The organism is Brevundimonas sp. D3-1P (genome assembly GCF_055809335.1).
This window is the reverse complement of record NZ_CM147908.1, coordinates 1,822,178-1,875,006: the sequence shown is the minus strand read 5'-3', so window position 1 is coordinate 1,875,006 and position 52,829 is coordinate 1,822,178. Positions and strand designations below refer to the sequence as shown.

Sequence of the window (52,829 nt, the reverse complement as noted above, 5' to 3'; positions counted from 1 at the left end):
ACGCTGCACGCCGCGACCACGGGGCCGGAGGGGCTGGAGCTGGCGCGGGCGCTGGGGCCGGACGTCATCCTGCTCGACCTGGGCCTGCCCGGCATGGACGGCTATGAGGTCAAGGCGGCGCTGGACGCCGATCCCGTCACGCGCGACACGCCGGTCCTGGCCCTGACGGCGGCGACCACGCCGGCGGATCGCCGGCGCGGACGGGCGGCGGGGTTCGGCGCCTATCTGACCAAGCCGCTGGATCTGAACGCCTTGGCCGACGCCCTGACCCGGGCGTTGTCCGCCCATTCGTCGCGTGCTGGGAACGGCCCCGGCCTTGACGCGCACCCGCGACGAAGGGCCTAAGGGAGCGGTCCCGCCGTCAGGTCCGCCCAAGGTCAGCGTTCTATGCGTCAGTTCGTCCGGTTGGTTTCGTCCCCTCTGCGCGCCCCCGCCCTGCTGCGCCTGGCGGCTCTGGGCGCGCTGGGCGGGGTCGCGGCCTGCGCCGCCACGCCTCCGCCGCCTCCGCCGCCGCCCGCATCGACCGGGGCGGCCCTGATGGATTGGCGGGGCGTCATCACCTCGGCCGACCGGGACCGCCACCGCCGCGTCGCTGCGGCCTGGACCCTGGCCCTGCAGCAGGCGCGCCGCCAGCCCGGATCGGGCGACTTGAATGCCCTGGGCGAACTGATCCAGCCCCAGGCGGCCCGGCCGGGCGTCGCCCCCCCGCCCGGCGACTATCGCTGCCGCACCGTCAAGCTGGGTTCGCAGGGCGGCGAGGACGGCCTGGGCTATGTCGTCTACGGCTGGTTCGCCTGCCGTATCGAACAGACGCCGCAGGGGCTGAAATTCTCCAAGCTGACCGGCTCGCAACGGCCGTCGGGCCTGCTGTTTCCCGAGGACGATCGGCATATGGTGATGCTGGGCTCCATGGCCCTGGCGCAGGAGCCGGCCGCCAGCACCTATGGCCGCAATCCCGAGCGCGACCTGGTCGCGGTGCTGGAGCGGATCGGCGAGGCGCGCTGGCGGCTGGTCCTGCCCTGGCCGCAGAACGAATCGAACCTGGACCTGATCGAACTGGTCCCCGGCCGCAGGCCCGGCTGAACCGGCGCCGAGGTCTGAACCCGGGCAGGGGGCGCGGCGTTCATCCTTTGGAACCGAAGGAGACGCCCATGCGCCGCATCCCATCCATCTTGACGCTGACCGCCGCTGTCGCCCTGTCCGCCGCCGTGGCGGCGTGCGGGGAAAACAGTCCGTCGACCCCGGCCGAAAGGTCGCCCGCCGTCTCGGCGCCGGCCGAAGGCGTGCCCGGCCAGGCGGCGCCCGAGGCGGCGGCGACGCCCGAGCAGCAGAGCGCCCCGCCGAGGGCTTCGAACCAGGACGGACGGGGCGGGTCTCCCGGCTGATCCAGGCCCGCCAGACCCGCCCTATACCCGCGTCAGCCGCAGGTCCTGATAATCGTAGGAAAAGTCGATGTCGGGGCTGACCCCCTTCATCGTCGCGGTGGCCGGCTTGGCCGTCTGGATGGCGAAGGTGACGAAGGCGTCCTCCTCGCGCTTGTCCGGGAAGCGGGTGCGGAAGGTTTCGCCGTCATACGGCTCCAGCCAGCCCTGCAGGGCCGGCGTATGGGTGAAGCGCAGCCACAGGCCGCTTTTGCGCCTGCGGCCCCGCCCTTCGATCCGGGGTTCGACGACGATGTCGCCGTACCAGGGGTCGCGCCAGGTCCCGGCGTAGGCGTCCAGCGGCATGGCGGGCGGGGCGCCGGCCGCCTGTTTGGCGTCGATCTCTATGGCGGCCGCCTGGGACTTGGCCTCGCCCTCGGCCTCAAGCCGCTTGGAATCGGCGATCCAGTCGACGTCGACCTTGCCCATGCAGATGTCGGAGATTCCCGAGCGGAGGGCGCGTAGCAGGAAACTCTCTTCCGCGTTGGAGAAGATGCAGAATCCGGTCTTGCGGCCGGGGATCAGCACCGTCGCCGATATGCCGCCGGGCGAGCCGCCGCCATGGCTGGCGATCCGCTCGCCGCGATAGTCCTGGACCTGAAGCCCCATCGCATAGGTCGAGGCGATGGCCCGGTTGGGCAGTTCCGCCGTCGGCCCTGGCGACGATCCGACGATGATGTTGGGGCGATACATCTCGCGCGCCGCCTCTTCGGAGAACAGGCGCGAGCCGTCCGGCAGCTTGCCGTCGCCCAGGCGCACGGCGATCCATTTGGCCCAGTCGGTCGGGGTGGTGCAGACGCCGCCCGCCGCCGCCGCCGAATCCCAGTTCCAGACCTCGGCGATGGACTGGGCGATCTGGACCATCGGCCCGTGGGTGCGCAGCGGCGGTCCGACGCGGGCGTGGGGCAGGGCGGACCGGCCAGCGTCGGCCAGGCGCGCCAGCGGCACGGTCTCGGTCATGCCGACCCGGTCCAGGATCCGGGTCTGGACGAAGGCTTCCCACGGCATGCCCGACACCGCCTCCAGCACAGCCCCCGCGACCACGAACATCAGGTTGCAGTAATGATATCGCGCCCGGAACCCGTCCTCGATGGGCACGAAGGCGGCCTGGGCCAGCACCTCGGCCCGGGTCCGGTCGCTGTTGGGCCAGAACAGCAGGTCGCCGGCGCCCAGGCCGAACCCGGCCCGGTGGCTGAGGGTGTCGCGCACCGTGATGTGGTCGGCGACATAGGGGTCGGACAGCGCGAAGCCGGGCAGATAGGTCTTGACGGGTTCGTCCCACTTGACCTTGCCCTCGTCGACCAGGATGGCCAGGGCGGCGGCGGTGACGTTCTTGGTGTTGGAGGCGATGGCGAACAGGGTGTGTTCGTCGGCCCGCGCCGGCCGGCCCTGAACCTTGACGCCGTATCCGCGCGCCAGGACGGTCGCCCCATCCTTGACCACCGCGACGCCTAGGGCCGGCTGGTCGGGCCAGGCCGCCATGCATTTCGCCACATAGGCGTCCACCGCCTGCGCCAGCGAGGCGTCGTCGTTCGCGGCCGTCTGGGCGAACGCCGGCCGCGCCGCCAGCGCCGCCGCGCCTCCCGAAGCGAACAGGGAACGGCGCGAAAGGCGAACGGTCATGGGGCAGGCTCCGGCGAACGGGAAAGCGCGACGCTAGCGCCCGGAAGAGACGCGGCCAAGGGGCGCGTGATGCGGACCCACGACAAGCAACCTTTTCGCCGGCGTCAGAGTTGGGCATGGGCAGCCGGAGACCGCGACCATGTCCTCTTCCGTCCTCATCATCGGCGAAGATCCCAGCCTGATCGACTTCGACGCGCCTGACGCCCCGCCTGACATGTCGGCCGCAAAGGTCATGGAGGGGTTGGAGGGATCGCGCGATCGATTGCGAGCGCGGGGTTTCGAGGCCGAAATCCTGTTGACCGGCGAGGAGGACGCTCTGGAGACCCAGGTCGTCGCCGCCCTGGCCAGGCGCGATTGGACCGTCATCGTCATCGGCGCAGGGCTGCGGGTCCTGCCGCCCATGGCCCAGCGGTTCGAGCAACTGATGAACCTGCTGCACGAGCAGGCGCCGGCCGCGCGTTTCGCCTTCAACTCCCAGCCAGACGATTCCGACATCGCGGCTTTGCGGCGGCTCTGATTTCCGCCGGACGCTCTTGTGCGGCAAATAGGCGACACCATCTCGTTTGCGAAAGCTCAAGGCGCCGCTTCCTGAAAGGACGCATTGAGAGACCATCCGCCTTACGAGGGGAATCGAACAAGTGAATCTCGAACTCTATTCCGACCGCGCCAAACAGGCCGTCCAGTCGGCCCAGTCGCTGGCGCTCGCCCGTCGTCACCAGCAGTTCGCGCCCGAGCATCTGTTGAAGGTGCTGCTGGAGGAACGCGACGGCCTGGCCCGCAATCTGATCACCGCCGCCGGCGGCGACGCCCGCCGCGCCGAGGCCGACGTCGAAACCGCCCTGAGGAAGCGCGCCCAGGTCACGGGCGGCTCGGGCCAGCTCTATCTGGACGGCGACACCGCCCGCGTCTTCGCCGCCGCCGAGGAAGCGTCCAAGAACGCCGGGGACGCCTTCGTCACCACCGAACGCCTGCTGGCCGCCCTGGCCAAGGAGGGCGGGGTCGCCGCCGAGGTGCTGAAGGCCTCGGGCGTCACGGCCGACAAGCTGGACGCCGCCATCGCCGAAGTCAGGAAGGGCAAGACCGCTGACAGCGCGGGCGCCGAAGACGGCTATGACGCGCTGAAACGCTACGCCCGCGACCTGACCCTGGCCGCCCGCGACGGCAAGATCGACCCGGTCATCGGCCGCGACGAGGAGATCCGCCGCACCATCCAGGTCCTGGCCCGCCGCACCAAGAACAACCCCGTCCTGATCGGCGAACCCGGCGTCGGCAAGACCGCCATCGTCGAGGGCCTGGCCCTGCGCATCGTCAACGGCGACGTGCCCGAATCCCTGCGCGACAAGACCGTCATGGCGCTGGACATGGGCAGTTTGATCGCCGGCGCCAAATACCGCGGCGAGTTCGAGGAGCGGCTGAAGGCCGTCCTGTCCGAGGTCTCCGCCGCCGAGGGCGGGATCATCCTGTTCATCGACGAGATGCACACCCTGGTCGGCGCCGGAAAGGGCGACGGGGCGATGGACGCCTCCAACCTGCTGAAGCCGGCGCTGGCGCGCGGCGAACTGCACTGCGTCGGCGCCACCACCCTGGACGAATACAGAAAGCACGTCGAAAAGGATGCGGCCCTGGCCCGTCGTTTCCAGCCGGTCTTCGTCTCCGAACCGACGGTGGAGGACACCGTCTCCATCCTGCGCGGCCTGAAGGAGAAGTACGAGGTCCACCACGGCGTGCGCATTTCCGACAGCGCCATCGTGGCGGCCGCCACCCTGTCGAACCGCTACATCACCGACCGCTTCCTGCCGGACAAGGCCATCGACCTGATCGACGAGGCCGCCAGCCGCGTGCGCATGGCCGTGGACTCCAAGCCCGAGGCCCTGGACGAGATCGACCGCCGCCTGGTCCAGCTGAAGATCGAACGCGAGGCCCTCAAGAAGGAGACCGACACGGCCTCTCAGCACCGTCTGGAGAAGCTGGAGGACGAGATCGCCGACCTGGAAGGCCAGTCCGACGACCTGACCGCCCAGTGGAAGTCGGAAAAGGCGAAGGTCGGCCAGGGGGCGCAGCTGCGCGAGACCCTGGACCGTCTGCGCCTGGAACTGGCCAACGCCCAGCGGGCGGGCGACCTGGGCCGCGCGTCCGAAATCGCCTATGGCCAGATCCCGCAGATCGAGAAGCAACTGGAAGAGGCCGAGGCGAACCAGACCTCGGCCAAAGGCCCGCTGACGCCGGAAGTCGTCGACGCCGAACAGATCGCCGCCGTCGTCAGCCGCTGGACCGGCGTGCCCGTCGACAAGATGCTCGAGGGCGAGCGCGAGAAGCTGCTGAAGATGGAGGACGCCCTGGCCGCCCGCGTCGTCGGCCAGGACGAGGCCCTGGCCGCCGTCTCCGACGCCGTGCGTAGAGCGCGCGCCGGGCTGAACGACCCGAACCGACCGCTGGGCAGCTTCCTGTTCCTGGGGCCGACCGGCGTGGGCAAGACCGAACTGACCAAGGCCCTGGCCGAGTTCCTGTTCGACGACGAGGCCGCCATCACCCGGCTGGACATGTCGGAATATATGGAGAAGCACTCGGTCAGCCGCCTGATCGGCGCGCCTCCCGGCTATGTCGGCTATGACGAGGGCGGCGCTCTGACCGAGGCCGTGCGCCGCCGTCCCTATCAGGTCGTCCTGTTCGACGAGGTCGAAAAGGCCCACCCCGACGTCTTCAACATCCTGCTCCAGGTGCTGGACGACGGCCGCCTGACCGACGGGCAGGGTCGCACCATCGACTTCCGCAACACCCTGATCATCATGACCTCCAACCTGGGCAGCCAGTATCTGGCCGATCAGGGCGAGGGGGACGACGTGGAGGCCGTGCGGCCCTTCGTCATGGAGGCCGTCCGCGCCCACTTCCGGCCCGAGTTCCTGAACCGGATCGACGAGATCATCCTGTTCCGCCGCCTGGGCCGCGACCAGATGGGCGGCATCGTCCGCATCCAGCTGTCACGGTTCGAGAAGCTGCTGGCCGACCGCCGCCTAACCCTGGACCTGGACGACGCAGCCCTGGCCTGGCTCGCCGACCGCGGCTACGACCCCGCCTATGGCGCGCGGCCGCTGAAGCGGGTGATCCAGAAGGACCTGGTCGACCCCATCGCGCGCAAACTCCTGGCCGGCGAAATCGAGGACGGCGGGGTGATCGCCGTGACGGCTGGGGAAGGCGGGCTGGAGATCGGGAAGGTGCGGGTGCATTAGAGAATAATGATCCCAAAAGTTCGCCAGTTTCGACAGTGGGCTTTGCCGACACGCTGGAGCGTCTTGGCCAGCGTGGCAACTGTAGTCGGTGTCATGCTCGCGGCGCTAGCCTTATGGGTGGCGGTCACAGGTCCCAGCCACGAAAGAGCTCTTGAGAAGTCTGAGGAAAGACGAATCCTCATTTTTCGAGCAGCGCAGGAACTGCGAAGCAACTCAGATTTACTGACGCAACTCGTGGCCATGAAAGGCAACGAGACAGTCCGCTTGGATCGTTCGCGTTATTCTGTCGAGGCACTCAAAATATTGATGTCAGAACACTTCGATGAAGTAACGAAGAATGCTTATGGCGAAGAGAAATATATCTACCAACATATTCTCAGGTTAGATCGCTGGCTGGATGCTATCTCAATCCTGAACTCAGCAGAATCGGTGTCAAGATGGGATCGTGATAGCGAATTTACGGCTTATGATGCTCTTTTTCTCAATGACTTCATTTGGTGGTATCTCTATCCAATCATTGATGACCAGCTCACGGTTGAACAAAAGCGGGGACTTGGTTAGGAGCCATACCCACGAAGCAGTTTTCGGATACCTGCCGATCAGGCTCGTTTGAAACAGTTTGTCTTTGATGGACAGCCCATCTCTGATTTCGCCGACTATCTCGGATACATTGATTGAAGCGGTATCCCGACGCACACTTCGTCATCCTCCGGCAAGCCGCGTCTTCGCGGCGCAGATCGGGGGACCTAGCGGCGCCGTCAGGCGAAATCTTTCCACCGCACGATGCAGGAAGCCCTCGTCCGTGACAGGGTCGCGCTTTCGCGCGCCGCTGGGTCCCCCGGTTCCGCTTCGCGGCCCGGAGGATGACGAAAGGGAGGGTGTCGTCTAGGTTGTGCGCATGCCGACGCATCGGACGTTCATCGCGACCTACATCATGGCCAGTGGTCGAAACGGCACGCTCTACACCGGCATGACGGCGAATCTGGAGGCGCGGGTGTGGAAGCATCGCAGCGGCGTGTTCGACGGCTTCTCACACGCGCACGATCGCACGCGGCTGGTCTGGTTCGAGCGGCACGCCTGGGTGGTGGAGGCCATCGCGCGCGAGAAGCGGATCAAGAAGTGGCTGCGGGATTGGAAGCTTAAGCTGATCGAGGACGGGAACCCGGACTGGAGGGATCTGGCCGAGGGCTGGTATCCGGTGAACGATCCGAACTGGCGACCGCAGTGGAAGATTGACTTTCGTCATCCTCCGGCGAGCGGAGCGAGACCGGGGGACCCAGCGGCGCGCGAAAGCGCGAACCTGTCGCGGACGCGATGTCCAAACATCACGAGCCGGATGGATCGCCTTCGGCGCCGCTGGGTCCCCCGGTCTGCGCCGCGAAGATGCGGCTCGCCGGAGGATGACGAAAGGACGGATAGCCGTCCTATTCGCGGGAGATCAGTCCAACGATTTCAACCCCCTGCCGCCCGCCAGCGTCATTTTTCCTCCCATGCCCCGAAACCGTGCGATCCTGTCCTCGCGCGTCCGCATCGAACGCGCCGCAGGAACGGGCAGGGGGGATTTCAGACGATTCACACTATTCAGACTCTGTTTTTCACGCCGCAGAGTCTGAAAACCTTCACGCCTGCGGGATCGGGTTGGTCCGGGGGTCGGGGCCGTTGGTGACGACGCGGTCGCGGTCGGCCAGGTCCTTGACGATCTTGACGTCGGTGAAGCCGGCGGCCTCGAACAGGGCCTTGACCTGCGGGCCCTGGTCGAAACCGATCTCGACGGCGAAGACGCCCAGCGGTTTTAGGATGCGTTTCACCTCGGGCGCCAGGTCGCGATAGGCCTGCAAGCCGTCCGGCCCGCCGTCCAGAGCCAGGTGCGGGTCGTGGTCGCGGACCTCGGGGTCCAGGGTCGCGATATGGTCGGTCGGGATATAGGGCGGGTTGGACAGCACCAGATCGAAGCTGGCGTCGCCGAAGCCCGCCGCCCATTCGGTGCGCAGGAAGGCGGCGCGGTCGTTCAGGTCCAGGTTGGCGGCGTTCTCCCGGGCCACGGCCAGGGCCTCGGTCGAGATGTCGGTGCCGACGCCCTTGGCGGCCGGCCGCTCGGACAGCAGCGCCAGAAGGATGGCGCCCGAGCCGGTCCCCAGGTCGATGGCCTCGAACGTCTCGTTGCGGGCGAAGGCCAGCAGGGCCACGTCCATCAGGGTCTCGGTGTCGGGGCGGGGGCTGAGGACGTCGGGGGTGACGTTCAGCATGATCTTCCAGAAGCCCTTCCTGCCGACGATGCGCGACACCGGCTCGCGCTTCAGCCGGCGTTCGACCATGGCCTCGTAGGCGCCCAGCTGGTCGGCGGTGACGATGCGATAGGGGTCGGTCAGGATGTCCATGCGGCTGGCGCCGGCGGCGGCCTCCAGCAGCAGGCGGGCGTCGATGGCGGGGCTGTCGATGCGGCCGGTCTTCAGCCGCGCCTGCGCCGCCTTCCAGGCGGCCAGCAGGGTCGGGGCGTCGTCAGCCTGATCGGGGGCGGGCTTTGGAGAGATCGGGTCGGTCATCGGCGTTGATTGGCCCCGGCGGACGACGATTTCAAGCCTTCGCGGAACGGGTCGCCAGCTATACCGTTCGCCACATCATGTCCAAGCGCGCCGCCTTCCTGTCCCGTCTGACCGCAAACGTCTCGGCCCGTTCGCCGGTGGGGCGCGGCCGGGCGAGAGGCGGCCTGTGGCGCTATCTGGCGGCCGTCTTCGGCGGTCTGGCGGCGGGCGCAGGCGCGGCGCATCTGCTCTACAGCCAGGGGCACAAGGTGGGGGTGGAGCTGCGCGCGCCCCGGCCCGAGATCCTGCCGCCCCCGCCGCCCACGCCGGCCGACTACGACGCCAAGGAGCCGGGGCGCGGCCGGCTGGCCGACCAGCCGCACCGCATTCCGCGCAAGGGCTGGACCGACATCGTCTGGCGCGCCGGGGCCTCCTATTTCGGCGACCGGGTGGGCTTCGTGGCGGGGGGCGTGACCTTCTTCACCCTGTTGTCGCTGTTTCCGCTGATGGGCTCGTTCGTCACGGTCTACGGCCTGTTCGCCGATCCGTCCGACGCCTGGGGGCGGTTGCAATTCCTCTCGGCCATGATGCCCGCCACCATCGCCGAGTTCCTGGGCGCCCAGATGCAGCGCCTGGCCGAGAATTCCAGCACCCAGCTGACCCTGACCCTGATCTGGACCCTGGCCCTGTCGCTGTGGGCCGCCAACGGGGCGATCAAGATGCTGTTCTACGGGCTGAACGTCGCCTACCACGAGACCGAGAAGCGCAACTTCATCCGCTACAACCTGGTCTGCCTGGCCTTCACCGTCGGGGGGCTGCTGGCCGTGCTCGTGACCTCGGGCCTGGTGGTCGGGGTGCCGGTGGTGGTGCGCCTGTTCGGCCTGGAGGAGGAGTGGGGCCTGTTCGCCCCCCTGCGCTGGCCGCTGCTGTTCGCCGGCTATGTGCTGGCCCTGATGGTCATCTATCGCTATGGGCCGTGCCGCCAGAACGCGCGCTGGCGCTGGCTGACGCCGGGGGCGATCTTCTCGGCGACGCTGAGCGTCAGCCTGTCGCTGGTCTTCAGCTGGTATCTGTCCAACTTCGTTCGGACCGACAGCTATGGGCCGCTGGCGGCCATGATGGGTTTCCTGCTGTGGACCTGGCTGTCGGTGCAGGTGATCCTGCTGGGCGCCGCGCTGAACGCCGAGATCGAGCACCAGACCGCCATAGACACCACCACCGGCAAGCCCCTGCCGCTGGGCGAGCGCGGGGCCATGGTCGCCGACAGCGTCGGGCCCCGGCGCGGCAATCCGGCGGCCCTGGCCTTCACCCAGCGCCAGGCCGAGGCGGTGGCGGACAAGCTGCTGAAACGCCGCCTGAAGCGGGATCGCTGAGCCAGCGGCTCAGAGGATGAACCGGCTCAGGTCCACGTCCTTGGTCAGGGCCTCCATGCGGCCGCGCACGGCCTCGGCGTCGAAGGCGACGGTCTGGCCCGACAGGTCGGAGGCCTTGAAGCTGGTCTCCTCCAGCACCCGCTCCAGCACGGTCTGAAGCCGGCGCGCGCCGATGTTCTCGACCGCGCTGTTGGCCGCCACGGCCGCATCGGCCATGGCCTCGACCGCGTCGTCGGTGAAGACCAGGGTCACGTCCTCGGTGGCCAGCAGCGCCTGGTTCTGACGGATCAGATTGGCCTCCGGCTCGGTCAGGATGCGCTTGAAGTCGTCGCGCGTCAGGGCCTTCAGCTCGACCCGGATCGGCAGCCGGCCCTGAAGCTCGGGCAAGAGGTCCGACGGCTTGGCCACGTGGAAGGCGCCCGAGGCGATGAACAGGATGTGGTCGGTCTTGACCGGCCCGTATTTGGTCGAAACCGTGGTGCCTTCGATCAGGGGCAAGAGGTCGCGCTGGACCCCCTCGCGCGACACGTCGGCGCCGGATGCGCCCTGGCGCGCCGCCACCTTGTCGATCTCGTCCAGGAAGACGATGCCCTCGTTCTCGGCCAGCAGCAGGGCCTCCTGGGTCAGGCTGTCCTGATCCAGCAGCTTGTCGCCCTCCTCGGCGATCAGGGGCGTGGTCGCGTCGCGGACGCTCAGCTTGACCGACCTGGTGCGCCCGCCGCCCATCTTGCCCAGCATCTCCGACAGGTTCAGCAGGCCGACGGCGCCGCCGCCCGGCAGGTCCAGCCCCTGGATCGGCGAGGCGTTGTCGGCCAGGGATATCTCGATCTCCTTGTCGTCCAGTTCGCCGGCCCGCAGCTTCTTCCTGAAGCTGTCGCGCGTCGTCGGCCCCGCGCCCGGCCCGACCAGGGCGTCCAGGATGCGGTCCTCGGCGGCGGCTTCGGCCCGCGCCCGCACGTCGCCGCGCCGGCGCTCGCGCACCATGACCAGGGCGCTCTCGACCAGGTCGCGCACGATCTGGTCCACGTCGCGGCCGACGTAGCCGACCTCGGTGAACTTGGTCGCCTCGACCTTCAGGAAGGGCGATCCGGCCAGCTTGGCCAGGCGCCGCGCGATCTCGGTCTTGCCGACGCCGGTCGGGCCGATCATCAGGATGTTCTTGGGCGTCACCTCGTCGCGCAGTTCGGCTGGGACGCGCTTCCTGCGCCAGCGGTTCCTCAGGGCGACGGCGACGGCGCGCTTGGCGTCGTCCTGGCCGACGATATAGCGATCCAGTTCCGAGACGATCTCGCGGGGGGTCAGTTCAGTCATGCGGTGCAGATAGGAGGTCGCAAACCGTTGCGGGAGGGGCCACGGCGTCGCGGCGCCGCATCCCCCGCATTTACCTGCAAGAAAGGCGTCCCCCGAACCGGGGGACGCCTCGGTGCGTCGTGCGTCCGCGCCGGGATCAGGCGGCGTCGGCGGCCTTCTTCTTGGCCAGCTTGTCCTGATGGGCCTTCATCCCGGCCTCGATCAGGGCGGCTGCCTCGCCCGCGTCGCCCCAGCCCTTGACCGTGACCGACTTGCCCTTCTCCAGGTCCTTGTAGCGGGTGAAGAAGTGTTCGATCTGCTCGATCAGGATGGCCGGCAGCTGACGATAGCTGGCGATCTCGGTGTAATAGGGGTTCAGCTTGTCGACCGGCACGGCCAGGATCTTCTCGTCGCCGCCGGCCTCGTCCACCATCATCAGCACGCCGATGGGGCGCGAGCGGATGACGCAGCCCGGCACGACCGGCGTGGGGTTCAGCACGATCACGTCGCAGGGATCGCCGTCGTCCGACAGGGTGTGCGGGATGAAGCCGTAGTTGCCCGGATAGTACATGGCGGTGTGCAGGAAACGGTCGACGAACAGGGCGCCGGATTCCTTGTCCATCTCGTATTTCACCGGAAGCCCGCCCTGCGGGATCTCGATGACGACGTTGATGTCCCAGGGGGCGTTCGGACCGACGGGGATGGCGTCCAGGTTCATGGCGGGTCTTTGCTGCGACTGCGAAATTCCGAAAGGCGAAGGGTGATAGGCCGTGGGCGCGCCCGCGGCAAGCGCGACCTGTGGCGAACGGACTTGCACAGGGTCGGCGGATCGCGGACATCATGCGCCTATGAGCTGGATCGACTGGGCGGCGCTTGCGCTGTTTTTCATCTGCTGGCTGGGCTACGGCCCCATCCTGTCCTTCATCGGCAAGAAGGGCGGCTCGCTGAACGACGACATGACCCATGTGCGCGCCGTGTGGATGCGGTCCATGGCCCATCGCGAGATTCGGCTGGTGGACAGCCAGCTTATGGGCCATTCGATCAACTCGGCGTCCTTCTTCGCCTCGACCAACCTGCTGCTGATCGCGGCGGTGGGCGGCATCCTGTTCGGGGGCGAGAGCGCGTTGCAGGGGTTCGCCGCTGTCGGGGCGGAGACCGTGCCGATGAAGATCCTGGAGGCCAAGCTGGCGCTGGTGATCGTCTGTCTGACGCGCGGCTTCCTGGATTTTATCTGGGCGCTGCGCCAGATGAACTACACCCTGGCCCTGATCGGCTCGGCCCCGGAAGTGCATTCCAGCACCGATCGCAGAGCGTTCAGCGCGGCGGCCGGCCAGCTGCTGAACCCGGCGCTCAGCGCCTTCAGCCAGGGGGTGAGGGGCTATTACTTCGCCCTGGCGGCGGCGGCCTGGCTGTTCGGGCCGCTGTGGCTGGCGCTGGGGGTGGCCTCCGCGTTCGGCCTGCTGATCTATCGCCAGGAGGCCTCGCCGGCTGCGCGCGCCATACGCAATGCGCGGCGGCTGCTGGAACATTGAGGTGCGGCTTCGCAGGTGCGAAAACGCCCAGGATCGCGACTCGGTCCAAGGCGGCTCACCGTTGCAATTGCGTAACACGGCGTGACCGGAGCAAATTCACCGAGGGTCTTGACCCATTGTGCATCGCAACCTAGATTGATCTTCGACGCCTCCGGGCGTCTTGCCCTTCCTGGGCGTTTCCTCCCTATAGACTTCAAACGCCGCACCCTCGGGTGCGGCTTTTTTTGATCTGATCGCCGATCAGTCAGACCTTGCACCTGCGTCCGGCGCCCAGGGCTCCGAACACAGGGCGGCGATCACCCGGGCCAGCGCCTTTTCCGTGCGGCGAAAGCCGAGGCCGGGCGCCAGGGTGGTCTCGTCCAGATACAGGCCCCGGCTGATCTCGATCTGGATCGCCTCATAGCCCTCCTCCGGCCGGCCCCAGCGCTGGGTGGACCAGCCCCCGGCGTAGGGACGGTTCAGCGACACCCGCCAGCCCACGCCTTCGAACAGGGCGCGCAGCCGCCGGGTCAGACGCGCTCCGCAGGCCGAGCCGTAGCGGTCGCCCAGCACCACCTCGGCCCCCGTCGCCCGCGTGGGCATGGAATGCCAGTCGATCAGCACCGCTCGCCCCTGCCGGTCCCGCGTCGCCTGCATCAGTTCCCCCAGCGCCTGATGATAAGGCTGGTGGACCGCGGCGATCCGGGCCCTGGCCTCGTCCAGCGTCAGCCGACGGGCGTAAAGGGGCGTCCCGTCCCCGGCCAGACGCGGCAGGACGCCATAGCCAGCGGCCGTCTTGGCCCCCGTCGGTCCCTCCAGCCCCGCGATCAGGGCGGGGTCCAGTTCGTCGGGGTCGCGGTTCAGATCGACATAGGCCCGGCCGATCCGTCCCTCGATCAGGGGCGCCCCCCGTCGCGGCCCCTCGGCGACCAGCCGCCCGACCAGGGCGTCCTCGGCGCTTCTCAGGCGGGCGGCGCTCAGGCCGGGCGCCGCGCCCATGTCCTCGGGGTAGCGGTCGCCCGAATGGGGCGAAGCGAAGACCAGGGCCGTCGCGCCTGCCGCCGGCGACGCCGCGGTGATCGTAAAGGTGTCGCCGCCGTCGGTCATGCCCCGGCATAGCGGGTTTCGCTGTGGAAGGAAGTCGGCTGATCGTTGAATTTCATGGGCGGTTTACCGTTGCAGCCTTAAGGCTGACCCTCTGTTTCAAGGGTGTTTTCCATGGCGCGTATCCTCCTGGCCGAAGACGACGGCTCCTTGCGCGGGTTCCTGACGCGGGCGCTGGAGCGCGCGGGCCATCAGGTGATCGACTGCGAGAACGGCGACGACGCCATCGACGCGCTGGAGCACGGCCCCTACGACCTGTTGCTGACCGACATCGTCATGCCGGGCGCCGACGGGATCGAGGTGGCCCGCGTCGCCGCCGCCCGCCAGCCCGGTCTGCGCATCATGTTCATCACCGGCTTCGCCGCCGTGGCCCTGACCGCCGCCCAGGCCTCGCCCGACGCCAAGGTCCTGTCCAAGCCGGTGCACCTGCGCGACCTGGTCAATGAGGTCGAGCGGATGGTCGCCGCCTGAGCCGTTGATCCGCCAGGGATTTCTCAGAAATCTCGCCCCTGCGGCCAAAGGCGCTTGATGCAGGCGGATCGTGCCGCTATACGACCGCCCTTCCCGCTCTCGAACCATCGAGAGCCGCCACGGCGGACGCGTAGCTCAGCGGGAGAGCACTACGTTGACATCGTAGGGGTCACAGGTTCAATCCCTGTCGCGTCCACCATTTTTTCTCTGAAATCGTTAGGATTTTTCAGCCCGCTGTCCCGGCCTGTCGGGCTGTATGCGCGCGTCTGTTGCCGAGTCGTTGCCAGTTTGATCTAAGCTCAGGACCATGGAGAGCCTGTCCGGGGTCCAGACCGAACGCCGCACGGTCATGATCGACGCGACCCATCTCAAGGCGCGCCACACGGCTTCCCGTCTTCCTCTCCGCCATAGCCCTCGCGCTACCGAGCCTTCTGGCTATGAGCCCTGAGCCTGGACCGGCCCCATTGCCTTCCCGCCGCATACCCACGCAACCCCAAGCAAAAGCGCCTTCCGGCTTATCCCTGCCGGGCGTCAAAGCTAGTGGTGCTCTGGAAAGGTGGTGCCGCTTGCGTGACTCGAACACGCGACCCCCTCATTACGAATGAGGTGCTCTACCGGCTGAGCTAAAGCGGCTCTGGTCGCGAGGGGCTTGGGGCGCCTGCGCGAGAGGGGGTCTTTATACGGGCGAGCCGCGCTTGCCAAGCGCCGGTTTCAAGATCGCGAGCAGGGCGTCCTCGTCGGGCGTGGGGGCGGCCAGGGGGGCCAAGCCCATGACGGCGAGGGGGGCGGCGAGCGGGGCCGCGGCGGCGGGTGAGATGCAGACGACGGCGACGCCGTCCAGTCGCGCCGCATGGCGGTCGGCCAACAATTCGCCCGCGCGTGGGGAATGAACCAGGACGGCCTCGAAGGCGTCGGGCGCCGCCTGGGCCGTCGGTCGGGTGCGGTAGACGGGCAGGCCGTGGACGACGATGTGGGGGCCGCCGGCCGCCGTGAGCGCGACGGCGAGGTCTCCGGCGGGAATCTCGGCCTGTGGGACCAGAAGGGCGCCGCCGGACATCCGGGTCGCGATCAGGCGGGCGAGGGCGGCCAGGTCGCCTTGAGCGGAGCGGACCGCGACGAAGCCCGCGTTCCGCGCCGCCTGGGCGGTGGCGTCGCCGACAGCGAAGACGGGGCGGTCGCGCATCGACGTCAGGGCGGAAAAGGCGGCGACGCCGTTGGGGCTGGTGAAGGCCAGGGCGTCGAATCGCGCCAGGTCGGGCAGGGCGGGCCTCAGCGGCTGGACCGCCAGCAGAGGGGCGACGAGGGGCGTCAGCCCCATGTCGCGGATGCGCGCGGCGGTGCGCGCGGCGCCCGGCTCGGCGCGGGTGATCCAGACGCGGGCCGGGCGGGGCGGGATCATCCGTCCAGCGTTGCGGGATCGACGTCCTGATCGCCGGCGACGGCGCGGACCTCGGCGCCCAGCCGCTGGCCTAGAGACCGGGCGTCGGCCAGGGCAGGTTGCGGCAGTTCGCCGACGCGCCGCCAGCGGGCGGAGCCGTCCGGACTGAGCATTTCGGTGGTCAGGCGCAGCATGTCGTTTTCAATGCGGGCATAGGCGCCGACGGCGGTGCGGCACGACCCCTCCAGCGCGGTCATGGCCCCGCGCTCGGCGGCGACGCACAGGGCGGTCTCGGCGTGGTTCAGGGCGTCGACCCAGGGCGCGTTCCGGGCGGCGTCGGCGTCCGCCGTGCGGGTCTGGATCGCCAGGGCGCCTTGACCCGGCGCGGGCAGGAAGGCGTCCAGCGACAGTTTCTCGCAGATGGGGTCGGTCACGCCCAGCCGGGTCATGCCCGACACGGCCAGAAGGATGGCGTCGAACTCACCCTCGGCGGCGCGACGCAGCCGGGTGTCGATGTTGCCCCGCAGCATCTCGACCTTCAGGTCCGGACGCAGGGCCAGGGCCTGGGCCTGGCGACGCAGGCTGGCGGTGCCCAGTCGCGCGCCGATCGGCAGTTCGGCGAAGCTGGCGTAGTTCCGGCTGACGAAGGCGTCGCGGGCGTCCTCGCGTTCGGGGATGGCGGCGATGCACAGGCCGTCTGGCTGAACGGCGGGGACATCCTTCATCGAATGGATGGCCAGGTCGATGCGCCCGTCCAGCAGGGCCTCCTCGATCTCCTTGGTGAACAGGGCCTTGCCGCCGATCTCCAGCAGACGGCGGTCCTGGACGCGGTCGCCGGTGGTGACGATCTCGACCAGGGGCACGGCGGTTTCGATCTCGGCCTCGGGCACGCCCAAGGCGCGGCCGACGGCGCGCTGCATCATGCCGGACTGGGCGAGCGCCAGCTTGGAGCGCCGGGTGCCGATGCGGAGAGGAAAGGTCATGAGCGTTGCGTACCGGACGCCGGGTCGCTACCTCGACCCGGATGGAGATGTCCGCCGACTATAGCAGCGCCGACAAGTCGGCAACCCGGGCGGCGTCGGCACCGGATGTCCGAGCGCTGACGGTTCTGGGGCTGGAAACCAGTTGCGACGAGACGGCCGCCTCGGTGGTGCGTCTGCATCCTTCCGATCTGGGCGGCCGGGCCGAGGTCCTGTCCTCGGTGGTCCACAGCCAGATCGACGATCATGCGGCCTATGGCGGGGTGGTGCCGGAAATCGCGGCGCGCAGCCATGTCGAGATGATCGCCGAAGTGACGCGCCGCGCGATGGCCCAGGCGGACATGGCCTATGAGGCGCTGGACGGGATCGCGGCGACCGCCGGTCCGGGCCTGGTCGGCGGGGTCATGGTGGGCCTCAGCTTCGGCAAGGCGGCGGCCCTGGCGCGCGGCCTGCCGCTGGTCGCGGTCAATCATCTGGAGGGGCACGCGGTCTCGGCCCGGCTGGGGGCGGAGGTCGCCTATCCCTTCCTGTTGCTGCTGGCCTCGGGCGGGCATTGCCAGCTGCTGGAGGTGCGCGGCGTCGGCGACATGAGCCGGATCGGCGCCACCATCGACGACGCGGCCGGGGAGGCCTTCGACAAGATCGCCAAGGCCTTGGGCCTGGGCTACCCCGGCGGTCCGGCGCTGGAGAAGCTCGCGGTCAGCGGCGATCCCACGCGCTACGAACTTCCCCGCGCGCTGCTGGGCCGCAAGGACTGCGACTTCTCCTTCTCGGGCCTGAAGACCGCCGCCTTCCGCATCGCCCAGACCTGCCAGACCGAACAGGACAAGGCCGATCTCGCCGCCGCCGTCCAGGCCGCCATCGCCCGGCAGCTGGCCGAGCGGTCCGAGCGGGCGATGAAGGACTACGCCGAGACGAGCGATCACAGGCTTTTCGTGGTGGCGGGCGGGGTCGCGGCCAACAAGACGATCCGCGCCACGCTTCAGGCGGCTGCGGCGAAACACGGCTTCGACTTCCTGGCCCCGCCGATGGCCTATTGCACCGACAATGCGGCCATGATCGCCCTGGCGGGCGCCGAGCGGCTGGCGCTCGGCCTGACCAGCGACATCGACGTGGTCGCCCGGCCGCGCTGGCCGCTGGACGAAGCGCGCGCCCTGGCCGATCCTTCGCACAAGCCGGGCCGCAAGGGCGCGAAAGCATGACCAAAGAAACCGCCACGGGAGGGCGCATGGAATTCCGCACGGCAGGGGTGATCGGCGCCGGCGCGTGGGGCACGGCCCTGGCCCAGGTCTGCGTCCGGGCGGGTCTGGACACGACGCTTCAGGCGCGCGAGCCGCAGTTGGTCGACACCCTGCGGGCCACGCGGGCCAACGACCTCTATCTGCCCGGCGTGCCCCTGGCCGACGAACTGAGGTTCACTTCCGATCTGGCGAACCTGGGCGGCTGCGACCTGATCCTGGCCGTGCCGCCGGCCCAGCATATGCGCGCCACCCTGACGGCCTTCGCGCCCCATCACCGGGCGGGCGCGCCGGTGGTGCTGTGCTCCAAGGGGGTCGAGCGCGGCACGATGAAGCTGATGACCGAGGTGTTGGCCGAGACCCTGCCGGACGCGCCGGCCGCCGTCCTGTCCGGCCCCAGTTTCGCCGGCGAGGTGGCGCGCGGGCTGCCCACCGCCGTCACTCTGGCCTGCGCCGACGAGGCCTTGGGGCAGGCCTTGCTGAACACCCTGTCGGCCCCGGGCTTCCGGCCCTATATGGCGACCGATCTGATCGGGGCCGAGGCGGGCGGGGCGCTGAAGAACGTGCTGGCCATCGCCTGCGGCATCTCCGAAGGACGTCAGCTGGGCCGCAGCGCTCACGCCGCCCTGATCACGCGCGGCTTCGCCGAAATGACCCGCCTCGCCGTCGCCATGGGCGGCCAGGCCGAGACGGTGGCGGGCCTGTGCGGCCTGGGCGACCTGGTTCTGACCTGCTCCAGCCCCCAGTCGCGCAACATGAGCCTGGGTCTGGCCCTGGGCCAGGGACAGACGGTCGAACAGGCCCTGGCCGGAAAGCGGTCGGTGGCCGAAGGTTACGAGAGCGCGCCGGCGGTGCGCGAACTGGCTGGGCGGCTGGGCGTGGAGATCCCGATCTCCGAAGGGGTCGCCGCCCTGCTGGCCGGCGAGATCACGGTCGACGGCCTGATCGACGGCCTTCTGTCGCGCCCGCTGAAGGCCGAGCGTGTCTGAGGACGTCGCGACAGAACGCAAACGGGTGTGGAAGACGCCGCCTGGCGTGGCCCTGTGCGCCGAGGCCGACATCGCCGACCCCGGCTCGCGCGGCTTCGTGCTGCAGATCGGCGAGGCCTTCTTCCACGGTTTCGTGGTGCGAAAGGACGGGCGGGTCGCCGGCTGGGTCGACCGCTGCCCCCATGCGGGCTTTCCCATCGCCATGGAGATCGACCGCTATCTGACGCCCGACGGCGCGCTGATCCTGTGCGGCTGGCATGGGGCGGTGTTCGAGCCGCTGACCGGCGAGTGCAGGGGCGGCCCCTGCGCGGGCGGGCGGCTGACGCCCTGGCCGGTCGCGGCCTCGGGCGGGATGGTCCGCACCGCCTGACCGGCGGATCAGCGCGCCAACCGACCCTTGGCCTTTTCGGCCGCGAAGACCACGTTCGGGTCCGGCTTCTCGATCGGCATGTCGGTGTGTTTCAGCACCGACAGCACGAACCGGCCGATGTTCAGCCGCGCGGTCTTCTTGTCGTCGGTGGCCACCACGGTCCAGGGCGCATAGTCCCGGTTCGTCTCGTCCAGCATCCGGTCGCGCGCGTCGGAATAGGCGTCGAACCGCGCCTCGGCCTCGGCGTCCAGCGACGACAGCTTGAACTTCTTCAGCGGATCGGTGCGCCGTTCCTTCAGACGCTTGGCCTGCTCCTGGCGCGAAATGTCCAGCCATATCTTGATCAGGATTACGCCGTCGTCGGTCAGCATCCGCTCGAAGCGCGGGGCGTCGGTCATGAACTGGGCGTATTGCTCGGGCGTGCAATAGCCCATCACCGGCTCCACCCCCGCGCGATTGTACCAGGAGCGGTTGAAGATCACCGTCTCGCCCGCCGCCGGAAGGTGCGGGACATATCGCTGGAAATACCACTGGCTGGTTTCGCGGTCGCTGGGCTTGGGCAGGGCGACGACGCGGGTCTGGCGCGGCGACATATATTCGGTCAGCCGCTTGATGGCCCCGTCCTTGCCGGCCGTGTCGCGGCCTTCCAGCACGATGACCACGCGCGAGCCGTGTTCGATGCTCCAGGCCTGGGTCTGGACGATGGCCAGCTGAATCTGCGCCAGTTCGGCGTCATAGGCGTCGGATTTCTTTCCCATGACGGGAGAGTGGGCCGGATGCGCCATGGGGGCAAGCGGCGGACGATACGATCTCCACGCCGGGGCGCGGTTTCGCGCTAAGGTCGGAGGACTTCGGAGGAGAACCGCATGGCGCCGAATCGTCGAGACATGATGGCCGCAGGGGCCGCGACCGTCCTGTTGGGCGCGCGCCCGGCCTTGGCGCGGGACGCGACGCGATATGACGCCGTCCTGGACGCCGCCTTCGCCGACCAGGCGCCCGTCGCCTTGGCCGGGGCGGTGACGACGCGCAAGGGGCTGATCTGGTCCGGGGTGCGCGGCGTGCGACGCTTGGGGGGAGACGATCCGGCGACATTGGATGATCGCTGGCATCTGGGGTCCAACACCAAGGCCATGACGGCTGCCCTGTTCGGTCGGCTGGTCGAACAGAGGCGAGCGCGTTGGGACGCCCCTCTGGACGAACTGTTTCCCGGCGTCACGATCCATTCCGGCTGGGACGGAACGACGGTCCGGGACTTCATGGGCCATAGGGCCGGTGTGAAGGACGCGGCGGCCCTGGGCATGCCCTTCTTCATGACTGCGCGCGCCGATCCGCGATCCCTGCCGGAACAGAGGGCGGCCCTGGTCGAACGGGTGCTGGGCGCGCCGCCGGCGGGCGCGAAAGGCGTCTATGACTACAGCAACGCCAGCTACATGATCGTCGGCGCCGCGATCGAAAGGTTCGTCGGCGTCGCTTGGGAAGAGGCGATGCAGGCCGAGGTTTACGCCCCGCTGGGTCTGGCCAGCGGCGGGTTCGGCGCGCCGCGCGAGAATGCGGCGGGCGGGCCCAACGCCTGGGGGCATCGGGGCGCCGGCGCCGGACGGGTCGCGATGGACCCTGCCGATCCTGGCGCGGACAATCCGCTGGCGCTGGGGCCGGCGGGCACGGCGCACATGACGCTGGACGACTACGCCAAATGGCTGGGGGTGTTTCTGAACGACGGCGCCGGCTGGATCGGGCCGTCGACCCTCGCCGCCCTGAGGACGCCCCTGGCGGGCGAGGGCGCGCCTTACGGCTTGGGCTGGATCGTGTCGCCGCAGCGGGCCTGGTCGAAGGGGCCGGTCCTGACCCACGACGGGTCGAACACCCTGTGGTATGTGACGGCGGCGGCGGCGCCGGAGCTGGGCGCGGCCTTCGTCGCCCTGACGAACCAGGGCGACGGCGCGGCGGCGACCGGGCTGATGTCGGGACTGGTCCGCGCATTCGCGGCGTGAACGCATTCCGCCGAGCAGCGTTTGCCAGCGGGGCCGTTTCCGGCCGTGACGGGGCGCAATGAAACGCGATCTGGCCGAGATGTGGAACCTGGTCTGGGAGATCGGCCTGCTGCTCTGCGCCGGTTTCGCCCTGCTGAACGTCTTCGCCCCGCCCCAGGATCTGCCTTGGAAACCGCTGGACCTGAACCGCCCGGTGGGCGGGGCGACGGCGGCCAAGGTCGCGGCCTTCGAGGTGGACGCCGCCGCCCCCGCCGAGACCTTGGAACAGGCGACAGAGGCCTGCATGAAGGCGCTGCGCGACGCGGGCGTCCGGGTGGAACGGGCCGCCGACCGCGACGACGGCGGCTTTTGCGTGGTGCGCGGCGCGGTGCGGATCGCAGGCGGAGCGGTCACGCCCCTGGCCCCCGCCAATGTGGTCATGCAGTGCCCGCTGGCGGTCCGCTACGTCATCTGGGATCGTCAGGTGCTGCGGCCCGCAGCGCGCGATGAAATGGGGTCGGAACCGGCGCGGGTCCAGAACTATGGGACCTACTCCTGCCGCCGCATCTACGGCTCCCAGGACGAAGGCGAGCGGCCCAGCGAACACGCGCGCGCCAACGCCTTGGACGTCGCCGCCGTCACCCTGAAGGACGGGCGCACGATCAGCGTGCTGGACGACTGGCGCGGCGAGGGGCCGGCGGGCCAGTCGGGGTCCCGCTTCCTGCATCAGGTCCGCGACGGGGCGTGTCGCCTGTTCTCCACGGTGCTGACGCCGGACTACAACGCCGCCCACGCCAATCACCTGCACATCGACGGGGCTTCGAGGGGCGTCTGTCGTTAAGGCTGAATGCGGCGCGCGCGAATCGCTTTCGCTGTTGACCGTCTGGAAAAGCCGGGTGACAACATTGGGGCAGTCCGGATTTCGCGTGGGGTCCACACCCGCGTTTCGCTCCTTCGCCTGAACGAGCTGTCCAGATGGATTGTCGGATCACCTTGAGAGGGATCCGCCTGGAAAAGCGCGTTTACGGAGACGCAGACATGGCGACCGGCACGGTCAAGTGGTTCAACCCCACCAAGGGCTACGGCTTTATCCAGCCCGACAGCGGCGGCTCGGACGTGTTCGTTCACGTCACCGCCGTCCAGAAGGCTGGCCTTCAGGGCCTCGATGAAAACGCCAAGGTCGAATACGAGCTGGAAAACCAGCGCGGCAAGACCTCGGCCGTGGACCTCAAGCTCCTCTAAGTCGAACGGCCTTCAAAAGGCTGAGACAGGCGCGGCGGCCTTGGCTTCCGCGCCTGTTTTTATTCGGCCTTCGGGCTCGCCTCGACCCGTTGCGAGCGCTGGGCCAGGACGACGGCGCCCAACACCAGGACCCCGCCCAGGGCCTGGATCGGCGTCAGGGTCTCGCCGAACACCCACCAGCCCAGCAAGGCCGCGACCATCGGCTGGATCAGGATGGTGACGGCCGTGACCGAGGCGGGCAGGCGGCCCAGGGCCCAGGCGACGCCTCCCTGACCGAACACGTGCATCACCCCCATGGCGATGCAGGCGCCCCAGCCGGCCAGGCTGGCGGGCGCGATGTCCTCGCCCAGCGCCAAGGCGACGATCAGCAACAGGGGCGCGCCCAGCAGGGTGGCCCAGAAGGTGATGCGCATGGCGCCGGCGGTGGCGCGCGCGGCCTTCACCGCCAGGAAATAGCCCGAATACCAGACCGCGACCGACAGGGAGAAGACATCGCCCAGCGGCGGATTGGTCCCCTGGCCCCCGTCCGCCCCCGCCGCCATCGCCAGGGCGCCGCCCATGGCCAGAGCCAGGGCGACCAGGAACAGCCGGCGCGGCCGTTCCTTCAGCACCACCCAGCCGAACAGCGTCACCACCACCGGCGTCAGGTTGCACAGCACGGTCGCATTGGCCACCGAGGTCACGACGATGCCGTAGTGCCAGAAGCTGAGATCCAGGGCGAAGAACAGGCCGGCCAGCAGGGCCCATTTCGACGGCGTCGCGATCCCGCCCGGCTCGCGTGCGGCCAGTACCGTCAACAGGGGCAGGGCGAACAGGAAGCGCCAGAAGCCGGCGGCGGCCGGTCCCGTCTCGGTCAGACGCACCAGGATCGGCGCCAAGCCCAGAACGCAGGCGGCGATCAGCAGGACGATCAGGGCGAAGGCGCGCGGAGAGGGGCGCAGGAACGAAGGCCGGGAAGATCGCGGGGAAGATCGCGGGGGCGGGGCGGACATGGCCGGGCTCTTACGCCGCCCTGCGACCCGACGCCACAGCCCGCCGGTCAAATCAGCGGGTCGATCCGCGCCTTCAGGGTGACGGCCAGGCCGGGGCCGCGATCCCGATAGTCGATGGCGCCTTCCAACTGGCCGACCAGGCTCTGGATCATCATCGAGCCGAACCCCTTGCCGGCCAGATGGCCGCCGCCGCCTTCGTCCTCGACCGTCAGGCGGAAGTTGGCTCCATCCGCCGCCAAGGCGATGCGCAACGGGCCGGGCCTGCCCCGATAGGCGTATTTCTGGGCGTTGATGATCAGTTCGGTCAGGATCAGGCCGATGGTCACGGCGCGGCCAGCCTGGATGTCGACCGGCGCCAGGTCCGTCTCGGTGGCGGCGGCCCAATCCGGTCCCATGCTGGCGGTCAGGTCGGCGACCAGTTCGCCGATATAGCGGCCCATGTCGATGGTGGTGGCGTTCTCGCCGATGTACAACAGGCTGTGCACGGCCGAGACCGCCCGCACGCGCCGCCGCGCCTCGTTCAAGGCCGTCGCCGCCGGCCCCGTCTGCTCGCGCGCCTGAAGTCCCAGGAAGCTGGACACCAGGGTCAGGCTGTTCTGGACCCGATGGTTCACCTCGCGGATCAGATACTGCTGCTGCTCCAGCCGCAGGTCGCGCTCGGAAAGACTGTCCAGCAACGACCGGTTCAGCCGCCTCAGCTGGTCGATGGCGGCGTAGTCGGCCAGGGCGTCGCGCAGCCGTGCGGCGGATTCGACGGCGGCGGGCGACCAGCGCCGTGCGCGGCCCGCCACCTCCTCGGACCAGCTCTCGAACGAGGCGCGGGGCGTCAGGACGGCGTTGGGGCCGGTCTTGCGCGCGGTTTCGGGATCGCCGGCCCAGCGCACCGTCTCCAGCACCTCGGCGCGGAACCACAGGATCGACAGCGGATGCTCGATCGGAAGCGCGACGGCCAGCAAGCCGCTGCCGTGGGTGGTCCAGGCCCTGGCCTCGGGCAGGACGGTGGAAAGGGCGTGGGTGAACACGGGGCGGACGCCCGGCCGTTCCGCCGCCCAGGCGGCGATGCGGCGAACGCCGTCGACCGGCGGCGTATGGCCGAAGGTCCTGATCTCGCCCTCGGACACGATGGCCAGACCGTCCGCCCCGGTCAGCTGCATCAGCGGTTCGGCGCGCTCGGCCAGGGCGACGTCCAGCGGCCTGTCGGCCGGCAGGCGCGCGATCAGTTCGTCCTCCAGCCGGCGCAGGCGCGTCCGGTCCCGATAAAGCTCGGCGTCGCTCTTGGCCTTCAACTGGCGCGCCAGATTCCGCGCCAGGGTCGTGCAGCCGACGCGCAGTTCGAACGGCAGCAGCTTGGGCGAGGCGTTGTGGCAGGCGACCAGCCCCCACAGGGCGTCGTCGACGATGATGGACACCGAGGCCGAGGCCCGCACGTCCATGTTCCGCAGATACTGCAGATGAACCGGCGACACTGACCGCAGGCCGCTGTCGCTCATGTCCAGCGGCGGTTCGCCGGAGATGACGGGGCGCAACGGCTGGGGGACGTAGCGGCTGTCGGGGATGACGCGAACGGGATTGCGCAGATAAAGGGCGCGGGCCTGGCGCGGAATGTCTGTGGCGGGAAAATGATGGTTCAGGAACGATCCGGCCCCCTCGGCGCGGGATTCGGCCACCACACGGCCGGCCTCGTCGTCCTGGAACCGATAGATCATCACCCGGTCGAAGCCGGTCAGGCGGCGAAACGCCTCGGCCGCCCGGTCGCACAGGCCCTGAACGCTCGCCGCCCGTTCCAGGGCTGCTCCTGCGGTGTCCAGACCGGCGACCAGTTCGACGCCCAGCCGGGCCTGCTGCGAGCTTTGCTCGACCTCGATGATCATCAGATCGCCGGGCGGGCCGGACCTGTCGCCCGGCACCCTATGGACGACGACGTCGTACTCCAGCCGATTGGCCGCCCGCCACCGGCAGGCGAACCCGGCTTCCTGCAGGGCCGCCATCGAGCGGATGCGGCGATCCAGCGCGTCGCCCAGGATGTCTCCTACCGAGGCGCCGATCCAGGCGTCGCGTCCGGTCAGCTGTTCAATCGGACCGGCGCCCTGGCGAACGGTAAGCGATCGCAGGTCCAACACCAGCAAGAAGCCGTGCGGCTGGATCGACCCCGGAACATGGATCGGCTCCCGGTCGCACTGGGTCAGGTCCGGCCCGGCCTGATCGAGAGGCTCGGTCATGCGGCCTCCCGGGCGGGAACGCGCAGGGTGTGGCGTGCAAAGGCGAAGCCGTCGACACCGCCCTTGACGATCTGGTCGATGTCGGCGCGCCCGGCGGCGCAGGCCGCGTCCATCAAGGTCATGAAGGCGCGCCAGCGTGCGCCCGTCTCTTCGCCATAGGGATCGAGAAAATCCAAACCGTCCAGGCCAAGGCCATCGGCCGCAAGCCGCCGACGGATGATCCGTCCGCCCAGCATGGAGCCTTCAGCCACATAGACCCAGCCCAGGGCTTGTCCCGCCGTGCCGGGGCCTTCGGCAGAGGCGGCAGGGGGCGGCGTCAGGCCCAGCGCCGCCAGATCCCGCACGATCCCGTCTGCGCGGGAGCGGGGTTCGAAATCGCCGCCGACCGCGGCGTTCAGCCGGGCGACCTGGATATGGCTGACGGGCTCCAGCCCCGCATGAAAACGATAAAAGGCCGCGACCGTAGCCGGCCGTGTGCGAACATCGGCCAGACGCGCCTCGATCCGGGCCTCGATTTCGAGCTTGTCGTGGGCGGCGGCGGTGGCTTCCCGAAGGGCGAGGAGAACAGGGGAAGCACTCATGGGTTCAGATTAACACACTGTGTTGTCTTGTCGATTTTCTCGGAAGCGCGGGCGCGCTAGAAGGCGTGACGCTGAACGGAACGGCTCAGGTCGCCTGACGTTCAGCAGCGTCTCTCTTTTTATCGCTGGCTGGATCGGTCGCCCTCATGAAACTGCGCGTGCGCGCCGAGCTCGTCTATCGCTTCGATCCGCCGACGGACGCCATCTACAAGATCCAGGTGGCCCACTGGCCCGGTCAGGACATTCTGGAGGAAAGCCTGACCTTCGATCCCCCGGTCCAGTTTCACGAGGACGAGGACGTCGATTTCGGCGCGCGCACCTTGCGCTGCCATGTCTCGGGCGAAGTGACGCTGACCTATCACGCCCTGGTCGACAACGGCGTGCTGAAGGGCCTGCCGCCCGAGGTGTCGCAGCACGACTGGGGCGAACTGCCGGCCGAGGTTCTGCCCTATCTCCAGCCCAGCCGCTATTGCCCCTCGGACCAGTTCGGCCGCTTCGTGGCGCGCGAGTTCGGCGACACCGCCGGCGGGGCGCGGGTGCTGGCCATCCTGAACTGGATCACCGAACACGTCGATTACGAGCATGGGGTGTCGGACACCGAAACGACGGCGGCGCGCACCTTCATCGACCGCGCCGGGGTATGCCGCGACTTCACCCACCTGGGCATGACGCTGTGCCGAGCCTCGGGCATTCCGGCGCGTGCGGTCAGCGCCTTCGCTCACCAACTGGAGCCGCCCGATTTCCACGCCATCTTCGAGGTCTGGCTGGACAACGGCTGGTGGCTGGTCGATGCGACGGGCCTGGCGCCGGTCGAAGGCCTGGTGCGGATCGCCTGCGGCCGGGACGCCGCCGACATCGCCTTCCTGACCACCCAGGAGCGCTGCCAGATGGTGCGTCAGTCGGTGACGGTGGAGGCGGCCTGAGGATCCTGTTTGCGGTCATCCTCGCGAAAGCAGGAACCTGCTTCGCGGGCTAGAGGATGAAAGACGGCGTCAGTCGTCCAGGCGGCCGATCAGGAACAGGGCGCCGACGGCGGCGAGGGCGCCCAGGGTGAATGCGGCGACGACGGCGCCGGCGGCGACGGCGGTGGAGACGGTGACGGGACGGGCTTCGTACCATTCGACGATGTCGGCCTCGTGCAGGTCGTCGTCGGCATAGCCTTCAGCTTCGTAGATGGTGTCGTCGGCGGTCATGACTTTACGCTCCGTCTTTCTCGTCGGGATCAATACGCGCAAACGGTCGAGGTTCCACCCCTGCGACCCATCGTGACAGGATGCCGCCCATCGTTTAGGAGGCGCGGCTCAAGGTTTCAGAACGCGCAAAAGACGATCCCATGGCCGGCCATTCGAAATTCAAGAACATCATGCACCGCAAGGGGCGCGCCGATGCGCAGCGCTCCAAGCTGTTCTCCAAACTGTCGCGCGACATCACCGTGGCGGCCAAGTCGGGCCTGCCCGATCCGGCGGCGAACCCGCGCCTGCGCCTGGCGGTCAACAACGCCAAGGCCGAAAGCCTGCCCAAGGACGTGATCCAGCGCGCCATCAACAAGGCCGCCGGCGGCGACGTCGATACGATGGAGGAGGTCCGCTACGAGGGCCGGGGTCCGGGCGGGGTCGGCATCATCGTCGAAGCCCTGACCGACAACCGCAACCGCGCGGCGTCCAACATCGGCACGGCCTTCAAGAAGAACGGCGGGGCGCTGGGCGAGATGAACTCGGTCGCCTTCATGTGGGACAAGGTCGGCAAGATCGTCTATCCGGCCGAGGCGGGCAGCGAGGACGCGGTGATGGAGGCCGCCATCGAGGCCGGCGCCCAGGACGTCGAGAGCGATCTGGTCAAGCCCGACATCTACGAGGACGCGCCGGGCCATGTGATCTGGACCGCCTACGAGGACCTGAACGAGGTGGCCGAGGCCATGTCCAAGGTGCTGGGCGATCCCAAGTCCACCGCCATCGTCTGGAAGCCCCAGTCCGAAGTGCCGGTCACGGGCGAGGCGGTCGGGACCCTGTTCAAGCTGCTGGACGCGCTGGACGCCGAAGACGACGTCTCGGCCGTCTATTCCAACGAGGACGTGTCAGACGAGGACGCCGCCAAATACGCGGGGTGATGGGCGGCGCGACCGATCTGATCGCGGCGGCTGACGCGGCCTTGGGCGAAGAGGTCTCGCGCGACCACATCCCCAAATAGGGCGCGAGTCGTTCTCACGGAACCGGGTCTGGCGCCGGGCGTAACGAGGCTTCACCGTTACGCCCGGAGCGACCCATGGACATCACCCAGCTGATCCTCGACGACCATGCCGAACAGCGCCGGCTGTTCTCGATCATCGAGCAGATCGACCCCAAGGACACCGAGGCGTTGAGCGCGGTCTGGCTGAGGCTGTCGGCCTTTCTGGACGTCCACGCCGAGGCCGAGGAGCGGTTCTTCTATCCCGAACTGCTGAAACAGGGCGAAGGCGCCAACGACGCCGAGGACGGCACGGTCGAGGGCGAGACCGAGGACGCCATCGAGGACCACAACAAGCTGCGCAATGCCGTCAAGGCGGTGGAAAAGCACGCGGTCGGGACCAAGGCCTGGTTCGAGGCGGTGGGCGAAGCCAATGTGGTCAACTCCAAACATATGGGCGAGGAGGAGCGGCAGGGTCTGACCGACTTCCGCATCAACGCCGATATCGCCACGCGGCACGCCCTGGCGGTCAAGTTCGCAGCCTTCGAGGCCGAGCACATCACCGGGGTCAAGCCGGTCAACAAGGACCCCGAAACCTATGTCGAGCAACACGGCTGATCATCCGGGTGCGGAACGTGAAGTCTGGCCGCGTCGTTGAAGGCGGATGAACCTGGGCAGTCTTGAAGGCGCGGTCCTGCCGATCCTGGGCGCGCTGGTCGCGGGCGGGGTGATCGGCTTCGAACGCGAATGGCGCGGGCGGGCGGCGGGCCTGCGCACACATATCCTGGTCAGCCTGGCCTCGGCGCTGCTGATGGTGGCGGCCATGTCGCAGGCGGACTGGGCGTTCCGCGCCCTGCCGGACGAGAACATCGTCACCGATCCGACGCGCATGGCGCACGGGGTGCTGACCGGCATCGGCTTCCTGTGCGCCGGGGTGATCTTCCGCACCGGGTTTTCGATCCACGGCCTGACGACGGCGGCCTCGCTGTGGATCACCTCGGCCATCGGCCTGCTGTTCGGCGCGGGTCTCTATGCGTTAGGCGCGGCGGCGACGGGGGTGACGGCGGCGATCCTGGTCGGACTGCGGCTGATCAGCGGACGGCTGCCGGCGCGGACGGTGGTGGACGTCGAAATCTGCTGGGAGCGGCGCGAGGCGTCGCCCGAACCGGCCGTCGAGACGGCGCTGAAAGGCATAGACGCCGACGCGCGCCACGACCGTTTCGAACTGTTCGACGACGGCGCGAAGGTGCGGCGCAGCTGGCGGCTGAAAGCGGCGGAGGAGGGCCAGCTGAAGCGGCTGGCCGAACAGCTGTGCGCCATCCCTGGCGTGGTCGCCTATCGGCTGGACCCGCGCGACGACTGAAACCGTTCATTGCCCGCTAACCCTCTTTGCGGCATGAGGGGAACGGATGGCGAACGAACCGATCAGAATCATCGGCCTGGACCCGGGCCTTCGGCGCACCGGATGGGGGGTGATCGCGGCCGAAGGGTCACGGCTGCGCTGGATCGCGCACGGGGTGGTGACGCCGCCCGAGGCCGCGCCCTTCGCCGAGCGCCTGGTGCATCTGCTGGACCATGTGGGAGCGATCTGCGCCGACCACGGCTGCGAGGAGGCGGCGGTGGAGGAGGTGTTCGTCAATGTGAACCCGTCCTCGACCCTGAAGCTGGGCCATGCGCGGGCGGCGGTAATGCTGGCGCCGGCCAAGGCGGGGCTGGCGGTCGCGGAATATTCGCCGAACCTGATCAAGAAGGCGGTGGTGGGCGCCGGCCACGCCGACAAGAGCCAGATCGCCTTCATGGTCAAGCGGCTGCTGCCGACCGCCGGGGACGTGAAGGCGGACGCGGCGGACGCCTTGGCCGTGGCCATCACCCATGCGCAGTTGAGGAAACGGTCCTTGCTGGAAGCGATGACGCGGGGCGCGGCGTGATCGGGCGTCTGAGAGGGGTGCTGGCCGAGGTCGGGGAGGCGGACTGCCTGATCGACTGCGCGGGCGTGGGCTATGTGGCGACGTGCGGGGCGCGGACGCTGGGGCGGCTGCCGGCGCCGGGCGACGAGGCGACGCTTCACATCCATTCGCAATGGAGCGAGGACGCGGGGCCGCGCCTGTACGGTTTTCTGACGCGCGACGAGCGGCGGGCCTTTGCGACCCTGCTGGCCATCCAGGGGGTGGGTCCGAAGGCGGCGCTGGCGGTGCTGGACGTGCTGCCGCCGGGCGAGCTGGCCGGGGCGGTGGCGCGCGAGGACAAGGCGGCGGTGGCGCGGGCCAGCGGCGTGGGGCCGAAATTGGCGCTGCGGATCGTCACCGAACTGAAGGGCAAGGCGCTGGGCGAGGTCAGCTTTGCTCCCCATGCGCCGGGGATGCACGTCGAGGTCGCGCCTTCCCCGCCGTCGCTGACCGGCGAGGCGGTCTCGGCCCTGCTGGGCCTGGGCGTGGTCGAGGTCAATGCGCGCCGGGCGGTCGACCAAGCCCTGATCCGGCTGGGCGAGGAGGCCGATCTGTCGGCGGTGATCCGCGCGGCCCTGCAGGAGTTGGGGCGGTGATTTTGGAGTGGCGAGTGGCGAGTGGCGAGTGGCGAGATGTGAAAAGTGCGAGTGAGCAAGGAGTGAGCCTGGCGTCGGTGCGCGTCGCACCAATTCGCTCACTGCTTTGCTCACTCGTCACTCGTCACTCGCCACTCGCCACTCGCCACTCGGGCGCCCGATGACCGAAGACCGCATCATCTCCCCTGCGTCGGCGCCCGGCGAAGCCTATGACCGGGCGCTGCGGCCGCAGACCCTGGCGGAATTCGTCGGCCAGTCGCAGGCCAAGGGCAATCTGAAGGTCTTCATCGACGCTGCCCGGAACCGGGGCGAGGCGCTGGACCATGTGCTGCTGTTCGGCCCTCCCGGCCTGGGCAAGACGACCCTGGCCCAGATCGTGGCGCGCGAGCTGGGCGTCGGGTTCCGGGCGACCTCGGGACCGATCCTGGCCAAGGCGGGCGATCTGGCGGCGATCCTGACGAACCTCGAGCCGCGAGACGTCCTGTTCATCGACGAAATCCACCGGCTCAGCCCCCAGGTCGAGGAGATTCTTTATCCGGCGATGGAGGACCATGTGCTGGACCTGATCATCGGCGAGGGGCCGTCGGCGCGTAGCGTGCGGATCGACCTGGCGCCCTTCACCCTGGTCGGGGCGACGACGCGGGCGGGCCTCTTGGCCACGCCGCTGAGAGACCGGTTCGGCATCCCGCTGCGGCTGGAGTTCTACAGCCCCGAGGAACTGACCGCCGTGGTGCGGGGCACGGCGAGGAAGATGGGGGCCGGCATAGACGAGGGCGGCGCGCTGGAGATCGCGCGCCGGGCGCGGGGCACGCCGCGCATCGCCGGGCGGCTGCTGCGCCGGGTGCGGGACTTCGCCGACGCCGACGGCTGCGAGACGATCACCAGGGCGGCGTCGGCGCGCGCGCTGGCGCGGCTGGAAGTGGACGAATCCGGGCTGGACAGCCTGGACCGGCGGTTCTTGAAGGCGCTGATCGAGAACTATGGCGGGGGGCCGGTGGGGATGGACACCCTGGCCGCCGCCATCGCCGAGGCGCGCGACGCCGTCGAGGACGTGATCGAACCCTATCTGCTTCAGCAGGGTTTCATCATGCGCACCCCGCGCGGCCGGGTCGCCTGCGCCAAGGCCTATGCCCACCTGGGACTGAGCGCGCCGCCGCCGCCCGTCGCGGGGCCGGTCCCCGGCGACCTGTTCGAATAGGCGTTGCCAAGGCGGGGCGGATCGGCGTTTGCTCGGGCGATAGCGGAGCGCCCCATGATCTTTCGTCCTTTCGCGGCATTGGTTCTGAGCCTTGGATTGTGGAGCGGCGGAGCGGCGTTGACGCCGGCCCGGGCGGCCGATCCCGTCTTCACCGAAAAGCCCTGTCCCGCCGATTGGCCCGCAGGCGTGCGCGAGGTGCGGTGCGGCGCCCTGACGGTGGACGAGGCGCGGGGCGCAGCCAGCGACCGGCGCATCGACGTGGCGGTGGTGGTGCTGAAGGCCACCCAACCCTATCGCGACGCGTCGGGTGGGACCCTGCCGCCGGTCTTCATGTTCCATGGCGGACCGGGCGGGGCGATGACGCCGGGGGCAGGCGCCATCCTTCGCGCCCTGTCGCAGCGGCCGGATCTGATGGCCGTGGATCAGGACGTGGTTCTGTTCGACCAGCGCGGCGGCGGGGCGGGCGATCCGTCGATGGACTGTCCGGGCGTGCAGCTGACCGATGCGGGGCCGCCGTCGGACAAGGACCGCGACGGGCTGATCGCCTGTCTGAAGGCCTATCAGGCGCAAGGGATCGACCTGAACCAGTACAACGCCGCCGTCATCGCCGACGACGTGCGCGATCTGGCCCAGGTGCTGGGATACGACAAGATCGACCTGTGGGGCGGCTCCTATGGCCCGCGCATCGAGGCGGCGGTGATCACCCATCAGCCGCAGATCGTGCGGGCGGCGGTGATGGACAGCCCCTGGCCGCCCGAGGGCAACTGGGCCGTCGGCACGCCCGAGCAGGTGTCGGCGGCGGTGAAGATCATCCTGGGCAAATGCCAGGCGCAGGCCGCCTGCGCGGCGCGGCATCCGAACCTTCAGGCCCGGTTCGAGGCCGAGGCGCGCAAATGGCTGGCGGGGCCGGTCGCGGGCAGGGACGGGACGCGGTTCACCGTCGACGACCTGTCGGCCTTTCTGATGGACACCACCTATGATCGGATGGGGGTGCGGCGTCTGCCGGCCGATCTGGAGAAGATCATCGCCGGCGACCTGTCGCCCGTCGCCGCCATCGCCGAGGACCGCACCTATTACACCGAGGGCCAGCATATGGCGCATCTGTGCAAGGAGGAGCTGCCGTTCGAATCCAGGGCGCGGCTGGCGGCCGGCGCGGCCGGCGATCCGGTGGCGGAGGTGCTGGTCCCGTCGCTGTCGCGTCTGTTCGACGTGTGCGAGGCGGTGGGCGAGACCCCGGCCGCGCCCATCGAGAACCTGCCGGTCAAGACCGACATCCCGACCCTGTTCGTCGCCGCCGAGATCGACCCGGGCTGTCCGCCGCCCCTTACCGAGGCGGCGGCCAGGGGCTATTCGAACAGCCAGGTGGTGATCGTGACCAACGCCACCCACGGGGTCATCAACGCCAGCCCCTGCACGCGAAAGATGGCGCGCGACTTCCTGCGCGATCCGTCCAAGCCGGTTGACCGAAGCTGCCTGCCGGCGGCGGATGCGCCGCTGGACTTCATCGAGACCGCAGAGGCGGGCTGAGGCGATGCGCGGCCCGTCCCTGCGCAGGCGACGGACATTGGCCCTGATCCTGGCCGCGGGTCTGCTGGGCCTGTGCGCGATCGGGGTCTGGCTGATGGCGTGGCCCGAGGGCGCGCCGCCGCCCGAGCCGGCGGACCAGCGCGTGATGCGCCAGATCCGTCTCCAGGCGGGACCGGGCGCCGAACTGCGCTATTCCGAGCCGGGACAGAGGCGGGCGGTGTGCGGCTATATCGGACGCGGACCCGGCGCCCCGGCGACCGCCTTCGTTTCCATTCCCAACCGCATCCTGTTCAGCGACGATCCCCTGCCGACCGAGTTCCGCGAGATGCGGGAGCGGTATTGCCCCGGCTTCATGGCCGCGCCGGCCCGGACGGCGGGAGGCGCGGAGGGGCGTCTGGCGGGGGCGCGCTGAGCCGCGCCTTGCGCTAGATTGGCGTCATGACCCAGGACCAACCCACGGCTGGCCGATTCGACGGGCGAGAGCACCTGCTCCCCGTGCGCGTCTATTACGAGGACACCGATTTCACCGGCCTGGTCTATCACGCCAACTATGTGCGCTATTTCGAGCGGGGGCGGTCGGACTTCCTGCGCGCCATCGGGGTGGGCCACGCCGACCTGCTGGAAGAGGCCGAGCCGCTGGCCTTCGTGGTGTCGGAGCTGAACATCAGATACCTCAAGCCCGCGCGCATCGACGACGCCCTGATGGTGCGCACCGTCTATGAGCAGGTGAAGGGTGTGCGGCTGATCATCCGCCAGAGCGTGGAACGGGCGGGCGAGGTCTTGTGCCGGGCCGAGGTGACGGCCGTGTGCATCCATCTGGACGGCCGGCCGCGCAGACCGTCGAAGGGGCTGGTCGAGAAGGTGACGCCGTGGCTGGCGGCGAGCGGGACCGCCGACTAGGATCGTCCGAACGGGGAAAAGATCATGACGACGCAGAACTATAATATGTCGGCCAGCGCGGTGACGGTTTCGGTGCTGCTGGTGCTGCTTTTGGTCGGCGGCGGCCTGGTGGGTTGTCCCTATTACAAGGTCTGGGAACGCAAGATGGCGGGTCAGGCCGAGCTGCAATATCAGCAGGGCGCGCGTCAGGCCCTGATCGCCCAGGCGGCGGCCGAAGACGAGGCGGCGATCAAGCGGGCCGAGGCGGCGACGCGCCGGGTGCTGGGCTGGACCGACGCGGCCAAGCGCGGTTGCGCCGAACTGGGCCGCGCGGGCGACCGGGTCTGCGAAGAACAGCTGCTGAAGGACGCCGCCACCTATTCCATCGCCAAGGAGGGCCACGAAGGCGTCATCATCAGCGTCGGCGCCCCGGTGTCGGTGGCGGTCGATCCGAATGCGCGGCGGACGGGCGCGGAATAGGGCGGGCCGGCCTCAGGAGGCGCTGACGGAATAGACCTTCTGCACCACGCCATCTCGGGTGCGGTAGGTGCGGAAACCCAGAGCCTGATAGTAGGCGAGCGCACCTGGATTATCGGCGCGGATATAGGCGTCGATCTTCTCCAGCCCCGCATTCCGGGCCGCCTCCAGGCTGGATTGGAACAGAGCCGTCCCGACGCCTTGGCGGTGCGCGCGGGGGCTGACGTGGGAGCCGATGACGCCCCAGCCCGCCGGCACGTCGTAGGGGTTGCCCGCCACGGCCCGGATCAGCGACTGGAAACCCAGAATCTCGCCCGGGGGACCGACGGCGACCGTGCAGCGAACGCGGGTCGGATTGGCGATATAGGTCCGAAGCACGAAGGCTTCGTCGTTCGGCCGGTCTCGACCCGTCTGTTCGATGATTTCGCGCAGCACGCGGCTCAGGCCGGGGGCGTCGTCGATGTCAGCGGTTCGCGCGTGCATGAAACCCCAGGCGTCTGTTCGGTCCAGCTTACGAACCGCGCAGGCGGGCGCAAGCGGCGGTTTCGGCTGATCCCTGGCGTCGGAGTAACTCGCTGTTAACCGTTATGACGCGCCTGTCAGATGACGCGCGGTCGGGTCGTCGCTAAACGGGCCGGACGCCACACAATGGTCACGCCCGCTGGTTCGAACAGGCGTGAACGATCCCGATTCCGCCCGGAGCGCCTGAATGACCACGCCCGTCGACGCCGCGATGATGAACCCGGTCGAACTGTTCATGACCGCCGACTGGGTGGTCAAGAGCGTGATGATCGGGCTGGCTGCGGCCTCGATCTGGTCGTGGACCATTATCATCGACAAGGCGGTGCGGTTCACCGCCCTGAACCGGCAGGCCGACGAGTTCGAAAAGGCGGTCCAGTCGGGCCGGTCGCTGGAAGAGGTGGCGACCCAGGCCGGGCCGGAACCCGATCACGCCCTGCCGCGGATGCTGGTGATCGCCCTGTCGGACTGGCGTGAGGCGCGTCAGCGCGGGGTGCTGAACGATCATCAAGGCGACCTCCTGCTGGTCCGCATCGACAAGGCGATGAACAGCCTGATCGCGCGCGAGAGCCAGCGGATCGAGAACGGGCTGGGCGTGCTGTCGGTGGTGGCCACGGCCTCGCCCTTCATCGGCCTGTTCGGCACGGTGTGGGGCATCATGAACGCGTTCGGCCGGATCGCGGCGGCGGGCAACACCAATCTGACCACGGTGGCGCCGGCCATCGCCGAAGCCCTGTTCGCCACGGCCATCGGCCTGGCGGCGGCCATCCCGGCCTATATCGCCTACAACAAGTTCTCGATCGACGCGGGCAAGTTCGCCGGCCGGCTGGAGGCGTTCGCCGACGATCTGCAGGCGGCGGTGGCGCGCCGGCTGGGCGCGCCGTCGGCCCCGCCGCCTCCGCCCCCGCCCGCCGCCGACCTCAGCCTGAAGCGGGGCGGCTGAGCCGTGGCGCTGGGCGGCGGTGGAAGCGGCGGCGGGCGTCGCGGACGGCGGGGGCGCAAAGGGCCCCTGACCGAGATCAACGTCACGCCCCTGGTGGACGTGATGCTGGTGCTGCTGATCATCTTCATGATCTCGGCGCCCCTTCTGACGGTGGGGGTTCCGGTCGAACTGCCCAAGACCGAGGCCAGCGCGGTCGAGATCAAGTCCGAACCCCTGTCGGTCAGCATCGACCAGCAGGGCGCCATCTTCGTGGGCGACAGCGAGACGGCGTTCGACGCCCTGTCCGAAAGGCTGCTGACCGAGGCGGGCGGGGCGGACAAGGCGTCGGAACGGCCGGTCTTCGTGCGGGCCGACGGGCGCGCCCCCTATCAGGCGGTGGCGCGGGTCATGGCGCGGCTTAGCGCCTCGGGCTTCACCAAGCTGAACCTGATCACCGACACGGCGCCGGAGGCCTGAGCCCCTTGCGCCGTCCGAGCCCGGCCATCCTCGGATCCCTCGCCCTGCACGCTGGGGTGGTCGCGCTCGCCTTCGTGACGGTGTCGCACACGGTCGAGGAGCCCAAGCCGCTGGTCGCCTCGGTGCCGGTGACCATCGTGTCGGAGGAAGTGATGCAGGCCGCGCCGGCCGACAATCCCCAGCCCGAACCCTCGCCCGACGACGCCGCGACCGCGCCGGTGCTGCAGCCCGATCCGGTTCCGCCGACGCCCGAACCAACGCCGCCGCAACCGCAGCCGCGTCCGGCCCCGACCCCGCCGCGACCCACGCCGCCGCGTCCTGCCCCGACGCCCACGCCGACGCCGAAGCCTACGCCGACCCCGACGCCGCCGCGCCCGACGCCTCGACCCCAGCCGCCTACGCCTGCGCCGCCGACCAAGGCCCAGCCGACGCCGCGCCCCAGTCCGCCCGCCCCCGCCCGCCCAGCGCCGCAACGCACCGAGCCGAGCCTGGACCTGGACGCCCTGGCCGGACCGACGCGCCCGACGAACAATCGCGGCCGTCCGTCACCGGGGCAACAGGGGGCGGGGACGGCGTCCCAGGCGACGGGACCGCAAATCACGGCGATCTTCAATCAGGTCTATCCGAACTGGATCCTGCCCTGCGACATCCCCGGCGCGGACCAGTTGAGAATTCAGGTGGAGCTGACCTTGTCGGCGGACGGGCGGATCACGCGCGGACCCAGCCTGATCAACGCCCAGTCGTCGAACGTCTACCGCGCCGCCGCCGACGGCGCCCTGCGCGCCCTGCGCCAGACGGCGCCCTTCGACGTGCCGCAAGGATTCCCCGGCGGCGTCTATCGCCCGACGTTCAACACCGAACGAGCATGCCGCAATCGCTAGGTTCGATCGCCATTCAGCCCATGAAACGTCATTCCGGGGCATCCGCAGGACGAACCCGGAACCCAGGAGGCGGGCGTCAGGCCTTGGAGGCGTTCGACAGCGACTGTGGCCCTGGGCTCCGGGTTCTTCGCTCCGCTCAGCCCCGGAAGGCCGCCCCGTCCCGAATGTCGCCCCATTCCCCGTGAAGCTGGCGAAAGTCGAACGGCCTGGCGATAAGGGGCGGCGATCCTTCGAGACTTATGGGAGCATCTTATGCGTCTGAACCTTCTTCTGGCCTCCGTGGCGGCTGTCGCGATGGCGGCCCCTCTGACGACGGCGGCCCAGACGTCGCAGGCCGCGCCGGCTCAACAAACCCAGCCGGTCGAGGTCGAGATCGACCAGGGCGTGTTGCGGCCGCTGCAGATCGCGGTCGTGCCGTTCGCGGGGACGCACGGCGCGGACATCTCCGGCGTGGTCAGCGCCAATCTGCGGCGCTCGGGCTTCTTCGAGCCGCTGAACCCGTCCAGCTTCATCGAAACCGGCCTGACCCTGGCCAATGCGCCGAACTTTCCCCAGTGGACCCAGATCGGGGCGCAGGCGGTGCTGTACGGCGGGGTGACGATGCGCGGCGACGGGCGGATGGACGTGGGCTTCCGCCTTTACGACCCCTATCGCCAGTGCCAACTGGTCAGCTATCAGTTCACCGCAACCCAGGAGCAGTGGCGCCGGATCGCGCACAAGATTTCCGACGTCATCTATCAGCGGATGACGGGCGAGGCGGGCTTCTTCGATTCCCGCGTGATCTTCGTGTCCGAAGAGGGCACGCAGTTGAACCGGATCAACCGTCTGACCATCGCCGATCAGGATGGGTTCAACCCGACCTATCTGACGCAAGGCGACGAGGTGATCATGTCGCCGCGCTTCTCGCTGTCGCAGCCGGACGAGATCACCTACGTCGCGCTGGGCAAGGATTACAGCCGCATCTACCTCTATAATCTGACGACCGGCCGGCGCGAGAGCCTGGGCGAGTTCGACGGCCAGGTGCTGGCGCCGCGCTTCTCCAACGACGGCAACAAGATCGCGTTTTCGATCATCCGGGGCGGCAATACCGACGTCTATGTGATGGATCTGAGAAGCCGCCAGATCACGCGGCTGACCAGCGACCCGGGCATCGACACCTCGCCGTCGTTCAGCCCGGACGGGAGCCAGATCGTCTTCACCTCGGACCGTTCGGGTTCGGCGCGGCTGTATGTCATGCGCGCGGACGGATCGGGCCAGCGGCCGATCTCGCGCGGGGGCGGGGTCTATACGGCGCCGTCATGGAGTCCGACCGGCAATCTGATCGCCTTCACCAAACAGGGCGGCGGCCGGTTCTCGACCGGGGTGATGAACGCCGACGGCTCGGGCGAACGCATCCTGTCCTCCAGCTATTTCGAAGAGGGGCCGAACTGGGCCCCCAACGGTCGCTACGTCATGTTCGCGCGCCAGACGCCGGGCGGCGACACGCGTCTGTGGACCGTGGACCTGTCGGGGCGGGTGGTGTCGCAGGCAGGCTATAACGGTCGCGGCACCGACCCGGCCTGGTCGCCTCTGCTGGACCGGCCGCCGACCAATCTGGGCCTGAACGCGGGCGCGGACAGTTGTCCGGCCTGAGGCCCCCAATAGCGGCGGAGCAATAAGCTCAACAGTGCGTTATCGCCCCTGGCGCCCGACGGGCGCCCAAGGCAGAGAGTAAAGCCAAGCTTGAGGCCCGCCCCCTCGCAAGAACGATACGTCAGGAGACGACCCCATGAAGACTTCACGCATTTTCAAGCTGGCGATGGTCGGCTGCGCCGTGGCGGCCATGGCCGCCTGCACCCGAAAGCCCCCTGTCGAGGCCGGCGTGCCCGGCCCGAACGACGGAACCTCGACGGCGCCGACCGGACCGGCCTATCCGACCGCGCCGACAGGACCGGTCACTGGCGGCGGCCTGGGTTCGGCCCAGCCAGGCTCGGAACAGGACTTCGTCGTCAACGTCGGCGATCGCATCTATTTCGACCTGGACTCTTATGAGGTCCGTCCCGAGGCCATGCCGCGCCTGGACGCCCAGGCCCAGTGGCTGCAACGCTATCCGTCCGTGACCGTCCGCATCGAAGGCAACGCCGACGAACGCGGCACGCGCGAATACAATCTGGCCCTGGGCGCCCGCCGCGCGGAATCGGTGCGCGCCTATCTGATCAACCGCGGCGTTCCGGCGGGCCGGATCGACACCATCAGCTTCGGCAAGGAACGGCCGATCGCGGAAGGCTCCACCGAGGACGCCTTCGCCCGCAACCGCAACGCCCACACCGCCATCGTGTCGGGCGCGCCGCGCTGAAAGGTGCCGAACAGCTGATTTGACGGGGCGCCGGCCACAGGGTCGGCGCCTCTTTTCGTTTCGACGCTTGTCCCCGACGGCGTGCGGCGGCAGAAGGTCGCCACAGGGATTTGGGGATCACCGCATGGATATCGAAGGGGCGGGCGGCGTCGTCACGGGCGGCCTGATCGCGGGCGCGATCGAAAAGTCGACGGGCAAGGCGGGCGAGGTCCATCACGGCGTCTGTGCGGACTGCGGCGCGCCCGCCAGCGGAAACTTCTGCGCCGCATGCGGCCAGCCGACCCATGTGCATCGCACCCTGCTGCATCTGGGCGAAGAGCTGCTGCACGGGGTCATGCATTTCGACGGCCGCATCTGGCGCACCCTGCCGCTGCTGGTGCTGAACCCCGGACGGCTGACGCGCGAATGGGTCCAGGGCAGGCGCACCCGCTATGTCTCGCCGCTGGCGATCTTCCTGTTCACCCTGTTCGTGATGTTCTTCGCCCTGAGCTTCGCGCCGCACAAGGAGGCGCCGACGGTCCAGCCCGGCGAGATCGCGCAACAGCGCGCGGCGGTCGAGGCGGCGCAGAAGGCGGTCGACGAACTGCGCGCCGAAAACACCCAGCCCCAGGCCATCCATGTCGCGCAGATGGTCGTGGACCAGAGACGCGACGAACTGGCCAAGCTGGAAAAGGAGGTTCTGGAGGGGCGCGCCGATGGGCTGAAGCCCGGCAGTTGGCAGGCCAGTCTGAAGGACATGGCGACCGGCGACGCGCAAGACGGCCAACCCCACGCCAAGGCCAGCGTCATGGGTCAGGAGGTCAAGGCCGAGGGGCACGGCCTGGGCGCCGTCATCGCCAAGAAGCTGCAGAACCCGGACCTGGCGCTCTACAAGCTGCAACAGACGCTGTACAAGTTCGCCTTCCTGCTGGTGCCGCTGTCGATCCCGTTCGTGGCCCTGCTGTTCCTGTGGAAACGGGGCTTCACCCTGTACGATCACGGGGTGTTCGTCCTGTATTCCCTGACCTTCATGGCCCTGTTGCTGATGCTGATGGTGGTGTCGGCCAGCGTGTCGGGATGGCTGGGCGGGATCGTCATTCCGCTGGGGCTGCTGGCCGTGCCTGTGCATATGTTCGCCCAGATGAAGGGCGCCTATTCGCTGAGGGTGTTTTCGGCCCTGTGGCGGACGCTGGCGCTGCTGCTGTTCTGCAACGTCGTGATCGCCCTGTTCGTGACGGCCATCATCTATCTGGGCCTGGGGCACTGAGCGGGGCTGCGGCCTTGCGGCGGCCCCAAATCGGTGAAAGCTAGACGGATGACCAAGCTCTCGATCTCTCGCGCTCGCGCCCTCGCCGCCGCCGCTGTCGGGGTGGTCCTGATCGGCGGCGCGGCCGTCGCCCAGCAGGCCCCGCCCAACATCGTGGAGCGGACCGAATGGGACAACCGCCGTCTGGACCAGCTGGACCGCAATGTCCGCCGTTTGGAGCGCGCCCTGACCCAGAGGAACGCCGCCGGCCAGCCGGTGCTGGTCGAACCGGACCCCGAGGTGGTGACGCTGCAGGGGCAGTTCGCCCTGATGGACCGGCGTCTGGGCGACCTGGAAGCCACAGTGCGCCGCATCAACGGCGACAACGAGCGGCTGACGTTCCAGCTGGACGAGGCCACGCGCGACAACCAGGCCCTGCGCACCCGCCTGACCGACGCCGAGAACCGCATCCAGAAGCTGGAGACCCAGGCCGAGCTGAACGCGCCGATCGAAGCGACCTCGCCCACCGGCGACGCCGGGCGCGACCTGGCGGCTGCGGTCGCCTTGCTGTCCAGCGACAGGCCGCGCGGCGAGCGGGCGCTGGAGACGGTGATCGCGGCCTGGCCCGACACGCCCCAGTCGCGCGAGGCCAACTCGCGTCTGGGCGACCTGCGCGTCGCGGCCAACGACAAGGCGGGGGCCGTGCCCTATTACGCCGCCGCGCTGAAGGACTGGCCGCGCATCGGTTGGGCGGCGGACACGACGCTTAAACTGGCTGACGCCCTGTTCGCGACGCAGAGGAAGCCGCAGGGGTGTGCGGCCCTGGCCGAGTTCACGCGCCGCTATGCGCCGACCGCCGCCGATCCGCAGAAGGCCCGCGCGGCGCAGTTGCGGACCACGGGCGGGTGCGCCGCCTGACCCTGCGGGGCGGGGAGGAGGCGGGGCTTCAGGCCCGCATTTTCGCGCGGCTGGATCGGCGGCTGAGCCGGAACACGGATCGGCCCCTGGCCCTGGCCCTGTCGGGCGGAGGGGATTCCGTGGCCCTGCTGCGGCTGGCGACGGACTGGGGGCGGCTGAGGGGACGGCGGATCGTCGCCCTGACCGTCGATCACGGACTGAATCCCGACAGCGCTGTCTGGAGCGCCTTCGCCGAACGGACCGCGAGGGCGGCCGGGGCGGACTGGCGCGGCCTGGCCTGGGCCGGCGACAAGCCGACGACGGGGCTGACGGCGGCGGCGCGGGCGGCCCGGCACGGGCTGATCGCCGAGGCGGCGCGGGCGGCCGGGGCGCGGGTCGTGTTGTTCGCCCATACCGCCGACGACATCGCCGAGGCCGAACTGATGCGCCGCGAGGGGGCGAACCTGGGGCGGGTGCGGGAGTGGGCGCCGTCGCCGGTCTGGCCCCAGGGACGGGGGCTGCTGCTGCTGCGGCCCCTGTTGGGCGAGGGTCGCGAACCGCTGCGCGCCTGGCTGGCCGGGCAGGGCGCCGACTGGATCGAAGACCCCGCCAACGCCGATCCCCGTTTTGGCCGCAGCCGAGCGCGCCAGGCCCTGGCTGCGGGGACTCTGGCGCCCGAGACCCTGGCGTCCACGACGGGGACGGGCGGCCGGTCCGGCTCCGAAGGCCTGATCGCGGTCGGGGAGGCGGCGGTGGAGGCGTCGCGAGGCGTTACGGCTCGGACGTTGGCGGCCGCCCTGGTCTGCATCGGCGGCGGGGACAGGCCGCCGCGCGGCGGGCGGTTGCAGGGCTTGCTGAACCGGCTGAGGGACGGCGAGGACTTCACGGCCACCCTGTGCGGGGCGCGGATCACCGCGGCGGGCGCGGCCGTGACCCTGGTCCGCGAGGCGGGCGAGCTGAGGCGCACGGGCGCGGCGCCTCCAGGCGCGCGCCTGACGCTGACGCCCGGCGTGGAGACGGTGTGGGACGGGCGGTTCGCCTTCACCGCCGCCGAGCCGGGCTGGTCGGTCACGGCGGGGCGAGGGCGAATATCGCAGCTGTCGGATGCGGACCGGGCGGCGTTGGCGGCCCTGGCGCCCGCCGCGCGCGGGGCCTGGCCCGTGCTGGTCCGGGACGGGGGAGCGGGGCTGGTTCTTGCAGGACCGGGGGTCGAACGGCGCGGGCTTGTGGCGGAACGGCTCAGGCTGGCGCTGGACGAAACGACGCACGAAGACGACCTGATTTCCGCCCCGCAATGGCGTAACGCTATGGAACCTCCTATTTTCCCGGACAGACACATCCAGACCGCCGGCCCGAGCGGGGCGGCGGACGACCGAGGACCTCAATGAATCTGCGTAATCTGGCGATCACCGGCGTGATCATTCTGGCGCTGCTGGCGGGCTATGCGGCCCTGTCACAGGGCGGCGCCATGACCGGCATGGCCGGACAGCCGGCCGGCGGCCGTCCCGAGCCTGTCAGCTATTCCGAACTGGTCAAACGGGTCGAGAACGGCGACGTCAAGAAGGTGACGGTGCGCCTGGACAAGGTGAACGGCGAGTTCAAGAACGGCCAGCGCTTCACCTCCACCACCGTCTATCCCAACGAACAACTGATGAACGCCATGCTGGCGTCCGGGGTCGAGATCGACGCCAAGTCGGGCGGCCAGTCGGTGTGGATGAGCCTGCTTCTGGGCATCCTTCCCATCGCGCTTCTGGTCGGGGTGTGGATCTTCTTCATGCGGCAGATGCAAGGCGGGGCGCGCGGGGCCATGGGCTTCGGCAAGTCCAAGGCCAAGCTGCTGACCGAGCACAAGGGCAGGAAGACCTTCGACGACGTGGCCGGCGTCGATGAGGCCAAGGAGGAGCTGACCGAAGTGGTCGAGTTCCTGAAGGATCCCGGCAAGTTCCAGCGCCTGGGCGGCAAGATCCCCAAGGGCGCGCTTCTGGTCGGCCCTCCCGGCACCGGCAAGACGCTGCTGGCCCGCGCCGTGGCGGGCGAGGCGGGCGTGCCCTTCTTCTCGATCTCGGGTTCGGACTTCGTGGAGATGTTCGTCGGCGTCGGCGCCAGCCGGGTGCGCGACATGTTCGAACAGGCCAAGAAGAACGCGCCCTGCATCATCTTCATCGACGAGATCGACGCCGTGGGTCGTCATCGCGGCGCCGGCCTGGGCGGCGGCAACGACGAGCGCGAACAGACGCTGAACCAACTGCTGGTCGAGATGGACGGTTTCGAGGCGTCCGAGAACATCATCCTGATCGCGGCGACCAACCGTCCCGACGTGCTGGACCCGGCCCTGCTGCGTCCCGGCCGTTTCGACCGCCAGGTGGTGGTGCCGAACCCCGATGTTTCTGGCCGCGAACGCATCCTGCGCGTCCACATGAAGGACGTGCCCCTGGCGGCCGACGTCAACGTCAAGACCATCGCGCGCGGCACGCCCGGCTTCTCGGGCGCGGACCTGGCCAATCTGGTCAACGAGGCGGCCTTGATGGCGGCGCGCAAGGACCGGCGCATGGTCACGCACCGCGACTTCGAGGACGCCAAGGACAAGGTGCTGATGGGCTCGGAGCGTCGCTCGATGGCGATGAACGAGGAAGAGAAGCGCCTGACCGCCTATCACGAGGCCGGACACGCCATCGTCGCCATGAACGTCAAGATGGCCGATCCGGTGCACAAGGCGACCATCGTGCCGCGCGGCCGCGCCCTGGGCATGGTGATGCAACTGCCGGAAGGCGACCGCTATTCGATGAAATACCAGCAGATGATCGACCGGATCGCCATCATGGCGGGCGGGCGCGTCGCCGAAGAGCTGATCTTCGGCAAGGACAACATCACCTCGGGCGCCTCGTCCGACATCGAACAGGCGACCAAGCTTGCAAGGGCGATGGTCACGCGCTGGGGCTTCTCCGAAAAACTGGGCACGGTGGCCTACGGCGAGAACCAGGAGGAGGTGTTCCTGGGCCATTCGGTCGCGCGCAGCCAGAACATCTCCGAAGAGACCGCCCGCACCATCGACGAGGAGGTGCGGCGCCTGGTGTCCTCGGGCTGGGACGAGGCGCGCCGTATCCTGACCACCAAGGCGGCCGACCACGAGAAGCTGTCCCAGGCCCTGCTGGAATACGAGACCTTGTCAGGCGAGGAGATCAAGGATCTGCTGGAGAAGGGCGTCGCGCCGAACCGCGACGAGAACAACTTCCCCAACGCCGGGCCGTCGGTGTCCGTGCCCGTGACGCCGGTTTCGGACGGAACCGAGATCGAGGTTCCCGTGGCCAAACCCGCCCCGACCAGCGTACCGACGGTGCACTGACCACCGCCGATTGCGGCCTGAACACGAACCCGCCGGAAGAGCGATCTTCCGGCGGGTTTTTTTGGGCGAGATATTCGCCCTCGCTCGGGCCGCCGTCTTGCCGCGCGGTTCGCGGCGCCCCCTCCCACGCCGTCATCCTAGGCCTTGCGCCTAGGGTCCAGACGCTCGGTGTCCGTCGGTGCGCAGCGTCCTCGAAGGAGTCTATGGATACTAGGCGCAAGGCCCAGGATGACGAAGGAAAAGAGGTTGGCGAACAAGTTTGCAATTCAAACAAGTCTGTGAGACATCATCGTCATCGAGCTTAGGGAGGGTTTCATGACGACGACCGATATCGAACGAAGCGAACGGCTGCATGGGCTGGATGCGCTGAGGGGGGCGGCCTTGCTGCTGGGCGTGGTGCTGCACGGCGCCCTGTCCTTCTTTCCGACCCAGATCTGGATCGTCGGCGACGATCAGAGATCGGTCTGGGTCGGCGGCCTGTTCTTCGTGATCCATCTGTTTCGCATGACGACCTTCTTCGTGATCGCGGGCCTGTTCGCCCATCTGATGCTGAGCCGGCTGGGCGTGGTCGGCTTCGTCAGGAACCGGCTGAGCCGGATCGCCGCGCCCCTCGCCGTCTTCTGGGGCCCGGTGCTGGCGGCCATCGTCGCCGTGGTGATCTGGAACGCCGGCCTGCAAGGCCTGACCGCCGCCGATGCCCCGCCCCCGAAATACGACTGGACCAGTATTCCGCTGACCCATCTGTGGTTTCTGTGGGTGCTGCTGATCTTCTACGTCGCCCTGCTGACCCTGCGTGCGCCCTTCGCGGCGCTGGACCGGGACGGCGGTTGGGGCCGGACGGTCGACCGGCTGACAGGCGTGCTGGTCGGGCCTGCGGGGCCGTTCCTGCTGGGCGCGCCGCTGGCCCTGGCCCTGTGGCTGCACCCCGACTGGATCGCCTTTTTCGGCGTGCCGACGCCGGATGCGGGCCTGATCCCCAACACCCCTGCCCTGGTCGGGTTCGGCCTGGCGTTCGCCCTGGGGGTGCTGCTGGACCGTCGTCGCGATCTGCTGGGGCGTATCCGGGCCTGGCAGCCGGCCCATCTGGGTCTGGCGATCGGCGCGGGCGCCGGCGCCCTGATGCTGGCGGGCGGGCCGACCCCGGTGCTGAGCCCGATGACCGATCCGGCGGTCAAGGCGATGACGGCGTCGGCGTTCGGGGTTGCGACCTACGCCTCGGTTCTGGCGGTCATGGGGCTGGCGCTGCGGTTCTGCGCGGGTCGCAGCGCGGTGCGCCGCTACGTCGCAGACGCCTCCTACTGGATCTATATCGTCCATCTGCCCCTGGTGATGGCCGCCCAGGTCTGGGTGCAGGATTGGGGCTGGCCCTGGCCCGCCAAGCTGGCGGCCGTGATCGTCGGCGTTCTGGCCGTCTCCTTCGCCAGCTACGAACTGCTGGTCCGTCACAGCTTCATGGGACGGTGGCTGAATGGACGGCGCATCCCCTGGCGTCGGCTCCAGCCCGCCCTCGCCCCGGCCGAATAGCTTGCCAAGCCCCGCCGGCGCGTCCATCCGAGGAGATGCGCCGGCCGCACAGGAATCACGATGACCGACCCGTCCCGCAGCAGCCCCGAAGCCGATCTGGCCTTTCTTCGCTCCATCGTCCAGGGAGGCGACAATCCCAAGGCGACCCTGACCCTGGGCGTGGCCTATCTGGCCGGCGGCCTGCTCTACGGGTTACAGTGCCTGTTCCACCTGGGCCAGGTCTGGGGGCTGATCCGCTGGCCGGATCTGGCCAATCTGGCCTTCGTCGTCGCCATCACCGGGGCCTTTTTCGTCGTGCTGACGTGGGCCGTGCGCGAAGACCGCAAGGCCGGTACGGCGGGCCCCATCGTGACCCGGACCTTGAACGCCGCCTTCAGCGCCGGGGGCATGACCAATCTGGCCATCATCATCGTGTTCGGCGTCGGGGCGCGGCGAGACGAGGATTTCGCCGTCTGGCTGTATTATCCGGCCATGATCTTCGCGCTTCAGTCCGCCATCTGGTACGTGGCCTGGACCTTGAAGAAGAAGCCCTGGATGCTGGCGACCTCGGCGGGCGGTTGGGCGACGGCGGTGATCCTGGGGCTGCTGGTGCGCGATCCGGTGATCTATCTCTATGTCTGCACCGCGGCCCTGTTCCTGCTGTTCGCCGCGCCGGGCGGGATCATGACCCGCGCCGCCCTGAGGAAGCGGGCCGTGGGAACGGACGCCGACTGATCCATGGCCTTGAACGATCTGGGACGGATCGACGAGGTGATCCACGGCCGGATGCGGCTGGGGATCATGGTCTATTTGGCCGACGCCGAGGCCGCAGACTTCACCGAGCTGAAGACGGTGCTGGAGGCGACCCAGGGCAATCTGTCGGTCCACATCAAGAAGCTGGAGGAGGCCGGCTACGTCGCCGTCGCCAAGAGTTTCGTGAACAACAAGCCCCTAACGCGAGTGTCGATCACCCCCGAGGGGCGGCGGGCCTTCGCCGCCTATCTGGAGGCGCTGGGCCGGCTGATCGGAAGGCCGGGGTAAGGGGCGGTCGCCGCCTCAGTCCCCGGCGTCCTCGATCCGCACCAGTGTCAGGCGGCGCTGGGCGCCGGAGGGATCGGTCCAGGCGATGGTGCGGCCCTCGGCCATGCCGATCAGGCCCGCGCCGACGTGCGACAGGATCGACACCTTGCCCGCGTCGATGTCGGCGTCCTCGGGCATGACGATCTGGATGCGGCGGGGTGTGTCGGATCGGTCGTCGACATAGGTCAGCCAGCGATAGAGCGGGGCGCCGCGCGCGGGGCGGTCGTCGTCGTCGATCACGGCGCGGTCCAGCTCCTGCTGCAACAGGCCGGCCACGCCCGCGCCGGGCAGGTCGCCGACCAGCCGCTCCAGCCGGTCGTGATCCTGGGCGGACAGATAGATTCGGGGTTGGGCGGGCATGGGAAAACTCATGAAAGGCGGACGCGCGCGCAAGGGCGGCGACGCGGACGGATAGGGTGTCTAAGGGGAGGGAAGCAGCGCCCGGAACGGGGCGAAGGGCGCGCGGCCGTTCCGGGTCAGTCGCCTGCGACGAGGCGTCCCGCGTGGGAAAGGCGTCGAGCCTGGCTGACGAAACGAGCGATCACGGCTAGAGGCTGGTCTCATGCGCGGAGAAAGTCAAACCTCGGATCGGTCCCTGGGTATGGGGCCCCTGGTGATGGGAATCGTCAATGTGACGCCCGACAGCTTCTCGGACGGGGGGCGCTGGGCCTCGACCGATCAGGCGGTGGAGCGGGCGATGGCCCTGGTCGCGGACGGCGCCGACGTGCTGGACATCGGCGGCGAGAGCACCCGGCCGGGGGCCGAGCCGGTCGACCAGGCCCAGGAGATCGAACGGGTGGTTCCGGTGATCGCCGCCGTGCGCGCCCGCTGGGGCGGGGCGATCAGCGTCGATACGATGAAGCCCGCCGTCGCCCGCGCCGCCGTCGCGGCCGGGGCGACGATGTGGAACGACGTGTCGGCCCTGACCTGCGCCCCGGACGGTGCAGCGATCGCGGCGGAACTGGGCTGCGACGTGGTGCTGATGCATATGAAGGGCGAGCCGCGCACCATGCAGGCGGACCCGACCTATGACGACGTCGTGGCCGAGGTGGGCGATTATCTGTGGGGCCGGGCTGAGGCGGCGATGGCGGCGGGCGTGGCGCGCGAGCGGATATGGCTGGACCCCGGCATCGGCTTCGGCAAGACCCTGACGCACAATCTGGCCCTGACGGCGGGCCTGGGGGCGCTGGCCGCCCTGGGGTTCCCCGTGCTGTACGCCGCCAGCCGCAAGCGCACGATCCAGGCGGTCGATCCCACCGCGACGCAGGCGACGGACCGGCTGGGGGGATCGCTGGCCCTGGCGCTGGAAGGCGCCGCGCGCGGAGCGCGGATGGTGCGGGTCCACGATGTGCGCGAGACGGTGCAGGCGCTGAAGGTCCAGGCGGCGGTGGCGGCGGCCCGGACGGTCGGGGGGGCGGGCGGACCATGCCGGTGAACCCCTATGTCACGCCGATCCTGCTGCTGGTCGCGTCCAACGCATTCATGACCTATGCCTGGTACGGGCATCTGAAAGGCGATCCGCGGCCCCTGTGGATCGCGGTCATGACCAGCTGGGGCGTGGCCTTCTTCGAATACTGGCTGGCGGTGCCGGCCAACCGGATCGGCCATCAGGTCTATTCCGCCGCCGAACTGAAGACGATGCAGGAGATCATCACCCTGGCGGTGTTCGCCGGGTTCTCGGTCTTCTATCTGGGCGAGCGACTGACGGTGAACCATCTGATCGGCTTCGCCTTCATCGGCCTGGGCGCCTTTTTCATCTTCAAGGGGCCGCTGCAGTGAGGGCGCTTGCCCCGGACCGTCGCCTGTTCCATCTGGGGGGCATGTCCTGGGCGATGTCGATCAATCCGTGGGCGACCCTGGCGGTCGCCGGCCTGCTGGAGGTGCTGTGGGCCTCGGGCCTGAAGAACGTCGGCGTCGGCCGGCCGCTGACGTCTTTGGGCGTGCTGGCGGCCCTGGCGGGCAGCATGACCCTGTTGTGGGTCGCCACGCAGCGGCTGCCGATCGGCACGGCCTATGCGGTCTGGACCGGGATCGGGGCGGTCGGCGCGGCCCTGGTCGGGATCGTCGCCTATGGCGAGCCGGCGACGACGGTCAGGGCGGTGTGCATCCTTCTGATCGTGGCGGGCATCGTCGGGCTGAAATTGTTTTCGGGAGCGGCGGCGTGAGCGCGCTTCATCAGGGCCGGGTGCTGATCCTGGCCGGGTCCGACAGCGGCGGGGGCGCAGGCGTACAGGCGGACATCAAGGCGGTGACGATGATGGGCGGATACGCCGCCACCGCCATCACCGCGATCACGGTGCAGAACACCCTGGGGGTTCACGGCGTCCATTCCCTGCCGCTGGACCTGATCGCAGCCCAAGGGCGTGCGGTTCTGGAGGACATCGGCGCGGACGCCTTCAAGACCGGCATGCTGGGTTCGGTCGAGGTGGTCGAGACGGTCGCGGCCCTGCTGGATATGGCGGACGCGCCAGCCGTGGTCGATCCGGTCATGGTGGCCAAGGGCGGGGCGCCCCTGCTGCCCGATGCGGCGGTCGAGGCGGTGAAGGCGCTGATGGTCCCGCGCGCCGCCCTTCTGACCCCCAATGCGCCCGAGGCGGAGGCCTTAACCGGGATCGGCGTGCACGACCTGGACGGCCAGCGCCGCGCGGGCGAGGCTCTGCTGGCGATGGGGGCGCGGGCGGTGCTGATGAAGGGCGGCCATGTGCCGGGACCGACGGTGATCGACCTGTTGATGACGGCGGACGGCGAGACGGTGCTGGAGGCCGAACGGATCGACACGCGCCACACCCACGGCACCGGCTGCACCTTGGCCAGCGCCTGCGCGGCAGGCCTGGCCCTGGGGCGGCCGCTGGAGGTCGCGGTCGCCGAAGCCTGGGCCTATGTCGGCGAGGCGATCCGCCGCGCGCCGGGCCTGGGCGGCGGGCACGGGCCGCTGGACCACGGCTGGCCGGTGCGGGGATGAGCGACCTGGAGCGTGAACTGACCGCCATCGTGCGCGCCGACCCGGGGCTGATGAAGGTGCTGACGACCGTGCGGGCGCTGGGCCTGCCAGACTGGCGGCTGGTGTCCGGCGCGGTCTATCAGGCGGCGTGGAACGCGCGGACGGGGCGGCCGGCGGGCTATGGGATCAAGGACTACGACCTGGCCTATTTCGACGCATCGGACCTGTCCTACGACGCCGAGGACGTCGTCATCAAACGGGTCGCCGCCGCCTTCGAAGCGCCGTTCCGCAGCCAGGTGGAGGTCAGGAACCAGGCGCGGGTGCACCTGTGGTTCCGGGATCGGTTCGGAGAGGACTATGCGCCGCTGGGCTCGACCGACGAGGCCCTGGCACGGTTCGTGGCGCCGGCCTTCGCCGTGGGGGTGCGGCTGGAGCCGGACGATGCGATCAGCGTCGCGGCGCCTTTCGGGCTGGAGGATGTGTTCGCCATGATCCTCCGGCCCAATCCTGACCGGCCGCCGGCCAGGGGCTGGGCGAAGGTGGTCGACAACGCGCGGGCGCGGTGGCCGGAGCTGACGGTGGCGGAGCCCTAGAAGGGGCCATGCTTGCCGTTGGAGGAGAACTCCGGCGGCGCGGCCTTGTGGATATATTGTTCGGCGACCAGCCAGGCCTTGAACGGGCGCAGGCACCCCAGGCACAGGGCGACCAGGATCGGCATGGTGACGACGCCGTGGACCCAGATGGGCGGATGGATGGTGAAGTCGAACACCATCAGCAGGATCATCCCCACCACCCCGACCGCCGTCATGACGAAGAAGGCCGGGCCGTCCGCCGGGTCGGCGAAACCGTAATCGAGGCCGCATTCGGGGCATTCGCCGCGCAGGGTCAGATAGCCCTTGAACAGCGGCCCCTTGCCGCAGCGGGGGCAGCGGCAGGCCACGCCGGTCTTGAGCGTGCTGAGGCGCGGATAGTCGGTCATGGCTTCAGTATGCCGGTCGGCGACGGGGTTGTCGCGTGGACCGGTTGTCCGATTCGGCGGCGTCGCCGGGTGAACGGCGGTTAACCGCGATTAAAGGCCTTCTGCGGCATGGGTCGGAAGATATGTCCGGGGCCGCGCCGACAAAGCGTATTCTGAAGACGACCGTGGCGGCCGCCGCGGCCGGCGCCGTCGTGCTGGCCCCCCTGTCGCCGCTGGCGCAGGAGGCGGGCCGGTCGCGCGATCCGCTGTCGATCAGCATCGGCCGGAACGCCGAGTTCACCCGGGTCGAGTTCGGCGGCGTGATCGGCGTGCGTTCGCGCGTCAGCCGCCAGGGCGACCAGGTCGTGGTGCGGCTGGGGACCACGGCGGCGCCCGACGTGTCGCGCCTGAAGGTCGATCCGCCCGCCGGGGTCAAGGCGGTCGAGACGCGCCAGATTCGC

At 69.2% G+C, this 52,829-nt stretch carries 60 protein-coding genes and 2 tRNA genes (2 of these 62 running past the window's edge); 46 read left to right on the top strand and 16 right to left on the bottom strand.

Translation table 11 applies throughout. The annotated features are described in order from the left end of the window. The 3 genes from AC0L6G_RS09585 to AC0L6G_RS09575 form a co-directional block, all read left to right on the top strand. Window positions 1-345: the 3' end of a hybrid sensor histidine kinase/response regulator gene (locus tag AC0L6G_RS09585; RefSeq protein WP_473252029.1), read on the top strand. It extends 993 nt beyond the left edge of the window; only the last 345 of its 1,338 coding nucleotides appear in the window; its start codon lies off the left edge, out of view; it ends in the stop codon at window positions 343-345. Window positions 346-387: 42 nt separating this feature from the next. After that, window positions 388-1,083, top strand: a complete 696-nt coding sequence (locus tag AC0L6G_RS09580) for a DUF4893 domain-containing protein (RefSeq protein WP_473252028.1) — start codon at window positions 388-390, stop codon at window positions 1,081-1,083. A 68-nt stretch (window positions 1,084-1,151) separates the two neighbouring features. Then, on the top strand, window positions 1,152-1,385 hold the full coding sequence (locus tag AC0L6G_RS09575; protein ID WP_473252027.1) for a hypothetical protein: 234 nt from the start codon (window positions 1,152-1,154) through the stop codon (window positions 1,383-1,385). 21 nt (window positions 1,386-1,406) lie between these two features. Here the strand turns inward: AC0L6G_RS09575 and AC0L6G_RS09570 are convergent, their stop codons facing one another. Next, complete coding sequence (locus tag AC0L6G_RS09570) at window positions 1,407-3,044, bottom strand: serine hydrolase (protein ID WP_473252026.1); 1,638 nt, start codon at window positions 3,042-3,044, stop codon at window positions 1,407-1,409. Between the two features lie 139 nt (window positions 3,045-3,183). On the opposite strand from AC0L6G_RS09570, the gene AC0L6G_RS09565 reads away from it, so the two are divergent. The 4 genes from AC0L6G_RS09565 to AC0L6G_RS09550 all read left to right on the top strand — a co-directional run bounded on the left by AC0L6G_RS09565 (window position 3,184) and on the right by AC0L6G_RS09550 (window position 7,937). After that, entirely contained in the window at window positions 3,184-3,561 is a 378-nt protein-coding gene (locus AC0L6G_RS09565; protein ID WP_473252025.1) for a hypothetical protein, read from the top strand. 121 nt (window positions 3,562-3,682) lie between these two features. Next, complete coding sequence (gene clpB / locus AC0L6G_RS09560) at window positions 3,683-6,271, top strand: ATP-dependent chaperone ClpB (protein ID WP_473252024.1); 2,589 nt, start codon at window positions 3,683-3,685, stop codon at window positions 6,269-6,271. Window positions 6,272-6,277: 6 nt separating this feature from the next. Beyond that, entirely contained in the window at window positions 6,278-6,832 is a 555-nt protein-coding gene (locus AC0L6G_RS09555; protein WP_473252023.1) for a hypothetical protein, read from the top strand. A gap of 337 nt (window positions 6,833-7,169) precedes the next feature. Further along, on the top strand, window positions 7,170-7,937 hold the full coding sequence (locus tag AC0L6G_RS09550) for a GIY-YIG nuclease family protein (protein ID WP_473252022.1): 768 nt from the start codon (window positions 7,170-7,172) through the stop codon (window positions 7,935-7,937). On the opposite strand, the gene prmC is transcribed toward AC0L6G_RS09550, so the two are convergent. Continuing rightward, entirely contained in the window at window positions 7,891-8,814 is a 924-nt protein-coding gene (gene prmC, locus AC0L6G_RS09545) for a peptide chain release factor N(5)-glutamine methyltransferase (RefSeq protein WP_473252021.1), read from the bottom strand. The genes AC0L6G_RS09550 and prmC overlap by 47 nt on opposite strands. Window positions 8,815-8,891: 77 nt before the next feature. On the opposite strand from prmC, the gene AC0L6G_RS09540 reads away from it, so the two are divergent. After that, on the top strand, window positions 8,892-10,166 hold the full coding sequence (locus AC0L6G_RS09540) for a YihY/virulence factor BrkB family protein (RefSeq protein ID WP_473252020.1): 1,275 nt from the start codon (window positions 8,892-8,894) through the stop codon (window positions 10,164-10,166). A 9-nt stretch (window positions 10,167-10,175) separates the two neighbouring features. On the opposite strand, the gene hslU is transcribed toward AC0L6G_RS09540, so the two are convergent. Together hslU and ppa are read right to left on the bottom strand one after the other, a co-directional pair. Beyond that, on the bottom strand, window positions 10,176-11,477 hold the full coding sequence (gene hslU, locus AC0L6G_RS09535) for an ATP-dependent protease ATPase subunit HslU (RefSeq protein ID WP_473252019.1): 1,302 nt from the start codon (window positions 11,475-11,477) through the stop codon (window positions 10,176-10,178). A 136-nt stretch (window positions 11,478-11,613) separates the two neighbouring features. Further along, entirely contained in the window at window positions 11,614-12,174 is a 561-nt protein-coding gene (gene ppa / locus AC0L6G_RS09530) for an inorganic diphosphatase (RefSeq protein ID WP_291536520.1), read from the bottom strand. 130 nt (window positions 12,175-12,304) lie between these two features. Between ppa and AC0L6G_RS09525 the strand changes: the two genes are divergently transcribed. Then, window positions 12,305-12,988 (top strand): DUF599 domain-containing protein, encoded by a 684-nt coding sequence (locus tag AC0L6G_RS09525; RefSeq protein WP_473252018.1) that lies wholly within the window; start codon window positions 12,305-12,307, stop codon window positions 12,986-12,988. A 240-nt stretch (window positions 12,989-13,228) separates the two neighbouring features. Here AC0L6G_RS09525 and AC0L6G_RS09520 read toward each other — a convergent pair whose 3' ends face one another. After that, window positions 13,229-14,074: an N-formylglutamate amidohydrolase gene (locus AC0L6G_RS09520; RefSeq protein ID WP_473252017.1), complete on the bottom strand. Its 846-nt coding sequence runs from the start codon at window positions 14,072-14,074 to the stop codon at window positions 13,229-13,231. Between the two features lie 111 nt (window positions 14,075-14,185). Here AC0L6G_RS09520 and cpdR point away from each other — a divergent pair, with 111 nt between their 5' ends. Both cpdR and AC0L6G_RS09510 read left to right on the top strand, forming a co-directional pair. Continuing rightward, window positions 14,186-14,542, top strand: coding sequence for a cell cycle two-component system response regulator CpdR (gene cpdR / locus AC0L6G_RS09515; RefSeq protein ID WP_291536517.1), 357 nt, complete (start codon window positions 14,186-14,188; stop codon window positions 14,540-14,542). 124 nt (window positions 14,543-14,666) lie between these two features. Further along, window positions 14,667-14,741, top strand: a tRNA-Val gene (locus AC0L6G_RS09510). Window positions 14,742-15,099: 358 nt separating this feature from the next. Here AC0L6G_RS09510 and AC0L6G_RS09505 read toward each other — a convergent pair. The 3 genes from AC0L6G_RS09505 to hemC all read right to left on the bottom strand — a co-directional run bounded on the left by AC0L6G_RS09505 (window position 15,100) and on the right by hemC (window position 16,903). Continuing rightward, window positions 15,100-15,175 (bottom strand) — tRNA-Thr (locus AC0L6G_RS09505). Between the two features lie 43 nt (window positions 15,176-15,218). Beyond that, window positions 15,219-15,941 (bottom strand): uroporphyrinogen-III synthase, encoded by a 723-nt coding sequence (locus tag AC0L6G_RS09500; protein ID WP_473252016.1) that lies wholly within the window; start codon window positions 15,939-15,941, stop codon window positions 15,219-15,221. Further along, on the bottom strand, window positions 15,938-16,903 hold the full coding sequence (gene hemC / locus AC0L6G_RS09495; RefSeq protein ID WP_473252015.1) for a hydroxymethylbilane synthase: 966 nt from the start codon (window positions 16,901-16,903) through the stop codon (window positions 15,938-15,940). The genes AC0L6G_RS09500 and hemC overlap by 4 nt, the downstream gene beginning before the upstream one ends. A gap of 41 nt (window positions 16,904-16,944) precedes the next feature. On the opposite strand from hemC, the gene tsaD reads away from it, so the two are divergent. Genes tsaD through AC0L6G_RS09480 form a run of 3 tightly spaced genes read left to right on the top strand, consistent with a single transcriptional unit; the run spans window position 16,945 to window position 19,497 of the window. Continuing rightward, window positions 16,945-18,102: a tRNA (adenosine(37)-N6)-threonylcarbamoyltransferase complex transferase subunit TsaD gene (gene tsaD / locus AC0L6G_RS09490; RefSeq protein ID WP_473253235.1), complete on the top strand. Its 1,158-nt coding sequence runs from the start codon at window positions 16,945-16,947 to the stop codon at window positions 18,100-18,102. A gap of 26 nt (window positions 18,103-18,128) precedes the next feature. After that, complete coding sequence (locus tag AC0L6G_RS09485) at window positions 18,129-19,127, top strand: NAD(P)H-dependent glycerol-3-phosphate dehydrogenase (protein ID WP_473253234.1); 999 nt, start codon at window positions 18,129-18,131, stop codon at window positions 19,125-19,127. Continuing rightward, on the top strand, window positions 19,120-19,497 hold the full coding sequence (locus AC0L6G_RS09480; protein WP_291536506.1) for a Rieske (2Fe-2S) protein: 378 nt from the start codon (window positions 19,120-19,122) through the stop codon (window positions 19,495-19,497). Before AC0L6G_RS09485 ends, AC0L6G_RS09480 begins: the two co-directional genes overlap by 8 nt. A gap of 8 nt (window positions 19,498-19,505) precedes the next feature. Here the strand turns inward: AC0L6G_RS09480 and ppk2 are convergent, their stop codons facing one another. Next, window positions 19,506-20,255, bottom strand: a complete 750-nt coding sequence (ppk2, locus tag AC0L6G_RS09475) for a polyphosphate kinase 2 (RefSeq protein WP_473252014.1) — start codon at window positions 20,253-20,255, stop codon at window positions 19,506-19,508. Between the two features lie 108 nt (window positions 20,256-20,363). Here ppk2 and AC0L6G_RS09470 point away from each other — a divergent pair, with 108 nt between their 5' ends. The 3 genes from AC0L6G_RS09470 (at window position 20,364) to AC0L6G_RS09460 (ending at window position 22,709) form a co-directional block, all read left to right on the top strand. Beyond that, a complete protein-coding gene (locus AC0L6G_RS09470) occupies window positions 20,364-21,488 on the top strand; it encodes a serine hydrolase domain-containing protein (protein WP_473252013.1) in 1,125 nt (374 codons plus the stop codon). Between the two features lie 58 nt (window positions 21,489-21,546). Continuing rightward, complete coding sequence (locus tag AC0L6G_RS09465) at window positions 21,547-22,308, top strand: extensin-like domain-containing protein (protein WP_473252012.1); 762 nt, start codon at window positions 21,547-21,549, stop codon at window positions 22,306-22,308. 197 nt (window positions 22,309-22,505) lie between these two features. Continuing rightward, on the top strand, window positions 22,506-22,709 hold the full coding sequence (locus AC0L6G_RS09460; RefSeq protein WP_291536502.1) for a cold-shock protein: 204 nt from the start codon (window positions 22,506-22,508) through the stop codon (window positions 22,707-22,709). 59 nt (window positions 22,710-22,768) lie between these two features. Here AC0L6G_RS09460 and AC0L6G_RS09455 read toward each other — a convergent pair whose 3' ends face one another. Genes AC0L6G_RS09455 through AC0L6G_RS09445 form a run of 3 tightly spaced genes read right to left on the bottom strand, consistent with a single transcriptional unit; the run spans window position 22,769 to window position 26,501 of the window. Then, window positions 22,769-23,701 (bottom strand): DMT family transporter, encoded by a 933-nt coding sequence (locus tag AC0L6G_RS09455; protein ID WP_473252011.1) that lies wholly within the window; start codon window positions 23,699-23,701, stop codon window positions 22,769-22,771. Window positions 23,702-23,748: 47 nt separating this feature from the next. After that, window positions 23,749-25,920, bottom strand: a complete 2,172-nt coding sequence (locus AC0L6G_RS09450) for a histidine kinase dimerization/phosphoacceptor domain -containing protein (protein WP_473252010.1) — start codon at window positions 25,918-25,920, stop codon at window positions 23,749-23,751. Beyond that, window positions 25,917-26,501, bottom strand: coding sequence for a biliverdin-producing heme oxygenase (locus tag AC0L6G_RS09445; RefSeq protein ID WP_473252009.1), 585 nt, complete (start codon window positions 26,499-26,501; stop codon window positions 25,917-25,919). Before AC0L6G_RS09445 ends, AC0L6G_RS09450 begins: the two co-directional genes overlap by 4 nt. Window positions 26,502-26,647: 146 nt before the next feature. Between AC0L6G_RS09445 and AC0L6G_RS09440 the strand changes: the two genes are divergently transcribed. Continuing rightward, window positions 26,648-27,424 carry a transglutaminase-like domain-containing protein gene (locus tag AC0L6G_RS09440; protein ID WP_473252008.1) on the top strand — a complete coding sequence of 259 codons (777 nt, stop codon included), beginning with the start codon at window positions 26,648-26,650 and terminating at the stop codon, window positions 27,422-27,424. A gap of 69 nt (window positions 27,425-27,493) precedes the next feature. Here AC0L6G_RS09440 and AC0L6G_RS09435 read toward each other — a convergent pair whose 3' ends face one another. After that, window positions 27,494-27,694, bottom strand: a complete 201-nt coding sequence (locus tag AC0L6G_RS09435) for a hypothetical protein (RefSeq protein WP_291536496.1) — start codon at window positions 27,692-27,694, stop codon at window positions 27,494-27,496. A gap of 140 nt (window positions 27,695-27,834) precedes the next feature. Here AC0L6G_RS09435 and AC0L6G_RS09430 point away from each other — a divergent pair, with 140 nt between their 5' ends. The 10 genes from AC0L6G_RS09430 to AC0L6G_RS09385 all read left to right on the top strand — a co-directional run bounded on the left by AC0L6G_RS09430 (window position 27,835) and on the right by AC0L6G_RS09385 (window position 35,290). Next, window positions 27,835-28,608 (top strand): YebC/PmpR family DNA-binding transcriptional regulator, encoded by a 774-nt coding sequence (locus AC0L6G_RS09430; RefSeq protein ID WP_293828252.1) that lies wholly within the window; start codon window positions 27,835-27,837, stop codon window positions 28,606-28,608. A gap of 155 nt (window positions 28,609-28,763) precedes the next feature. Beyond that, window positions 28,764-29,282 (top strand): hemerythrin domain-containing protein, encoded by a 519-nt coding sequence (locus tag AC0L6G_RS09425; RefSeq protein ID WP_473252007.1) that lies wholly within the window; start codon window positions 28,764-28,766, stop codon window positions 29,280-29,282. Between the two features lie 46 nt (window positions 29,283-29,328). Continuing rightward, window positions 29,329-30,027, top strand: a complete 699-nt coding sequence (locus AC0L6G_RS09420; RefSeq protein WP_473252006.1) for an MgtC/SapB family protein — start codon at window positions 29,329-29,331, stop codon at window positions 30,025-30,027. 46 nt (window positions 30,028-30,073) lie between these two features. After that, window positions 30,074-30,592 (top strand): crossover junction endodeoxyribonuclease RuvC, encoded by a 519-nt coding sequence (gene ruvC / locus AC0L6G_RS09415; protein ID WP_293828256.1) that lies wholly within the window; start codon window positions 30,074-30,076, stop codon window positions 30,590-30,592. Continuing rightward, window positions 30,589-31,206 carry a Holliday junction branch migration protein RuvA gene (ruvA, locus tag AC0L6G_RS09410; RefSeq protein WP_473252005.1) on the top strand — a complete coding sequence of 206 codons (618 nt, stop codon included), beginning with the start codon at window positions 30,589-30,591 and terminating at the stop codon, window positions 31,204-31,206. The genes ruvC and ruvA overlap by 4 nt, the downstream gene beginning before the upstream one ends. Window positions 31,207-31,366: 160 nt before the next feature. Further along, window positions 31,367-32,404 (top strand): Holliday junction branch migration DNA helicase RuvB, encoded by a 1,038-nt coding sequence (gene ruvB / locus AC0L6G_RS09405; RefSeq protein WP_291536489.1) that lies wholly within the window; start codon window positions 31,367-31,369, stop codon window positions 32,402-32,404. A gap of 54 nt (window positions 32,405-32,458) precedes the next feature. After that, window positions 32,459-33,931, top strand: a complete 1,473-nt coding sequence (locus AC0L6G_RS09400) for an alpha/beta hydrolase (RefSeq protein ID WP_473252004.1) — start codon at window positions 32,459-32,461, stop codon at window positions 33,929-33,931. 4 nt (window positions 33,932-33,935) lie between these two features. Continuing rightward, the gene (locus AC0L6G_RS09395) at window positions 33,936-34,343 is read left to right on the top strand and encodes a hypothetical protein (protein ID WP_473252003.1); all 408 of its coding nucleotides are present in this window, start codon (window positions 33,936-33,938) and stop codon (window positions 34,341-34,343) included. Window positions 34,344-34,369: 26 nt separating this feature from the next. Next, a complete protein-coding gene (ybgC, locus tag AC0L6G_RS09390; RefSeq protein WP_473252002.1) occupies window positions 34,370-34,831 on the top strand; it encodes a tol-pal system-associated acyl-CoA thioesterase in 462 nt (153 codons plus the stop codon). A 24-nt stretch (window positions 34,832-34,855) separates the two neighbouring features. After that, the gene (locus AC0L6G_RS09385; protein WP_291536484.1) at window positions 34,856-35,290 is read left to right on the top strand and encodes a hypothetical protein; all 435 of its coding nucleotides are present in this window, start codon (window positions 34,856-34,858) and stop codon (window positions 35,288-35,290) included. Between the two features lie 12 nt (window positions 35,291-35,302). On the opposite strand, the gene AC0L6G_RS09380 is transcribed toward AC0L6G_RS09385, so the two are convergent. Further along, the gene (locus AC0L6G_RS09380) at window positions 35,303-35,770 is read right to left on the bottom strand and encodes a GNAT family N-acetyltransferase (RefSeq protein ID WP_473252001.1); all 468 of its coding nucleotides are present in this window, start codon (window positions 35,768-35,770) and stop codon (window positions 35,303-35,305) included. 226 nt (window positions 35,771-35,996) lie between these two features. Between AC0L6G_RS09380 and tolQ the strand changes: the two genes are divergently transcribed. The 12 genes from tolQ to AC0L6G_RS09320 all read left to right on the top strand — a co-directional run bounded on the left by tolQ (window position 35,997) and on the right by AC0L6G_RS09320 (window position 48,430). Then, window positions 35,997-36,749, top strand: coding sequence for a protein TolQ (tolQ, locus tag AC0L6G_RS09375; protein ID WP_473252000.1), 753 nt, complete (start codon window positions 35,997-35,999; stop codon window positions 36,747-36,749). A 3-nt stretch (window positions 36,750-36,752) separates the two neighbouring features. Beyond that, entirely contained in the window at window positions 36,753-37,205 is a 453-nt protein-coding gene (locus tag AC0L6G_RS09370) for an ExbD/TolR family protein (RefSeq protein ID WP_473251999.1), read from the top strand. Between the two features lie 5 nt (window positions 37,206-37,210). After that, a complete protein-coding gene (locus AC0L6G_RS09365) occupies window positions 37,211-38,086 on the top strand; it encodes a hypothetical protein (RefSeq protein WP_473251998.1) in 876 nt (291 codons plus the stop codon). Window positions 38,087-38,338: 252 nt separating this feature from the next. After that, window positions 38,339-39,718 carry a Tol-Pal system beta propeller repeat protein TolB gene (tolB, locus tag AC0L6G_RS09360; protein WP_473251997.1) on the top strand — a complete coding sequence of 460 codons (1,380 nt, stop codon included), beginning with the start codon at window positions 38,339-38,341 and terminating at the stop codon, window positions 39,716-39,718. A gap of 136 nt (window positions 39,719-39,854) precedes the next feature. Continuing rightward, window positions 39,855-40,421 carry a peptidoglycan-associated lipoprotein Pal gene (pal, locus tag AC0L6G_RS09355; protein ID WP_473251996.1) on the top strand — a complete coding sequence of 189 codons (567 nt, stop codon included), beginning with the start codon at window positions 39,855-39,857 and terminating at the stop codon, window positions 40,419-40,421. Window positions 40,422-40,545: 124 nt separating this feature from the next. Beyond that, complete coding sequence (locus AC0L6G_RS09350; RefSeq protein WP_473251995.1) at window positions 40,546-41,667, top strand: DUF3667 domain-containing protein; 1,122 nt, start codon at window positions 40,546-40,548, stop codon at window positions 41,665-41,667. 48 nt (window positions 41,668-41,715) lie between these two features. After that, window positions 41,716-42,564, top strand: a complete 849-nt coding sequence (locus AC0L6G_RS09345; protein ID WP_473251994.1) for a tetratricopeptide repeat protein — start codon at window positions 41,716-41,718, stop codon at window positions 42,562-42,564. Further along, window positions 42,552-43,931 carry a tRNA lysidine(34) synthetase TilS gene (gene tilS / locus AC0L6G_RS09340; protein WP_473251993.1) on the top strand — a complete coding sequence of 460 codons (1,380 nt, stop codon included), beginning with the start codon at window positions 42,552-42,554 and terminating at the stop codon, window positions 43,929-43,931. Before AC0L6G_RS09345 ends, tilS begins: the two co-directional genes overlap by 13 nt. Next, complete coding sequence (gene ftsH, locus AC0L6G_RS09335; protein WP_314187873.1) at window positions 43,928-45,886, top strand: ATP-dependent zinc metalloprotease FtsH; 1,959 nt, start codon at window positions 43,928-43,930, stop codon at window positions 45,884-45,886. The genes tilS and ftsH overlap by 4 nt, the downstream gene beginning before the upstream one ends. 315 nt (window positions 45,887-46,201) lie before the next feature. Continuing rightward, the gene (locus AC0L6G_RS09330) at window positions 46,202-47,410 is read left to right on the top strand and encodes an acyltransferase family protein (protein WP_473251992.1); all 1,209 of its coding nucleotides are present in this window, start codon (window positions 46,202-46,204) and stop codon (window positions 47,408-47,410) included. 60 nt (window positions 47,411-47,470) lie between these two features. Next, window positions 47,471-48,124 carry a hypothetical protein gene (locus AC0L6G_RS09325; RefSeq protein ID WP_473251991.1) on the top strand — a complete coding sequence of 218 codons (654 nt, stop codon included), beginning with the start codon at window positions 47,471-47,473 and terminating at the stop codon, window positions 48,122-48,124. 3 nt (window positions 48,125-48,127) lie between these two features. Then, a complete protein-coding gene (locus AC0L6G_RS09320; protein ID WP_291536710.1) occupies window positions 48,128-48,430 on the top strand; it encodes a winged helix-turn-helix domain-containing protein in 303 nt (100 codons plus the stop codon). 15 nt (window positions 48,431-48,445) lie between these two features. Here AC0L6G_RS09320 and AC0L6G_RS09315 read toward each other — a convergent pair whose 3' ends face one another. Then, complete coding sequence (locus AC0L6G_RS09315) at window positions 48,446-48,829, bottom strand: GreA/GreB family elongation factor (protein ID WP_473251990.1); 384 nt, start codon at window positions 48,827-48,829, stop codon at window positions 48,446-48,448. A 256-nt stretch (window positions 48,830-49,085) separates the two neighbouring features. Between AC0L6G_RS09315 and folP the strand changes: the two genes are divergently transcribed. From folP to AC0L6G_RS09290, 5 genes are read left to right on the top strand one after another with little or no spacing between them, the layout of a single operon-like run. Continuing rightward, a complete protein-coding gene (gene folP / locus AC0L6G_RS09310) occupies window positions 49,086-49,904 on the top strand; it encodes a dihydropteroate synthase (protein ID WP_473253232.1) in 819 nt (272 codons plus the stop codon). After that, entirely contained in the window at window positions 49,895-50,248 is a 354-nt protein-coding gene (locus AC0L6G_RS09305) for a DMT family protein (protein ID WP_473251989.1), read from the top strand. Before folP ends, AC0L6G_RS09305 begins: the two co-directional genes overlap by 10 nt. Window positions 50,249-50,289: 41 nt before the next feature. Further along, window positions 50,290-50,634, top strand: coding sequence for a DMT family transporter (locus AC0L6G_RS09300; RefSeq protein WP_473253230.1), 345 nt, complete (start codon window positions 50,290-50,292; stop codon window positions 50,632-50,634). After that, window positions 50,631-51,431 carry a bifunctional hydroxymethylpyrimidine kinase/phosphomethylpyrimidine kinase gene (gene thiD, locus AC0L6G_RS09295; protein WP_473251988.1) on the top strand — a complete coding sequence of 267 codons (801 nt, stop codon included), beginning with the start codon at window positions 50,631-50,633 and terminating at the stop codon, window positions 51,429-51,431. Before AC0L6G_RS09300 ends, thiD begins: the two co-directional genes overlap by 4 nt. Continuing rightward, a complete protein-coding gene (locus tag AC0L6G_RS09290) occupies window positions 51,428-52,003 on the top strand; it encodes a nucleotidyltransferase family protein (protein ID WP_473251987.1) in 576 nt (191 codons plus the stop codon). Before thiD ends, AC0L6G_RS09290 begins: the two co-directional genes overlap by 4 nt. Here AC0L6G_RS09290 and AC0L6G_RS09285 read toward each other — a convergent pair. Further along, complete coding sequence (locus AC0L6G_RS09285) at window positions 52,000-52,389, bottom strand: DUF983 domain-containing protein (RefSeq protein WP_473251986.1); 390 nt, start codon at window positions 52,387-52,389, stop codon at window positions 52,000-52,002. The genes AC0L6G_RS09290 and AC0L6G_RS09285 overlap by 4 nt on opposite strands. A 164-nt stretch (window positions 52,390-52,553) precedes the next feature. Between AC0L6G_RS09285 and AC0L6G_RS09280 the strand changes: the two genes are divergently transcribed. After that, window positions 52,554-52,829: the 5' portion of a tetratricopeptide repeat protein gene (locus AC0L6G_RS09280; protein ID WP_473251985.1), read on the top strand. The gene runs 2,538 nt beyond the window's last position; the window shows 276 of its 2,814 coding nt (coding positions 1-276); its start codon is at window positions 52,554-52,556; the stop codon falls past the right edge of the window.

Excerpts from the sequence above, each read along its gene's own strand:
- AC0L6G_RS09580 (WP_473252028.1), top strand. The coding sequence starts at position 388 with ATGCGTCAGTTCGTCCGGTTGGTTTCGTCCCCTCTGCGCGCCCCCGCC.
- AC0L6G_RS09575 (WP_473252027.1), top strand. The coding sequence starts at position 1,152 with ATGCGCCGCATCCCATCCATCTTGACGCTGACCGCCGCTGTCGCCCTG.
- AC0L6G_RS09570 (WP_473252026.1), bottom strand. The coding sequence starts at position 3,044 with ATGACCGTTCGCCTTTCGCGCCGTTCCCTGTTCGCTTCGGGAGGCGCG.
- AC0L6G_RS09565 (WP_473252025.1), top strand. The coding sequence starts at position 3,184 with ATGTCCTCTTCCGTCCTCATCATCGGCGAAGATCCCAGCCTGATCGAC.
- AC0L6G_RS09555 (WP_473252023.1), top strand. The coding sequence starts at position 6,278 with ATGATCCCAAAAGTTCGCCAGTTTCGACAGTGGGCTTTGCCGACACGC.
- AC0L6G_RS09550 (WP_473252022.1), top strand. The coding sequence starts at position 7,170 with ATGCCGACGCATCGGACGTTCATCGCGACCTACATCATGGCCAGTGGT.
- prmC (WP_473252021.1), bottom strand. The coding sequence starts at position 8,814 with ATGACCGACCCGATCTCTCCAAAGCCCGCCCCCGATCAGGCTGACGAC.
- AC0L6G_RS09540 (WP_473252020.1), top strand. The coding sequence starts at position 8,892 with ATGTCCAAGCGCGCCGCCTTCCTGTCCCGTCTGACCGCAAACGTCTCG.
- hslU (WP_473252019.1), bottom strand. The coding sequence starts at position 11,477 with ATGACTGAACTGACCCCCCGCGAGATCGTCTCGGAACTGGATCGCTAT.
- ppa (WP_291536520.1), bottom strand. The coding sequence starts at position 12,174 with ATGAACCTGGACGCCATCCCCGTCGGTCCGAACGCCCCCTGGGACATC.
- AC0L6G_RS09525 (WP_473252018.1), top strand. The coding sequence starts at position 12,305 with ATGAGCTGGATCGACTGGGCGGCGCTTGCGCTGTTTTTCATCTGCTGG.
- AC0L6G_RS09520 (WP_473252017.1), bottom strand. The coding sequence starts at position 14,074 with ATGACCGACGGCGGCGACACCTTTACGATCACCGCGGCGTCGCCGGCG.
- cpdR (WP_291536517.1), top strand. The coding sequence starts at position 14,186 with ATGGCGCGTATCCTCCTGGCCGAAGACGACGGCTCCTTGCGCGGGTTC.
- AC0L6G_RS09500 (WP_473252016.1), bottom strand. The coding sequence starts at position 15,941 with ATGATCCCGCCCCGCCCGGCCCGCGTCTGGATCACCCGCGCCGAGCCG.
- hemC (WP_473252015.1), bottom strand. The coding sequence starts at position 16,903 with ATGACCTTTCCTCTCCGCATCGGCACCCGGCGCTCCAAGCTGGCGCTC.
- tsaD (WP_473253235.1), top strand. The coding sequence starts at position 16,945 with ATGGAGATGTCCGCCGACTATAGCAGCGCCGACAAGTCGGCAACCCGG.
- AC0L6G_RS09485 (WP_473253234.1), top strand. The coding sequence starts at position 18,129 with ATGGAATTCCGCACGGCAGGGGTGATCGGCGCCGGCGCGTGGGGCACG.
- ppk2 (WP_473252014.1), bottom strand. The coding sequence starts at position 20,255 with ATGGGAAAGAAATCCGACGCCTATGACGCCGAACTGGCGCAGATTCAG.
- AC0L6G_RS09470 (WP_473252013.1), top strand. The coding sequence starts at position 20,364 with ATGGCGCCGAATCGTCGAGACATGATGGCCGCAGGGGCCGCGACCGTC.
- AC0L6G_RS09465 (WP_473252012.1), top strand. The coding sequence starts at position 21,547 with ATGAAACGCGATCTGGCCGAGATGTGGAACCTGGTCTGGGAGATCGGC.
- AC0L6G_RS09460 (WP_291536502.1), top strand. The coding sequence starts at position 22,506 with ATGGCGACCGGCACGGTCAAGTGGTTCAACCCCACCAAGGGCTACGGC.
- AC0L6G_RS09455 (WP_473252011.1), bottom strand. The coding sequence starts at position 23,701 with ATGTCCGCCCCGCCCCCGCGATCTTCCCCGCGATCTTCCCGGCCTTCG.
- AC0L6G_RS09450 (WP_473252010.1), bottom strand. The coding sequence starts at position 25,920 with ATGACCGAGCCTCTCGATCAGGCCGGGCCGGACCTGACCCAGTGCGAC.
- AC0L6G_RS09445 (WP_473252009.1), bottom strand. The coding sequence starts at position 26,501 with ATGAGTGCTTCCCCTGTTCTCCTCGCCCTTCGGGAAGCCACCGCCGCC.
- AC0L6G_RS09440 (WP_473252008.1), top strand. The coding sequence starts at position 26,648 with ATGAAACTGCGCGTGCGCGCCGAGCTCGTCTATCGCTTCGATCCGCCG.
- AC0L6G_RS09435 (WP_291536496.1), bottom strand. The coding sequence starts at position 27,694 with ATGACCGCCGACGACACCATCTACGAAGCTGAAGGCTATGCCGACGAC.
- AC0L6G_RS09430 (WP_293828252.1), top strand. The coding sequence starts at position 27,835 with ATGGCCGGCCATTCGAAATTCAAGAACATCATGCACCGCAAGGGGCGC.
- AC0L6G_RS09425 (WP_473252007.1), top strand. The coding sequence starts at position 28,764 with ATGGACATCACCCAGCTGATCCTCGACGACCATGCCGAACAGCGCCGG.
- AC0L6G_RS09420 (WP_473252006.1), top strand. The coding sequence starts at position 29,329 with ATGAACCTGGGCAGTCTTGAAGGCGCGGTCCTGCCGATCCTGGGCGCG.
- ruvC (WP_293828256.1), top strand. The coding sequence starts at position 30,074 with ATGGCGAACGAACCGATCAGAATCATCGGCCTGGACCCGGGCCTTCGG.
- ruvB (WP_291536489.1), top strand. The coding sequence starts at position 31,367 with ATGACCGAAGACCGCATCATCTCCCCTGCGTCGGCGCCCGGCGAAGCC.
- AC0L6G_RS09400 (WP_473252004.1), top strand. The coding sequence starts at position 32,459 with ATGATCTTTCGTCCTTTCGCGGCATTGGTTCTGAGCCTTGGATTGTGG.
- AC0L6G_RS09395 (WP_473252003.1), top strand. The coding sequence starts at position 33,936 with ATGCGCGGCCCGTCCCTGCGCAGGCGACGGACATTGGCCCTGATCCTG.
- ybgC (WP_473252002.1), top strand. The coding sequence starts at position 34,370 with ATGACCCAGGACCAACCCACGGCTGGCCGATTCGACGGGCGAGAGCAC.
- AC0L6G_RS09385 (WP_291536484.1), top strand. The coding sequence starts at position 34,856 with ATGACGACGCAGAACTATAATATGTCGGCCAGCGCGGTGACGGTTTCG.
- AC0L6G_RS09380 (WP_473252001.1), bottom strand. The coding sequence starts at position 35,770 with ATGCACGCGCGAACCGCTGACATCGACGACGCCCCCGGCCTGAGCCGC.
- tolQ (WP_473252000.1), top strand. The coding sequence starts at position 35,997 with ATGACCACGCCCGTCGACGCCGCGATGATGAACCCGGTCGAACTGTTC.
- tolB (WP_473251997.1), top strand. The coding sequence starts at position 38,339 with ATGCGTCTGAACCTTCTTCTGGCCTCCGTGGCGGCTGTCGCGATGGCG.
- pal (WP_473251996.1), top strand. The coding sequence starts at position 39,855 with ATGAAGACTTCACGCATTTTCAAGCTGGCGATGGTCGGCTGCGCCGTG.
- AC0L6G_RS09350 (WP_473251995.1), top strand. The coding sequence starts at position 40,546 with ATGGATATCGAAGGGGCGGGCGGCGTCGTCACGGGCGGCCTGATCGCG.
- AC0L6G_RS09345 (WP_473251994.1), top strand. The coding sequence starts at position 41,716 with ATGACCAAGCTCTCGATCTCTCGCGCTCGCGCCCTCGCCGCCGCCGCT.
- ftsH (WP_314187873.1), top strand. The coding sequence starts at position 43,928 with ATGAATCTGCGTAATCTGGCGATCACCGGCGTGATCATTCTGGCGCTG.
- AC0L6G_RS09330 (WP_473251992.1), top strand. The coding sequence starts at position 46,202 with ATGACGACGACCGATATCGAACGAAGCGAACGGCTGCATGGGCTGGAT.
- AC0L6G_RS09325 (WP_473251991.1), top strand. The coding sequence starts at position 47,471 with ATGACCGACCCGTCCCGCAGCAGCCCCGAAGCCGATCTGGCCTTTCTT.
- AC0L6G_RS09320 (WP_291536710.1), top strand. The coding sequence starts at position 48,128 with ATGGCCTTGAACGATCTGGGACGGATCGACGAGGTGATCCACGGCCGG.
- AC0L6G_RS09315 (WP_473251990.1), bottom strand. The coding sequence starts at position 48,829 with ATGCCCGCCCAACCCCGAATCTATCTGTCCGCCCAGGATCACGACCGG.
- folP (WP_473253232.1), top strand. The coding sequence starts at position 49,086 with ATGGGAATCGTCAATGTGACGCCCGACAGCTTCTCGGACGGGGGGCGC.
- AC0L6G_RS09305 (WP_473251989.1), top strand. The coding sequence starts at position 49,895 with ATGCCGGTGAACCCCTATGTCACGCCGATCCTGCTGCTGGTCGCGTCC.
- AC0L6G_RS09300 (WP_473253230.1), top strand. The coding sequence starts at position 50,290 with ATGTCCTGGGCGATGTCGATCAATCCGTGGGCGACCCTGGCGGTCGCC.
- AC0L6G_RS09290 (WP_473251987.1), top strand. The coding sequence starts at position 51,428 with ATGAGCGACCTGGAGCGTGAACTGACCGCCATCGTGCGCGCCGACCCG.
- AC0L6G_RS09285 (WP_473251986.1), bottom strand. The coding sequence starts at position 52,389 with ATGACCGACTATCCGCGCCTCAGCACGCTCAAGACCGGCGTGGCCTGC.